Raw genomic sequence first — 54,831 nt, 5'->3', positions numbered from 1 at the left:
CATACACCTGGCCAGGCGACATCCGGAAATACCCGTTTCTGCCGCGCAGACTCCTAGGCGGGCACGCCTGCGGGCGCGTCGGGTGCGGCGGTAGCCTGCGGCTCCGCCGGTGGGGCCACCGGAAAGCGCACCGTGAAGCGGGTGCCCGGCGGCGTGCTGCGCGGATGCGCATCCTCCACCGCCACCACCGCGCCATGCTGCTGCGCGATCTCGCGCACGATGGCCAGGCCCAGCCCGGAGCCGTCCACGTTCGTGCCCAGCGCGCGGTAGAAGGCCTGGAACACCAGCTCGCGCTCCGCCTCCGGGATGCCCGGGCCGGTGTCCTCCACCTGCAGCACCACCACCTGGCCGAACGGATCGGCGACCACCCGCAGCGTCACCGCTCCGCCCGACGGCGTGTACTGCAACGCGTTGTCCACCAGGTTGCGCATCAGCTCACGCACCAGCACCGGCTGGCCCTTGATGCGCACGGTGGGGCCGGCGCTGTGGGCGTCGGGGCCTTCGTAGCCGAGGTCGATGCGCTTTTCCAGCGCGCGCGGCACGAAGTCCCGCACCGTCTCCACCGCCAGCCGCGGCAGGCTCACCTCCTGCATGCGGCGGGCCTGCTCCTTGTCCTCGGCCCGGGCCATGGCCAGCAGCTGGTTGACCATGTGCGCCGCGCGCTGGGTGGAACGGGCGATCTGCTGCAGCGAGCGCTTGACCGACTGCACGTCGCCGCCGCTCTCCAGCTCACGCTGCGCCAGCTCGGCCTGCATGCGCAGGCCGGCCAGCGGCGTCTTGAGCTGGTGCGCGGCGTCGGCCAGGAAATGCTTCTGCGCCCCAATGGACACGTCCAGCCGGCCCAGCAGGTCGTTGATCGATCGCACCAGCGGTGCCACCTCGTCGGGCGCGTCCCGCTCCTCGATGGGCGACAGGTCATGGCTCTCGCGTTCACGGATGCGCCGCTGCAGCGCATTCAGCGGTGCCAGCCCACGCGCCAGCGCGAGCCATACCAGCAGCACCGCCACCGGCAGGATGACGAACTGCGGCAGGATCACGCCGCGGAAGATCTCGGTGGCCAGCCGGGAGCGCTTGTCCAGCGTCTGCGCGACCTGCACCAGCGGCACCGAGTCCTTCGGCGCCTGCGGATCGGCCAGCCACATGTAGGCGATGCGCACCGGCTCGGTGGCCACGAAGTCATCGCGGAAGCGCAACTCGCCCGGCGCGGCCCGCTCCTCGTCGGGCACGGGCAGGTCGCGGTCGCCCGCCAGGAACTCGCCCCGCAGGCCCAGCACCTGGAAGAACACCTGGTCGGCATCGTCGCTGCGCAGGATCTGCGCTGCCGCTTCCGGGATGCGCACCTTCACCTGCGGCGCCACGAACTCGCTGGATTCGACCGACACCCGCTGTGCCACGGTGCGCGCCAGCTCGCCCAGTTCGCGGTCATACGGCCGGTTCGCGATGCCCTGCGCCACCAGCCAGGTGAGCGCCACGCTGATCGGCCACAGCAGCAGCAGCGGCGCCAGCATCCAGTCGAGGATCTCGCCGAACAGCGAACGCTGCTCGCGCTGGGCTCCGGGCATGCGGTCGCTCGCCTCCGTCCGGACGCCGCGGGCCGATCAGCCCGGGATCTTCTCGAGGCAGTAGCCCAGCCCGCGCACGGTCGCGATGCGCACGGGGCCCTGCTCGATCTTCTTGCGCAGCCGGTGGATGTACACCTCGATGGCGTTGTTGCTCACCTCTTCGCCCCACTCGCACAGGCGTTCCACCAGTTGGTCCTTGCTCACCAGCCGGCCCGCGCGCTGCAGCAGCACCTCCAGCAGCGACAACTCGCGCGCGGACAGGTCCACCATCTGGTCGTTCAGGTAGGCCACGCGGCCCGTCGCATCGAAGCTGAGCGGCCCGTGCTTGATCACGGTCGAGGCCGATCCGAGCCCACGGCGCGTAAGCGCACGCACCCGGGCCTCCAGTTCCGCCAACGAGAACGGCTTGGCCATGTAGTCGTCGGCGCCCAGGTCGAGGCCCTTCACACGCTGCTCCACGCTGTCGGCCGCGGTGAGGATCAGCACCGGCACGCTGGAGCCGCGGGCGCGCAGCCGCCGCAGCACCTCCAGGCCATGCAGCTTGGGCAGGCCCAGGTCCAGGATCAGCAGGTCGAACTCATGCGCCGCCAATGCGGCGTCGGCCTCGGTGCCGCTGCCGACCTGGTCCACTGCATAACCCGTGTTGCGCAGCGTCCGGATCAATCCATCGGCCAGCACCTGATCGTCCTCGGCTATCAAAATGCGCACGATGTCGTCTCCTGATCCACTGATTTTAGGGAGTCGGAATCCCTGTCGGCAGTGCGTTCCCGATACTGTACGGATATCCAGCTTCAGGTATCATTGCGCCCATTCTCCGGAGAACGCCATGGACGCACCCGTGAAAGCCCTGAACACTGAAAAAGCCAAAGCCCTGCAGGCTGCGCTCTCGCAAATCGAGAAGCAGTTCGGCAAGGGTTCCATCATGCGCCTGGGTGACGGCGAAGTGGTGGAAGACATCCAGGTGGTGTCCACCGGCTCCCTTGGCCTGGACATCGCGCTGGGCGTCGGCGGCCTGCCCCGTGGCCGCGTGGTCGAAATCTACGGCCCCGAATCGTCGGGCAAAACCACGCTCACGCTGCAAGTCATCGCTGAAATGCAGAAGCTTGGCGGCGTTTGCGCCTTCATCGACGCCGAACACGCCCTGGATGCCCAATACGCCCAGAAGCTTGGCGTCAATCTGCAGGACCTGCTGATTTCCCAGCCCGACACCGGCGAACAGGCGCTGGAAATCGTGGACGCGCTGGTGCGTTCCGGCTCCATCGATCTCATCGTCGTCGACTCGGTGGCCGCGCTCACGCCCAAGGCCGAGCTGGAAGGCGAAATGGGCGATTCCCTCCCCGGCCTGCAGGCCCGCCTGATGAGCCAGGCACTGCGCAAGCTCACCGGCACGATCAAGAAGACCAACACCATGGTCATCTTCATCAACCAGATCCGCATGAAGATCGGCGTGATGTTCGGCAACCCCGAAACCACCACCGGCGGCAATGCGCTGAAGTTCTACGCGTCGGTTCGCCTGGACATCCGCCGCACCGGCAGCATCAAGAAGGGCGAGGAAGTCATCGGCAGCGAGACCAAGGTCAAGGTTGTCAAGAACAAGGTGTCCCCGCCCTTCAAGACGGCCGAGTTCGACATCCTCTATGGCGAAGGCATCAGCCGCGAAGGCGAGATCATCGACATGGGTGTGGAAGCGCGCATCCTCGACAAGTCCGGCGCCTGGTATGCCTACAACGGCGAAAAGATCGGCCAAGGCAAGGACAACGCCCGCGAGTTCCTTCGCGAAAACAAGGACGTCGCCACCGAGATCGAGAACAAGGTGCGCGAAGCGCTGGGCATTCCCCTGATGCCCGGCAAGGGCGCCGCGCCTGCCGCGGCTGGCAGCCCCGCCAAGTAAGCCCGCATGGCAGCGCCCGGCCGGCTTTCACTGAAAGCGCGGGCGCTCAAGCTCCTCGCGCAACGGGAGCACAGTCGTACCGAACTGCGCCGCAAGTTGCTGCCGCATGCCGTGGCCTTTTGCGAAGCGCAGCAGACGGCTGCCAACGATGCCGCAGCCCTGACCGGCGGGGCCAGCACCGCCTCCGCGGAAACGCCCCACCAGTGCCTGGACAAGTTGCTGGACTGGCTGGAGGTTCATCGGTATCTGAGCGAGGAGCGATTCGTGGAGAGCCGCGTGCACGCTCGCGCTTCCCGTTTCGGCAACATGCGCATCAAGCTGGAGCTGGCGCAGCATGGTCTGGCGGTGAATGCGGACACCGCCGCGCAACTCAAGGCGAGCGAGCTGGAGCGCGCCCGTGCCTTGTGGCAACGGCGGTTCGGCGGCCCAGCCGAGGACGCCGCAGGGCGCGCCAAGCAGATGCGTTTCCTGGCCGGCCGAGGCTTCTCGGGCGAAACCATCCGCCGGGTGGTCAGCGGCGCCGGGGAAGACGACTGCGGGTAGCCGCAGGATTGCTGCAGCGCAAGATGCTACATTCCCGCGGTTTTTCCCAGCGGCGCACATGCGCCTGTCCGATGGCGGCCGCGGCCGCCGATCCGCCTGCAGTCGATGGCCTTGTTTCCGTTCCCCTTGCACCACCGCGCCGGCACGCCTGACGTACCTGCCGTGGCGGCTGCCATGGGTCCTGCCCCGGTCTCGGCATGCATGCGGCGTCAGCCCGCTGTCGGCAATTCGGCCGACAATTCCTCCTTTCCGCCCGTCGCGGGGCGCTGAAGGCGGCTCTGTCCGCCTCCTCGCGCGCCGCTGTCCGCCCTCCCCTCCCCAAGACAAGCCTATGAAGATCCACGAGTACCAAGGCAAAGAAGTGCTGCGCCAGTTCGGCGTTCCGGTGCCCCGCGGCTACCCCGCGTTCACCGTGCAGGAAGCCGTCGAGGCTGCGCAAAAACTGGGCGGCAGCGTCTGGGTCGTCAAGGCGCAGATCCACGCCGGTGGCCGTGGCAAGGGCGGCGGCGTCAAGCTGGGCCGCTCGATGGACGACGTGAAGAAGCTGGCCGGCGAAATCCTCGGCATGCAGCTGATCACGCACCAGACCGGCCCCGAAGGCCAGAAGGTGCGCCGTCTCTACATCGAAGAAGGCGCGGACATCAAGAAGGAGTACTACGTCTCGCTGGTCACCGACCGCGCGACGCAGAAGGTGGCCATCATCGCCTCGAGCGAAGGCGGCATGGACATCGAGGAAGTGGCGCACTCCACCCCCGACAAGATCATCACCGACTACATCGACCCGCTGACCGGCCTGTCGGACGAGCAGGCGAAGAAGGTGGCCGCTGCCATCGGCCTGCCGGAAGGCTCGCATGCGCAGGCGATCACGCTGTTCCAGAACCTGTACCGCTGCTACATGGAGACGGACGCGTCGCTGGTCGAGATCAACCCGCTGAACTGCGACAGCAAGGGCAACCTGGTCGCGCTGGACGCCAAGTTCAACTTCGACTCGAACGCGCTGTTCCGCCACCCCGAGATCGTGGCCTACCGCGACCTGGATGAAGAAGATCCGGCCGAGATCGAAGCCAGCAAGTTCGACCTGGCCTACATCAGCCTGGACGGCAACATCGGCTGCCTGGTCAACGGCGCCGGCCTGGCCATGGCCACGATGGACACCATCAAGCTTTTCGGCGGCGAACCGGCCAACTTCCTCGACGTGGGCGGCGGCGCTACCGCCGAGAAGGTGACCGAGGCCTTCAAGATCATGCTGAAGAACCCGGAGGTCAAGGGCATCCTGGTGAACATCTTCGGCGGCATCATGAAGTGCGACACCATCGCCACGGGCGTGATCACCGCCTGCAAGGCCGTGAACCTGAACGTGCCGCTCGTCGTGCGCATGAAGGGCACGAACGAGGAAATCGGCAAGAAGCTGCTTGCAGAGTCCGGCCTGCCGATCATCAGCGCCGACACCATGGCCGAAGCCGCGACGAAGATCGTCGCCGCCGTGAAGTAAGCAGGGAGCAGATTCATGTCGATCTACATCAACAAAGACACCAAGGTCATCACCCAGGGCATCACCGGCAAGACGGGCCAGTTCCACACGCTCGGCTGCCAGGCCTATGCCAACGGCAAGAACGCCTTCGTGGCGGGCGTGAACCCGAAGAAGGCTGGAGAGAAGTTCGAAGGCATCCCCATCTACGCCAGCGTGAAGGAAGCGTCGGCCGAGACCGGCGCCACCGTCAGCGTGATCTACGTGCCGCCCGCGGGCGCGGCCGCTGCCATCTGGGAAGCCGTCGAGGCCGACCTGGACCTGGTGATCGCCATCACCGAAGGCATTCCGGTGCGCGACATGCTGGAAGTGCGCAACAAGATGAAGGCCAAGGAAGCGGCCGGCGGCAAGCGCACGCTGCTGCTGGGACCCAACTGCCCGGGCCTGATCACGCCGGACGAGATCAAGATCGGCATCATGCCGGGCCACATCCACCGCAAGGGCCGCATCGGCGTGGTGTCGCGCTCGGGCACGCTGACGTATGAAGCCGTGGCGCAGCTGACCGAGATCGGCCTGGGCCAATCGAGCGCGGTCGGCATCGGCGGCGACCCGATCAACGGCTTGAAGCACATCGACGTGATGAAGGCCTTCAACGACGATCCGGACACCGACGCGGTGATCATGATCGGCGAGATCGGCGGCCCCGACGAAGCCGAAGCCGCCCGCTGGTGCAAGGACAACATGAAGAAGCCGATCGTCGGCTTCATCGCGGGCGTCACCGCGCCTCCGGGCAAGCGCATGGGCCACGCCGGCGCGCTGATCTCTGGCGGCGCCGACACGGCCGACGCCAAGCTGGCGATCATGGAAGAGTGCGGCTTCACCGTCACGCGCAATCCGTCGGAGATGGGCAAGCTGCTCAAGGGCCTGCTCTAAGCCCTCGCCCACTGCTGCCTCCGGGCCCGGCGCTTCACAGGCGCCGGGCCTTTTTCATGGCTGCTGCATGGCTAAACTTTGCGCCAGCGTAGGCGGAGCAATTGATGGCCTTTCTCTCCCCCGAGTGGTTTTCGGCGCTGCTGTCCATCGTGCTGATCGACTTGATCCTGGCCGGTGACAACGCCATCGTCATCGCATTGGCCGCGCGCGGCTTGCCCACGCACCTGCAGCGCCGCGCCATCGTCTGGGGCACGGTCGGCGCCATCATCGTCCGCTCGATGATGACGATGGTGGTGGTGTGGCTGTTGCGCATTCCAGGGCTGATGCTCGTGGGTGGCCTGGGGCTGGTGTGGATCGCCTACAAGCTGCTGGTGCCCGGCGGCGAGGACGCGCATGGCACGGTTGGCGCCACCACGTTCCTGGGCGCGATGCGCACCATCATCATTGCCGATGCGCTGATGGGCGTGGACAACGTGCTGGGCGTGGCCGGTGCCGCCCACGGTGCCTTCGACCTGGTGGTGATCGGCCTGCTGATCAGCGTGCCCATCGTGGTGTGGGGCAGCAGCCTGGTACTGAAGCTCGTGGACCGCTTTCCGCTCATCAGCTACCTGGGCGCCGGGGTGCTGGCCTTCACGGCCGCCCGGATGATCGTGCACGAACCCTTGCTCCACACGCTGTTCGACCCGCACACGGCCGCGCGCTGGGCGGTGTACGCAGTGACCATCGCCGGAGTGCTGGTGGCGGGGCGGCTTGCCGCCCGACGGCTGCAGGCCCGGACCGACGCGGGCTGAGGCCCTCCTTTTCGAACGATGGCCACCGCGGTGGCCATGCTAAGGTGCCCGCCAACCTGGATGGGCGACTTCTGGCAGGGCATGGCCGATACCGACACGCAGCAACACAGTGCGGCCGAAGGCCGTGGTCGCCTGCTGCGCCAGGACAGCGAATTCGACGGCTACCGCATCCACCGGCTGCTGGGGCGCGGCGCCATTGGCGCGGTGTACCTGGCCTCCAACCAGCGCGGCAAGCTGGTGGCGCTGAAGACCATCGACCTCGGCAGCCAGTTCGAACGCGACGAGCTGCCACTGGCGCGCGAGCGGCTGGTGGCCGAGGCCCAGGCCGCGGGCCGCCTGCGCCATCCGCATGTGGTGCGTGTATACCGCTGCGGCGAGGTACGCGGCACCGCCTACCTCGCCATGCAGCCGCTGCCCGGCTGCAACCTCGAGCGCTACACGAAGCGCACGCTGCTGCTGCCCGAGCCGCTGGCACTGCACATCGGCGCGGCGGTGGCCGAGGGACTGGCCCACGCGCATGCCCATGGCGTGATGCACCGGGACGTCAAGCCGGCCAACGTCATGGTGGACCTGCCGACACGCCGGGTGAAGATCACCGACTTCGGCCTTGCCCGCCTGACCGACGGCACCCGCACCCGCACGGGCCTGGTGCTGGGCACGCCTGCCTTCATGGCGCCCGAGCTGCTGGCCGGCGCACCACCGCACCCGGGCAGCGACCTGTATGCCCTGGGTGTGCTGCTGTTCCAGCTGCTCACCGCAGCACTGCCCTACGAGGGTGAGTCGATGGGCACGCTGCTGCGGGCCATCGCCGGCGGGCCGCCACGCTCGCTGGCCGCGCTGCGGCCCGACCTGCCCGCCGAACTGCATGAGCTGGTACGTGCGCTGCTGGACAAGGGACCACGCAGCCGGCCGGCCGACGGCATGGCCGTGGCAGCTGCGCTGCGGCGCATTGCGTCGGAGCGCAGCAACGGCGCCGCAGTGCCACCGTTGAAGTCGTCACGGGTGGCCGGTGGGTGAGCCCGCCGGGGGTGGCGCCTGCGCCACGCCCAGTGACAAAAGAGCACAATCCACCGCACCCAGCCACCGCCACAGCGCGCCGAAATGCCTCTCGAGTTCTTCAGTGCCATCGATACCGGCCGCGCGCGCAGCAACAACGAAGACGCCGTCGCCCTGGATGAACAAGCCGGGCTGGCCGTGCTGGCCGATGGCATGGGCGGCTACAACGCCGGCGAGGTGGCCAGCGGCATGCTCACCTCCTTCATCCAGACCGAGCTGGGCCGCTGGCTGCACGAAGCCAATTCGCAGGCTTCGGACGCCGACGTGCGCCGCGCGATGGACATCTGCGTGGACAACGCCAACCGCGCCATCTTCAACGCTGCCAACGCCAATCCGCAGTACGCCGGCATGGGCACGACGCTGGTGCTGGCGGTGTTCCGCGAGGCGCGCCTGCTGCTGGGCCACGTGGGCGATTCGCGCGCCTATCGCCTGCGTGGCGGGCGCCTTTCGCAGCTCACGCGCGACCACTCGCTGCTGCAGGAGCAGCTGGACGCCGGCTTGATCACGCCGGAGCAGGCTGCCTACTCCGCCAACAAGAACCTGGTGACCCGCGCGGTGGGCGTGGAGGACACGGTGCTGCTGGAATCGCATGTGCACGGCACCGAGCCCGGCGACCTCTACCTGATGTGCTCGGACGGCCTGTCGGACATGGTGCCCGACGCCCGCATCGCGCAGGTGCTGCTGGCCAACGAGTCGCTGGACGCGGCGGGCCGGGCGCTGATCGACACGGCCAATGAGGCAGGGGGAAAGGATAATATCGCCGTGATCCTGGTCCGCGTGCCGGATGGAGGCAACGGCGCCTCGCGACCCTGGTGGCGCTTCAAGCGTTAAGCCGCCCCGGGCTGCAATCACCCGATCAACACGCCGGCGGCGCGCCGCTGCGGGCAGACGTCAAACATAAGGTCAAGCATGGGCAAACTGGTCGTGTCGCTGGATGGCGTGGTCATCAAGGAAGTCCAGATCACGAAGGACAAGACCACCCTCGGCCGTCGCCCGTACAACGACATCGTCATCGACAACCTGGCGGTGAGCGGCGAGCATGCGGTGCTGCAGATGGTGGGGGCGGACGTCTTCATCGAAGACCTGAACAGCACCAACGGCACCTACATCAACGGCAAGGCAATCAAGAAGCAGCTGCTGGCGCACAACGACACCGTCGAAATCGGCAAGTACAAGATCAAGTACCTGGTCGAGGAAGGCAACGAGTACGAGAAGACGATGATCGTGCGCCAGGGCGCGGGTGGCCCGGCCGTCTCGCCTTCGTATGCGCAGACGGCGCCGGCGCCCGTGTCCAGCTTCGGCAACCTGGGGCCGGCCTCCAATGGCACGGCCTCCATCAAGGTGCTGAACGGCGCGGCCGCCGGACGCGAAGTCACGCTGACCAAGGTGGTCACCACCGTCGGCAAGCCGGGCGTGCAGGTGGCCTCCATCACCAAGCGGCCGGGCGGCTACGTGCTGGCCCATGTGGAAGGCAGTTCGCGCCCGACGGTGAATGGCGTGCCGCTGGTGGGCGATTCCGTGCCGCTGAAGAACGGCGACGTGATCGAGCTGGCCGGCACCCAGATGCAGTTCATCCAGGCGTGATGCCGCTGCGGCGCGCCTCGGCGCCGCGCCCGCTGCCATGAACCACCGCCACCGGACGAGCCTGGTGGCGCTGGTGTTCTGGGCTACCTTGCTGATGCTGGGCATCGGCCATGCACTGCGGCTGATGCCGCTGCCGCTGATCGAACGCCTGGACCAGGCGCTGGCCGATACCCGCACCCGCTGGACCGCGCCGGCCGATGTGCCGGCCCGGCTGGCGCTCATCGACATCGACGAGGCCAGCCTGGCCGAACTGGGCCGCTGGCCCTGGCCCCGCGACCGCCTGGCCCGCCTCGCCGACGAACTGTTCGACCGCCAGCAGGTGGCCGCCGCGGCCTTCGACCTGGTGCTGGCCGAGCCCGACCGCGGCGGCCTGCCGGCGCTGGAGGCCCTGGCGCGCGACAACCCCGCCCTCGCGGGCCAGCTGCCCGTGCTGCGCCGCCATCTGGACCACGACGCCGTGCTGGCGCAAGCGATGCGGGGCCGACCGGCGGTGCTGGGCCACTACTTCACCGCCGACCGCGACGGCGCGCGCAACGGCGTGTTGCCGCCGCCCCTGGCTTCGCCGTTGCCGCAGCCGCTGCCGGCCGGCCTGCCGCGCTGGACTGGCCATGCTGCCAGCGTCGAGCCGCTGTCCCGTGCGGCCACCACGGGTGGCTTCATCAATGCGTTGCCTGACGACGACGGCCTGCTGCGCTCCACGCTGCTGGTGGCGGCCTATGCGGCCGACGGCACGCCGCGGCTGTACGAATCGTTGGCGCTGGCCACCTGGCGACTGGCGGCGGGCCTGCCGCCGCCGGTGCTGCAAAGCGCGTCCCCGCCCAGCGGACCGGTGCTCACCGCGTTGCAGATCGGCAGCCTGCGGCAGCCGGTGGATGAGCGCGGCGGCGTGCTCGTGCCGTTCCGGCGCGCGGCCGGCCCGGCATCGGGCGCCTTCGAGCGGCACAGCGCCGCCCGGGTGCTGGCCGGCGCCCTGCCGCCCGGCGCGCTGGCCGGCTATCGCGTGATCGTCGGCACCAGCGTGCCGGCGCTGGGCGACCTGCGGGCCACGCCGGTGTATCCGGCCCATCCGGGCTTCGAGATCCATGCCGCGGTGATTGCCGGGCTGGACGCCGGTCGCCTGCCAGTCCGCCCCGACTGGGCACCCGGATTCGACGTGGTGCAGCTGCTGGCCCTGGCGCTGCTGCTGGGCACGGCGTTGCTGCGGCTGTCCGCCACCGGCTCGGCCCTCAGCTGCGCGGCCGCGCTCGCTGCGCTGCTCGCGGTGCACCAGTACGCCTGGCAGGTCGAGGGGCTGGCGCTCCCGCTGGCCTCGGCACTCACCATGCTGTTCCTCGGCTTTGCCGCGGTGATGGCCTGGGGCTACATCGTGGAAGGCCGCTCGCGGCGCACGCTGATGCGGCTGTTCGGCAGCTACGTGCCGCGCGAACTGGTGCGGCGCATGGCGCGCGACCCGCGCCGATACGCCGGCGCGGCACTGCTGGCCGAGAACCGCGAGCTGACGCTGCTGTTCTGCGACCTGCGCGGCTTCACCACGCTGTCGGAGCACCTGGAACCGCTGGCGCTGCGCGAGCTGCTCAACCAATTTTTCTCGCGAATGACGGCAGTGATCCATGCGCACGGCGGCACGCTGGACAAGTTCATCGGTGACGCGCTGATGGCCTTCTGGGGCGCCCCGCTGCCGGAGCCGCGGCATGCAGCGCAGGCGGTGCGCGCGGCGCTGGCCATGCAGCAGGCGCTGCAGTCGCTCAATGCGGAGCTGCAGGCGCGCGGCCAGCCCACGCTGTCGCTGGGCATCGGGCTGCACACCGGCATCGCCTGCGTGGGCGACATGGGCTCCGACCTGCGCCGCGCCTACACCGCGCTGGGCGACAGCGTGAACCTGGCCTCGCGCATCGAAGGCCTGACCCGGCGCTACGGCGTCGACCTGCTGGTCAGCGCCGCGACGCGCAGCGCAGCCAATGCCACCGATGGCGCGGCGATGGAATCGCTCCCATGGGTGGAAGTGGGGGATGTGCAGGTCAAAGGACGCTCGCAACCCGTGACACTTTTCACGCTCGATGTGCCGCCCCCGCCACCGGACGCGGCGCGGCAGGCGCAACTGCGCAATTGGCAGCTTGCGCTGGCTGCGGCGCGCTCGCAACATTGGGACGAAGCCGACGCGCGGTTGCTTGCCCTGGGTGCCTCCGTTCGCGAAGGCGACTTGCTGTGGCACCTGCAGCAGGCGCTCGCCCAAGACCTTCGCCACCGTTGACCGACCGCCCGGCTTTCCGGCGTCCTGGCCAGCCCATCCGCCCCGCCTGCTTCGCAGCCTTGCCGCTTTTTGCCTCATGAAGATCCGTGTCCTCGGCTGCTCCGGGTCGATTGCCGCCGGCAGCCGAACCACCTCCTTCCTGCTCGACGACGACGTGCTGATCGATGCTGGCACCGGCGTGGGGGACCTCACGCTGGAGGAGCTGGCCGGCATCGACCACGTGCTGGTGAGCCACAGCCACCTGGACCACGTGCTGTCCATTGCGCTGCTGGCCGACAGCGTAATGCGTCGGCGCACTGCCGGCGGGCGGGGGCCGATCCAGGTGCATGCGCTGCCCGCCACGCTGCAGGCGCTGCGCGACCATGTGTTCAACGGCGTGATCTGGCCCGATTTCACCCGGCTGCCCAGCGCCGAGCGGCCCATCCTGGCCTTCGTGCCCTTCGAGGCGGGTGAGGTGCTGGCCTTCGGCGGCCGGCGGATCGAGGTGCTGCCGGCCGAGCACACGGTGCCGGCCGTGGGCTTCGCGGTGCTCAAGGCCGCGCCGCAGCAGGGCGCCCGCTGGGTGTTCACCGGGGACACCGGCCCCAACCCGCGCCTGTGGCAGCGGCTGCGCGGCTGGACCGTGGACCACCTGGTCATCGAGACGGCATTCGGCGACGACGAACGCACGCTGGCCGACCTGAGCGCGCACCTCTGCCCAGACAGCCTGGGCCGTGAGCTGGCACAGCTGGGGGGCAGCGTGCAGGTGCACGTCACGCACATCAAGCCTGGCGAGGTGGCGTCGGTGATGGCGCAGGTGCAGGCGCTGGGCAGCGGCCACCGCATCGGCGCCCTGGCCACCGGGCAGCGGATCGAGCTGGGAACTGACTGACGTTTTGCGTCACCCCGTGCCGCTTTGCGGCGTGCACGGGTGACAAGAAGCGTCAGGCGATGTGAGGAACCGCACGCTTGGAGCCCGGCACGGGCCACAAACGGGCTGGGCACGCAGGGTGCAAACAGTCGTCCCGACAGCGAGCACTCGAGTCACCCGCCCATTTCCCCGAAGGAGCAATTTCATGAAGCGTGTTCAACAAGGTTTCACCCTCATCGAACTGATGATCGTCGTGGCGATCATCGGCATTCTGGCTGCCGTGGCGCTGCCGGCTTATCAGGATTACACCGTTCGGGCCAAGACGTCTGAACTGATCCTGGCCGGCTCGTCAGCGAAGAATGGCATCACGGAGGCATTCAATGTCAGCGGTTCGCTGCCCGGCGCCACTTCGTTCACCCCTGAAAGTCAAGCTACCAAGTACGTGGCCAGCGTCGGCTGGGACGGCTCTAAGGTGACTGTGACCGCCTCGACGGCGGAATCCAAGATCTCGGGCAAGACACTGCTGCTGACGCCGACTGTGTCGGGTAGCCAGCTCACCTGGGCTTGCACTGCCGGCACCATCGATGCCAAGTACCTCCCGGCAAGCTGCAAGTAAGCATGATTGCTGCCAAGGGGCCCCGCGGGGCCCCTTTTTCGTTCAAGCTCGGACGTGAACCGGTCGAGTGGATCGCGAGCCTCATGCTTGCTCTACCGTGGCTGTTCGCGATGCAAGGCCGGTTGTGGACAGCTGCATGGCGCGAAGCCGCAATGGCTGCCGCGCTGCTCGCGCTAGCGGCTGCAACTTGCGGCCGCTCGCGCATCGACTCGCTGCCGCGGCCTGCGCTGTTCGTCGCTTTATTGAGCTTGCTGCCGCTGCTGCAGTGGGCTGCAGGCTTGATCGTGTTCAGGGGGGACGCGTGGCTCGCGTCGGGCTATCTGGTGGCTTTTGCGCTTGCCATCGTGGTGGGCGGTCATAGACCTGGCGCTGGGACACTGGACACTGGCAAAGTCGTGCTTCGCAGCCTGCTGATAGCCGCGCTCGTTTCAGCGTTGCTCATGCTGGCACAGGCTGTCGGCCTCGACCAAGCCACCGGCTGGATCGCCTCGCCTCCCGATGTCGCACGCCCGGCAGCCCATGTAGGACAACCCAACAACGCTGCGACGCTGCTCGTGTGCGGGCTCGCCTCGTTGCTTGGCCTCGCCGTACCCGGCAACCGCGCAAACAGACTGGCTGCCATCGCAGCGGCCGCCTGCCTATTGGCCGCGCTTGCCATGACCCAGTCGCGCGCAGGGCTGGTAGGGCTGCTGGTCATCGGGGTGGTTGGCATCACGCGCTCGCAGGCCTTTCTCAGCAGCCGCGGCCGCGCTGCACTGCTGTTGACCGCTGCGTTGGCATGGTGGGCGGCGTGCTGGGTTGCATGGCTCGTGCTCATCCCCCACCTGTTCGCCACTACAGCCGATGTGGCGAGCCGCCTGACCGGCGGCGTTCGCACGGTGCATTGGCGCACGATGTGGGAAGCCATTGCGCACAAGCCATGGTGGGGATGGGGCTGGCAGCAGGTGGCCGCTGCCCAGGCTGGGCATGCGGCATCGCAACCGGCATCTGGTGAGCCCCTTCAATACGCCCACAACCTCTTTCTCGACTTGGCGGTCTGGAATGGGCTGCCGGTCGCCGTGCTCACGGCGGGACTGGCTGGCTTGTGGGTCGTACGCACTTATCGAACCGCATTATCGAACGTACCGGTGAGCCTGTTGCTGTGCGTGCTGGCCATGGCGGTGCACGCCATGTTCGAGCTGCCACACGGCTACCTGTTGTTTCTCGTTCCGCTGGGGCTGGCTGTCGGTGCACTGAGTCGGCCTTTCGTCATCGGGATGAAAGCTGGCGTTCTGGCATGGGCCTTGGCCCTGGTCTTGGGCACTGGCTTGTTCATAACCGCCAGGGACTACCTCTTGCTTGAGCAGGCATGGCAAGACCACCGCTTCCAAGTTGCGGCCATTGCCGGCTACCAAACGCTGGAGCCGGTGCCTGACGTGATCGTCCTCGACCAACTGAGAGGGCTGGTGGCGGCGGCTCGCATCCAGCCCGGCGTGGCAACGCCAGCGGAGGAGCTGCAACTGCTGCGGACCGTCGCAGAGCGCTACCCGTCCTGGGGCAATGTTCTGCGTTACGCGTTGTCGCGCATGGCGGTTGGCGACCAGCGCGGTGCCGAGCAAGCGCTGCTGTGGATGCGACAGACGCAGCCGGTGGAGGTCTGCGAAAGCGCGATGAAGATTTGGCGCCGCAAGACAGATGAACTAGCGCTCGGATCCGCTTACGCATTTCCTGTCTGTGAGCGTGACCGCCTGCGGTGACTGACAGAATGCAGTGTCCGATCACTGCCCGACAGTGACCTTGCCGCTCGCACGACCGACGCTCACATCAAGCCGCAGAATTGCCGATGACCTTAGCTCTGCGCGGCGCGGTGGTTGCCGCCATGGCCGCCACCGTGCCCTCCCTGCTGGCTTTCAACCAGCCCCCTTCTTCGACCTTCTTCAACCAGGCATTGGCGGTTGTCGCATGGGGCTTGTTCGTCTGCATTGCCCCCTCATTCCCTACGGTTCGCCCGGCCCGGCGCTCGGGTCGCAGCGCAGCAGCGCTTGTCGCTGCGTTGCTGGTGCTCCTGTTCGCAGCCTTTGGATCGGGACTTTGGGGCACCCTGCCGCCTTCGCTTGCGGTGGCAGGCGGACTTGGTTTGCTGGGTGCCGGATTCATGGTGGTCGGCGGCTTTGGCTCCCTGGCAGCGCTGCCCGCCTTCTTCCCCGCCTGGCTCCTCGCCGGCACCCTCAGCGCCGCCATCGCCATCGTCCAGGTCTTCTTCCCCCAACTGGCCGATGGCGACTTCATCGCGCGCAGCGGGCTGCTGGGCCGGGCGGTGGGCAATCTTAGGCAGCCGAATCACCTCAGCAGCCTGCTGCTGTGGTCGGCCATCGCGGTGGTGCCTTTGCTCGATGCGCGGCGACTGCCGCGGGTGGCCGCGGTGGTGTTGATGGCCTTGATGGTCTTCGGCATCACCCTGTCGGGATCGCGCACGGGGCTGGTGGGCATGGCGGTGCTCACGCTGTGGGGACTGCTGGACCGGCGGCTGCAGCGGCCGGCGCGCGGGCTGCTGCTGTCGGTGCCGCTGCTCTTCGCCGCCAGCTGGGCGCTGATGACCTTCTGGGCCGGGCAGACGGCCGGCACCTTTGGCGCCGCGCTGCACATGGCCGCTGGCGGCGACATCTCCAGCAGCCGCTTCGGCATCTGGCGCGACACGCTCTCGCTCATCCGCATGCACCCGTGGACGGGCGTGGGTTGGGGCGAGTTCAACTTCGCCTGGACGTTGACGCCCTTCCCGCAGCGCCCCGTGGCCTTCTTCGACCACACGCACAACCTGCCGCTGCAGCTGGCGGTTGAACTGGGCCTGCCCCTGGCGGCGGTGGTGCTGGCGCTGCTCGCCTGGGCCCTGTACCTGGCCTGGCAGCGCAGCCGCCAGGTGCCCGGCACCGAAGGCACCGCCGTGCGCGCCGCCTTCATGATGGTGTTGATGATGGCGCTGCACAGCCAGTTGGAGTACCCGCTGTGGTACCTCTACTTCCTGCTGCCCACCGCCTGGGCCTGGGGTGTGTGCCTGGGCGCCGGGCCTGCTGCCGCCCTGCGCGACCGAAGCGACGACCGCGGCACCGGGCCCGCGCCGGCCACGCTGCTGCTGCGCGCCGCCGGCCTGCTGATGGTGGTGGTCGGCCTGGCCGCGATCGCCGATTACCGCCGCGTGGTGGTGATCTACGCACCGCCGGCCAACGCCACGCCGCTGTCGCAGCGCATCGCGGAAGGTCAGGGCGCCTGGCTCTTCGGCCACCAGGCCGACTATGCCGCGGCCACCACCACCGACCGCCCCGGCACGGCGATGCCCGCGCTCAAGCGCGCCGCGCACAACCTGCTGGACACCCGGCTGATGATCGCGTGGGCCCGTGCTTATGCCGAGCAGGGCGACCTGGAGCGCGCCCGCCACCTGGCAGACCGGCTGCGGGAGTTCCGCAATCCGAATGCCGCGGAATTCTTCGCCGAGTGCGACGACGCCTCGCGCAGCCCGCGGCCGTTCCAGTGCACACCGGCCTCGCAGCCGATGGACTGGCGCGACTTCAGGTAGCGCTCTCGGGCGCCACCCAATCGCCGGACTGGCCGCCGTGCTTCTCCAGCACGCGCACGCCGTCGATCACCATGCCGCGGTCCGCGGCCTTGAGCATGTCGTACACGGTGAGCAGGCCCACCTGCACCGCCGTCAGCGCTTCCATCTCCACGCCGGTGCGGCCATGCGTTTCCACCTGCGCGGTGCAGCGCACGCTGCTGCTGGCGGCGTCGGCCTCGAACTCCACCGCGACGCGGGTGATGGGCAGCGGATGGCACAAGGGCACCAGGTCGGCGGTGCGCTTGGCGCCCTGGATGGCGGCGATGCGCGCGACGCCGATGACATCGCCCTTCTTGGCGGTGCCGCCGGACAGCAGCGCGAAGGTGGCCGGCTGCATGCGGATGAGGCCGGTGGCGCGCGCGATGCGATGCGTGGGCTGCTTGCCGCCGACGTCCACCATGTGGGCCTGGCCCTGGGCATCGAAGTGGGTCAGCGCGGGGGAATCAGCGGGTGAGGGCATTGCGAAACGTCGCAGCAAAGGGTCGGTGTCATCATAGCGACGTGAAGCTGTCCGCCCTGTCCCTCGCGCTGGCCGCAGCGCTCAGTTGCCTGCCCCCGGCCTGGTCGCCCGCCCAGGCGCAGGTAAGGCTGCCCTCGCTGGGCGATTCGGTGTCGGAAGACGTGGGTGTCGGCGCCGAGAAGAAGCTGGGCGACGAGATCATGCGGCAGGTGCGCCGCGACCCCGACTACATCGACGACCCGCTGCTGCTGGACTACGTGCAGACGGCCTGGACGCGCCTGGTGAACACCGCCCGCGCCCGCGGCGACATCGGCGCCGACACCGACGGCGTGTTCGCCTGGGAAGCCTTCCTGGTGCGCGACCGCAGCTTCAACGCCTTTGCCTTTCCCGGCGGCTACGTGGGCGTGCACCTGGGCCTGATCGCCGCCGCCGGCACGCAGGACGAACTGGCCTCGGTGCTGGGCCATGAGCTGTCCCACGTCACCCAGCGGCACATCGCGCGCAGCATCGCCAGCTCCTCGCGCCAATCACTGGTGGGCATGGCCGCGATGATCCTCGGCGTGATGGCCGCCAGCCGCGCCAACAGCGGCGACGGCATCAATGCCGCCATCGTCGGCAGCCAGGCCGCGATGATGCAGGGCCAGCTGAACTTCTCGCGCGACATGGAACGCGAGGCCGACCGCGTCGGCTTCAACGTGATGACCGAGGCCGGCTTTTCGCCGCAGGGCATGGGTGCGATGTTCGAGAAGCTGGAAAACGCCTCCCGCCTGAACGACAGCGGCAACTATCCCTACCTGCGCAGCCACCCGCTGACCAGCGAGCGCATCGGCGAGGCACGCACCCGCGCGCAGGCCTCCGCCACCGCCGCGCCGGCCGTGCCCACGCCCGAGCACCTGGTGATGCAGGCCCGCGCGCGGGTGCTGGGCGACACCACCGTGGGTGCGCTGCGGCGTGTGCAGGCGCAGTCCGGGGAGAGCGACCGCAGCCTGCCGACGGCCGAGCGCATGGCCATGCTGTACGGCGCCGCGCTGGCATCGGTCCAGCTGCGGGAGCCACAGCGGGCCCAAGCCACGCTGGACGCCGCCCGCGCACTGGCCGGCAACGAGGCGCCGGTGCGCCGCGCCATGGCCATGCTGCAGGCGCAGATCTGGCTGGACAGCGGCGCCGCCGACCGGGCGCTGGCGGCGGTGGAAGCCATCGACGACGGCTCCCGCCCGCTGATGCTGCTGCGTGCGCAGGCGGCACTGGGCGCGGCCCGCGGCGCCGGCCTGGCCCGCACCGACGCCCTGCGGCGCAGCACCGACGTGCTGCAGACCTGGGTGGCCGACCATCCGCAGGACGCGACCGCCTGGAGCCTGCTGGCGCAGGCCAACACGCAGCAGGGCCTGCGGCTGCGCGCCGTGCGCGCGGAAGCCGAGGAACGCGCCGCGCTGGGCGACCTGAGCGGCGCCATCGACCGGCTGCGTGCCGGCCAGCGCATGGCGCGCAGCGGCCTGCCCGGCAGCACCGACTTCATTGACGCCTCGGTGATCGATGCCCGCCTGCGGCAGATCGACGCGCTGCGCCGGCAGCTCTACGCCGACGCCAACCGCCCGCCGCCGCGCGACTGAGTAGCGCGCCGCGCGACGAAGGCGCGGCTAGAAGATCCGTTCCATCGCCACGTCGATCACCATGCCGGCCAGGCTGTAAATCAGCGAGCCCACCAGCGCCGCCACGAAGCCGGTGACATAGAAGCCGTCCAGCACGCCGGCGGCCATCCAGAACACCACGGCGTTGATGACGAACAGGAACAGCCCCAGCGTGAGCAGCGTGACGGGCAGCGTCAGCAGCACCAGCACGGGTCGCACGATGGTGTTGAGCAGGCCCAGCACCAGCGCTGCGATCATGGCCGAGCCGAAGCTCTTGACCACCACGCCTGGGTAGAGGTACGCCACCAGCAACAGGGCGGCGGCTAGCAGCAACCAGCGAACGATCAGTTTCATGCGGCGCAGCATACCTGCCGCAGGCCGGCTGTCGTGTCCATCAGACAGACCCGGGCCGACATGTCGGACTCAATAAGAACCGTTCTCATTCGTGTTACGATAAATTTACTTTGAGCAGCAGTCGTTCCCACCCAGCCTCATGAACTCCGCCCGATTGACCGCTCCCGCCGCGCCCGCGGCTGCGGAAGCGCCGCCATCGGTGCCCACCCGCTCGGTGCGCCCGCCCTCCAGCCGGGACGAATTGCCCGCCGCCGCGCGCACCGCCCTCACCGCCGGCATCGTCGCCGCTCATGTGGCCGCGCTGTGGGCCCTGCTGCAGGTGGATGCGGTGCGCCAGGCCGTGGCCGAGGTGGCGCCCATCGTGGTGGACATCGTGGCCCCGCCGGCCCCGGTGCCCACCCCGCCACCACCGCCTCCTCCGCCCCGGCCCCGCACGCCCACGCCGCCCAAGCCGGCACCGGTGATCGCCGCCGCACCGTCGCCAGCGCCCGCGCCGGCCTACACCGTGCCGCCTCCCCCACCCGAACCGCCGGTGCAGCAGGAAGTGTTCACGCCACCCGCACCGCCGGCGCCGCCCGCGCCCGCACCGGCCCCGGTGGGGCCCAAGGTGGTGCCGGCCAGCGCGCTGAAGTACCGCGTGGCGCCCAGGACCGAAGTGCCGTTGGCCTCGCGGCGCATGGGCGAGTCCGGCACCGTGGTGCTGCGCGTCGTGGTGGACACCCGCGGCATGCCCACGCAGTGGGCGGTGATCCGCTCGTCGGGCCACCCGCGGCTGGACGCCAACGCCACCTCGGCCATGGGCCAGGCGCGCTTCGAGCCCTGCACTGAAAACGGCGTGGCCGTGGTGTGCGAAAGCACGGCCTCGTTTATCTACGAACTGGAGTGATGACTTCGATGGAACCCACCAACACCCTCGGCTTCGGCCACTTCATCGCGCAGAGCGACGTGGTCGGCAAGACGCTGCTCGGCATCCTGATCGTGATGTCGGTCGTCTCGTGGGCGCTGATCGCGCTCAAGGGTTTCACCGCCCTCGTGCGCAACCGCCGCAGCACGGCCTTCCTCGACTTCTTCTGGAACGCCCGTTCGCTGGATGCGGTGCAGCACGAGATCGCCACCCACGGCGCGCGTGATCCGTTCTCGCACCTCACCGCGCATTCGATGCATGCGCAGGCCCACCATGCCAAGCACGGCGCCGCGCGACTGGCCGAAGCCGGCAGCGCCAACGACTTCATCACCCGCACCATCAAGAAAGTGCTGGACGAGGAAACCACCCGGCTGGAAAGCGGCCTGACCACGCTGGCCACGGTGGGCGCCACCGCGCCGTTCGTCGGCCTGTTCGGCACCGTGTGGGGCGTGTATCACGCGCTGGTGGCCATCGGCATGAGCGGCTCCGGCACGCTGGACAAGGTGGCCGGCCCGGTGGGCGAGGCGTTGATCATGACCGGCATCGGCCTGGCCGTGGCCATCCCGGCAGTGATGGCCTACAACGCCTTCACCCGCAGCAACCGCGTGCTCACCGCGCGGCTGGACGCCTTCGCCTACGAGTTGCACAGCTTCCTCACGCTGGGCGAAGCCCCGGGCGCCGGTGCGCAGCAGGCCAGCAGCGCCAGCGTGCGCCCGCTGAAGCCGGCGGCCTCGGCTGCCTGACCGGCCACCGCAGGAGTAACCGACCATGGCCTTCGCTTCCTTCGACGCCAAGCGCAGCAACGCGCCGGTGGCCGAGATCAACATGGTGCCGCTGATCGACGTGATGCTGGTGCTGCTGGTGATCTTCATCGTCACCGCGCCGCTGCTCACCCAGGCCGTCAAGCTCGACCTGCCCAAGGTCGATGCGCAGGACAACCAGCCCAAGCCCGAGCGCATCGAGTTCGCCATCGACGCGGCCGGCACCCGCTACTGGAACGGCGAGCCGGTCACGCGCGAAGCGGCGGCCCAGCGCTTCGTGGCCGAAGGCCAGAAGCAGCCGCAGCCCGAGATCCAGCTGCGCGCCGACCAGAACGTGGCCTACCGCAACGTGGCCGAGACGCTGGCCGATGCCTCGCGCGCCGGCCTCGGAAAGATCGGCTTCGTGAGCGAACCCGAAGCCCGCTGACGCCGCCGGCGACCTGATCCCCGGCCAGCCACCGCCCGCCGGAAGCCTTGCCGCTTGCCTTGCCGCATGCTTGGCGGCAAGCGACACACCACGACCATCAAGATCGTCTGAGAGGGACACCCATGTCTAAACGCACCTCCCGCCCGGCCATGCTGCCGCTGGGCGCCCTAGCCGCCGGCTTCGGCTTCGCCAGCCTGGCCATTGCCCAGACCGAACCGCCCAAGCAGGACGCCGAGGCCCTGCCGGCCATCCGCGCCAAGGCCGCGGCCGAGACCGCGCCCACCAGCAAGCAGAACGTGCAGGCCACGGACACCCGCATTGGCAAGGGCAAGCAGGAGCTGCGCGACGTGCCGCAGTCGATCACCGTGCTGACCGAGCGCCTGATCGACGACCGAAACCTCGACACGCTGAAGGACGCGTTGAAGAGCACCGCCGGCATCAGCTTCCAGGCGGCCGAGGGCGGCGAGGAAGACATCCGCCTGCGCGGCTTCTCGCTGCAGTCCACCGGCGACATCTTCATCGACGGCATCCGCGACCCGGCGTTCTACGAGCGCGATTCCTTCAACTGGGACCGCCTGGAGCTGCTGCGCGGCTCGGCCTCGATGCTGTTCGGCCGCGGCTCCACCGGCGGCGCGGTGAACCAGGTGAGCAAGCAGCCCTTCAGCTACGACCAGAAGGAAGTCTCGGTCACGGTGGGCTCGGGCAACTACGTGCGCGCCACCACCGACCTCAACATCAAGACCGGCGACAACGCCGCCCTGCGCATCAACGCCATGGCCAACATGGCGGACAACTGGGGCAACAAGATCGACAAGCGCGGCATCGCGCCCACCTTCCGCTGGGGCATCGGCCTGGCGGACGAGTTCAGCGTCGGCCTGTACCTGCTGGACAACGACAACGGCGTGACCTACGGCCTGCCCTGGCTGAACGGCGCCGGCAAGGACGGCGGCCCCGGCCTGGTGCCGGTGAGCCCGCGCAGCTACTACGGCATGTCCAGCGACTACGCCAAGGCGAACGTCACCATCGGCACCGCGCAGCATGTGCACCGCTTCGACAACGGCGGCGAGCTGCGCAGTGCGCTGCGCATCTCGAAGTACCAGCGCGACCAGCGCGCCAGCGCCGTGCGCTTCGCCGGCGCCAATGCGCAGCCCGGCCGCGTGGCCGTCGACCGCGACAACATCAGCGACGCCACCGTGCTGACCCGCGGCACGCAGAACAAGGCGATGGACCTGGACACCGTGGCGCTGCAGAGCGACTACACCGGCAAGTTCAAGGGCTTCGGCGGCACGCACGACATCGCCGCCGGCGTGGACTTCACCGACGACAAGTTCATCGGCTACGCCTTCAGCCTGCCCCCGGGCGTGACGGTCACCAAGCCCACCACCACCATCGGCACGCCCGACAACGGCGTGGGCGTGGACGAGTCGCTGCGCATCGTGAGCCAGAACCGCCGCTTCGATTCCAAGGGCATCGGCGCCTATGTGCGCGACCAGCTGCAGATCGCGCCGAACTGGAAGGTGCTGGCCGGCCTGCGCTTCGACAAGTTCGAGGGCAAGTACAACACCCTCAGCACCACCGACGCGGCGGATGGCGACCGCAGCGATTCGCTGTGGAGCCGCCGCTTCGCGGTGCTGTACCAGCCCACGCCGTTCGCCTCGTTCCACCTGCAGTACGGCACCTCGTTCAACACCTCGGGCGACACCTACCAGTACGACAACCTCTCGCGCAACACCGCGCCGGAGAAGAGCCGCAACATCGAGCTGGGAGGCAAGCTGGACTGGGCCGAAGGCAAGTACACCACCAGCTTCGCGATCTTCCACGCCACCAAGTACAACGAACGCAACCGCGACAGCGACACCGCCAACCCGACCAACTACCTGCTGTCGGGCGAGCGCCATGCCGCCGGCCTGGACATCGACATCGCCGGCCGCATCACGCCGCAGTGGGAGGTGTTCGCGTCGTACGCCTGGATCCCCAGCGCCAAGATCGACAAGGGCGCCCCGGACGGCACCACGCTGGCCGCCGGCGAGCAGGTGGGCTCGCGCCCGGGCCTGACGCCCAAGCACAGCGGCACCGTGTGGACGACCTACCAGCTCACCCCCAACTGGCGCGTGGGCGCCGGCATCAACGCGCGCAGCGGCATGAAGCCGCTGCAGAGCACCATCGTCGCGCCGCGCTGGGTGACGGGTGACCTGATGGCCGAGTACACGATGGACAAGCTGGCGTTCAAGCTCAACGTCAGCAACTTCACCGACAAGCACTATGCCGACATGCTCTACCGCGGGCACTACATTGCCGGCAAGCCGCGCACCGTGATGCTCACCGGCACGTACACCTTCTAAGGGCACCTGCCATGCTGTTGACCGTCCCCGACGTGCTCGATGCCGCCGAACTGCAGCACGCCCGCGCGCTGCTGGCCGGCGCACCGTGGACCGACGGGCGGTCCACCGCCGGCCCGCAGGCCGCCGCGGTGAAGAACAACGAACAGCTGCCCCACCGCTGCGAGGCGGCGACGCAGCTGCGCACGCTGGTGCTGAAGGCGCTCGACCGGCACCCCATCGTGTTCTCCGCGGCGCTGCCGCGGCGCGTGCTGCCGCCGATGTTCAACCGCTACGGCGGCGCCACCAACACCTACGGCGCGCATGTGGACCAGGCCATCCGCTTCTCGCCCGACAACGGCGAGCGGGTGCGCACCGATCTCTCCTGCACGCTGTTCCTGAGCGAGCCCGACAGCTATGACGGCGGCGAGCTGGTGGTTCACACCGCCTTCGGCGAGCAGCGCGTGAAGCTGCCGGCCGGCCACCTGGTGCTGTACCCCGGCACCAGCGTTCACCACGTGGCGCCGGTCACGCGTGGCCAGCGGCTGGCCAGCTTCTTCTGGATCGAGAGCATGGTGCGCAGCGACGAGCAGCGCCAGCTGCTGTTCGACCTCGACATGAACCTGATGCGCCTGCGCGAGCAGCACGGCGAGACCGATGCCGCCGTGGCCCTCACCGGCACGTACCACAACCTGCTGCGCATGTGGGCCGCCACATGAGCGGTACCGGCAGGCCGCGCGTGCCCGCGCTGGAGCAGGTGCCGGCCGATGTGGTGAGCCTGCCCGACTACGCGGCCCATGCCCGCGCCCGGCTCGACGACAACGCCTGGGCCTACCTGGCCGGCGGTGCGGCCGACGAGATCACCCTGCGCGCCAACCGCGCCGCCTGGGACCACCTGGCACTGGTGCCGCGCGTGCTGCGGCGCCTGGCCGGCGGCCACACCCGCGTGCAGCTGCTGGGCCGCACGCTGGCGCATCCGCTGCTGCTGGCGCCGGTGGCCTACCAGCGGCTGGCCCATCCCGACGGGGAGCTGGCCAGCGCGCATGCGGCGGCCGCACAGGGCGCCGGCTTCATCCTCAGCGCGCAGGCCAGCGTGCTGATGGAGGACGTGGCCCGGGCCGTGCTGTCCGATGCCGACCGTGGCCCGCTGTGGTTCCAGCTGTACATGCAGCATGACCGCGGCTTCACCCGCGAACTGGTGCAGCGTGCCGAAGCCTCGGGTTACGAGGCCATCGTGCTCACCGTCGATGCGCCCAGCCATGGCGTGCGCGACCGCGAGCGCCGCGCGGGGCTCAAGCTGCCGGCCGATGTGTCCGCGGTCAACCTGGCCGCGCTGCCCAAGGCACCGCGCACGCAGCTCACGCCTTCGCAGAGCTGGGTGTTCGATGCACTGATGCCCGATGCGCCCACCTGGGACGAGATCGACACCCTGCGCAGCCACACCAGGCTGCCGCTGCTGCTCAAGGGCGTGATGCACCCCGAGGACGCGCGCGAAGCCGTGCGCCAGCGGGTCGATGGCCTCATCGTCTCCAACCACGGCGGCCGCACCCTGGACACCGCCGCGCCCACGGCCTGGGTGCTGCCCCGCATCGCCGATGCGGTGGGCGATGCCCTGCCGCTGCTGGTGGACGGTGGCATCCAGCGTGGCACCGACGTGCTCAAGGCCCTGGCCCTGGGTGCACGCGCGGTGCTCATCGGCCGGCCCTACATGCATGCGCTGGCCACCTGCGGCGCCATCGGCGTGGCCCATGTGCTGCGCGTGCTGCGCGACGAACTGGAGGTGGCGATGGCGCTGTGCGGATGTGCCAATCCGGCCGAGGCCACGCGCGAACTCTTCTTCGATGTGCCGTGAGGCTTGAAATAGGCTTTGTCCTAGCGCTTCTACGCGTGTTCTCCGAGGGAAAACGGCTTCTCAGCCCCTGACGCAAGCAGTACCATTCGCGCCGCAGGGTGCCCAGAGAGAAACGATGGCTCATGCGGCCCTCACCTCCACCCGGCACATCAACCAACTCTTGATGGAGCGAATTCAAAATGGCAACTGCGAAGAAGGCGCCGGCCAAGAAGGCCCCGGCGAAGAAGGCTCCGGCGAAGAAGGCTCCGGCCAAGAAGGTCGGTGGCGCCAAGCCACCGATCAAGGCCACGGCCAAGGCCCCCGCGAAGAAGGCCGCACCGGCCGCCAAGAAGCGCACCCCGAGCGCAGCCTTCATGAAGGCGATGACCCCGAGTGAAGCACTGGCCGCCGTCATTGGCGCCACGCCGGCACCGCGCACCGAGGTCACCAAGAAGGTCTGGGACTACATCAAGAAGAACAAGCTCCAGGACGCCGAGAACAAGCGCATGATCAATGCGGACGCGAAGCTGAAGGCGATCTTCAAGAAGGATCAGGTCTCGATGTTCGAGATGACCAAGCTGATCAACGATCACCTGAAGTAAGCCGTTCGAGCAGGCGCCGCAAGGCGCCATCGAACAAGAGCCGGTGCTGATGAACTCAGCACCGGCTTTTTCTTTGGGCCTTCAGGGCCGTGCGCGGATGGCCTGCTCCACCGTCTGGAGCATGCGGGCCACGTCGATGGGCTTGGTCCAGTAGTCGTCGAAGCCGGCCTGGCGTGCGGCGGCGATCTGCTCCGACATCGCATCGGCCGACAGCGCCACGCAGCGCAGGCCGGCGGTGCGCGCATCGCCGCGCAGCGCCGCGATGATCTGCAGCCCGTTCATGTCGGGCAGGTTCATGTCCACCAGCACCATGTCCGGCAGCAGCGTGCGCACGCGCTCCAGGCCCTCGGCGCCATTGCGCGCCACCACCAGGTGCCAGCCGCGCTGGGCGCGGAACACCTCCTGCATCAGCAGCGCGTTCAGCGGCTCGTCCTCGATGTAGACGACGCGCCAGGGCGGCTTCTCCTCCACCGGCGCGGGCAGGCCATTGCTGTCCGCGCGGGCCAGCGCCACGCTGAAGCGGCTGCCCACGCCGGCACGGCTGGTGACTGACAGCGCACCGTTCATCGACTGCACCAGCTCGCTGGCGATCACCAGGCCCAGGCCGCTGCCTTCGATGCGCTGTCGCTCCGCGCCCAGCCGGTTGAAGGGCTGGAACAGCTGGCGCTGCTCCTCCTCGGTCAGGCCGGCGCCTTCGTCCTCGATGGTGAGCACCACCTGCAGCGGCAGCGCCCGCAGCTCGAAGCGCACCTGACCGCCCGGCCGGTTGTACTTGATGGCGTTGGACAGCAGGTTCACCAGCACCTGCTGCAGCCCGCGCGGATCGGCCTGCACCCACACCGGGCCCGCCGGCAGGTCGGCCGGCAGCTGCGCCGAATGCACCGACAGCAGCGGCCGCACCATGCCCACCGCCGCTTCCAGCGAACGCACCAGGTCGATGGCCTGCACCTGCAGGCCGAACTCGCCGCGCTCCAGCCGCGTGAGGTCGAGCACGTCGTTCACCAGCGCCAGCAGGTGGCGGCCGGCCTGCTCCACGCCTTCCAGCCGGCGGCGCTGGGCCGCGCCCAGGGGCTGCTCGCGGTCCAGCCCCATGAGCTGCGCGAAGCCGAGGATGCCGTTGAGCGGCGTGCGCAGCTCATGGCTCACGCGGGACAGCAGCTCGCTCTTGGCACGGTTGGCGCGCTCGGCCTCTTCCTTGGCGCGCTGCAGCTGCACCGCCTCCTGCTGCGCCGTCACGTCACGGCAGGTGCCCACGATGGTCAGCGGCCGGCCATCGGCATCCATCTGCGCGCGGGCGAACACCTCCAGCCAGCGCAGGCCGCCATCCGGCAGCCGGAAGCGGTAGCGCGCCTCCATGCGCTCGCCGTCATGCTGCGCACGCTGCAGCGCGGCACGCGCCAGCTCGCGGTCGTCCTCATGGATGCGCGCCAGCCACTCGTCCACCCGCATCGGCGGATGCGGCCAGGCCAGGCCGTGGTTGATGCACGCCATGCGGTCCAGCAGCAGCGACTGGTCGCGGCAGTCGATCTGCGCCAGGCCGGTGGCGGTGGCCTCGGCGGCCAGCAGCCACCGCTCCTCCGACGCGCGCAGCGCCAGCTCCACTCGACGGCGTTCGCTGATGTCGGAGACGAAGCCATGCCACAGCCAGCCGCCTTCGGGCGGCTGCTCGGGCATCGCGCGGCTTTCCAGCCAGCGTTCCTCGCCATCGGCCTGCAGCACCCGGAACTGCACATGCCACGGCGCCTGGGCCTGGCGGGCACGCAGGTAAGCCTCGTGCAGCGCCGGCAGCTCGGCCGGATGCAGCCGCAGCGGACCATGCAGCAGCTGCGTGTGCAGGCCGAACAGGCGGCCTGCATCCAGCAGGTCGTCAGGGAAGTGGCCGGCATCCGCCTGCAGCTCGCGGTACTGGTACAGCGCGCCGGGCAGCAGCGCGGTCATCTTGCGCAGCTGCTCGTCGCGCTCGCGCTCGCTGCGCGCCAGGGCCACGCGCACGCTGACGTCGCGGGCGGTGCCGCGCCAGCCCGCATGCAGGCCCAGCGCATTGAACAGCGGCACCGCCGAGCGCGACACCATCACGCGGCCGCGGCTGGTGCGCACCTCGGTCAACGCGCCGCTGAAGGCCACCGGCCGTGCCAGCCAGTGGTACAGCCGCTCGTCGCCCAGGGGCTCGCCATGGCTGTCCAGCAGCGGTCCGTCAGCCAGCGCCTGGCCGATCAGGCTGCCGCCATCGACGCCACCCAGCGCATCGGTGGAGCCCGCCATCCAGGTGTAGCGCCAGGCGGTGTCGCACTCCCAGAGCACGTCGCCCGAAGCGCGGGCGAAGTCGGCCAGGCGCTCGGCGTCCAGCATGGCCGGCGCTGCGGCAGCGGGGGGCAGGCTGGCGCTCACCGCGGCTCCGCAAGGCCGAACCAGCCGGCGGCATTGGCCCAGCCGATGCGGCGGGCCACATCGGGCGGCAGGTCGCCCAGCCATTCGCGGGCATCGCGCATCAGCGTCTCGTAGGCGCTCCAGCGGGGCGTCACCCAGGTGTCGGAGCCGATGGCGAAGCGGCCGGGATACTCCATGAGCAGCGCCTTCCACTCGGCGCTGAGGCGTCCGCCTTCGGTCAGGCCAGGCCGGTAGGACAGCTCGCCCATCAGCTGCGGATAACGGTCGAGCAAGGCCTTGACACGTGGCACCGGCGCGCCGCCGATGCCCGTATGGGCCCACACCAGCCGGGCGCCGGGGGCATGGGCCATCAGCCGGTCCACCGCGTCGTCGTCCACATGGGCCAGCACCAGCAGCCCGCGCTGCTCGGCCAGCTGCATCAGGCGCCGGGCCACGGGGCCGTCCGCGTTGGTGCTGTCGTACAGGTGGAATTCGCCGATGCCGCGGTACGGGCCGGCCGGGGTGCCGCGCGCCAGTTCGTCGAGCACCATGCGGTAGATGCTGTCGTCGGCGAACCAGCCGGTGTAATCGGCGCGGTTGCGGTACAGCCGCACGAAGGGCACCACGGTGACGCCGGCTGCGCCCGCCTCATCGCGTGCGGCGGCCAGCGAGCGGGTTCCTTCATTCGGGCGGCTGTTGGCCACCGCCGCCCGCACGCCACTGCGTTGCAGGCGGGCGAACACATCGGCGGTCGGGTGAGCGTCGAAGGCCTCCACGTTGTAGTGAAGGTGCATGTCGAACAGCGGGCCGTCATACGGTGCGGCCCAGGCGGCGCTGGCGACAAGGCTGGTGAGCAAGGCCCCCAGGTAATTCATCGGGGATCTCGGGGTACTGCGGTGGTGTTCAGAGGCGGTTTGACGCCACCCCAAAGGGGGAAGTGTCGAGTGCGCATTAGATGACTTTTTGCACGACCGTCACACCGGCGTGAAAAAGTGCACAGGTGGACAGACCAGGTCTGGCACGAGCCGTGCCAACAAAAAGACTGTTCGCGCTTGACGTCTGCATTTCGCGACATAAGCACGCTGTAGTTTTCCAACGGCCGCTGACAATGTGCGTCGGTCGTAAAGTTAGCAGTCACTAGGCGTCCGCTGGCCCCTTTCCCCACCGTCCAATGAAACAACCGTTGATCGTCTGGTCCCTCTGCCTGTCCCTGGTGACAGGTTGGATGCCAGCCCACGCCGCACCCGCCAAGAGCAGCGTCAAGACAGCCACCGGCAACAAGACGGTGAACAACTGCTCCTGGGACAGCCCCGGTCACAACCCGTACATGGGCGACATCCCTGCCGCGGTAGACCGCTACACCGACATTCCGCCCGACGTACGCGCCCGCCTCAAGCAGCGCATGACGGAGCGCAAGTACGACGAGATGGTCACCATCCGCCGGGACAGCATCGTCGGCAAGGACCTGTACAGGGCCGAGATCAGCGACATGCACTTCGGCAGTGGCAGCGTGTGCAACACCGTCACCCGCAACAAATGGGCGGCGGACGCGCAGGAGCGCGGCCTGGTGTACTGCGAGAGCGGCCATTGCATCCTGGTGCCCACGGTGTGCCGCAACGTCAGCCGCATCACCCGTGCGGGCGGCGCCACCGCAGCCGGCCCGGGTGAGCTGGACTTCGAGCCGCCGGGCGCAGGCCAGACCGCGCTGGCGCCCGCGCCGGAAAGCTTCGAGAACCTGCCGCCCACCGGCGCCGGCACCGGCGACACGCCGGCCATCGGCCTGGCGGCACTGCCCAGCGCCCCCAGCACGATCTCCGGCCCGATCATCGGCCCGTCGTTCGGTGCGCCGCCGCTGGGCGGCCCCATCTCGATTCCCACCGCGCCGCTGCTGCCCTCGGGCAGCCTGCCGTCCATCCCTGCCGTGCCGCCGCCGGTGCCCGAGCCCGGCACCTGGGCGCTGATGGCGGGCGGCATCGCGCTGCTGGCGCTGCTGCGCAAGCGCCGCCTCGCCGCGCTGCCTATTCGCTGAGCAAGGGCGCGAGGAAGCGCCCGGTGTGGCTGCCCGCATGGGCGGCCACTGTCTCCGGCGTGCCGGCCACCACCAGCGTGCCGCCGCCGGCCCCGCCTTCGGGGCCCATGTCGATCACCCAGTCCGCCGTCTTGATGACGTCGAGGTTGTGCTCGATCACCACGATGGTGTTGCCCGCATCCCTGAGTTGGTGCAGCACCTGCAGCAGCAGCCGGATGTCGTGGAAGTGCAGCCCGGTGGTGGGCTCGTCCAGGATGTAGAGCGTGCGGCCGGTGTCGCGCTTGCTCAGTTCCAGCGCCAGCTTCACCCGCTGCGCCTCGCCGCCCGACAGCGTGGTGGCGCTCTGCCCCAGCTTGATGTAACCCAGGCCCACGTCGAGCAGCGTCTGCAGCTTGCGCGCGATGTTGGGCACGGCGCTGAAGAACGGCGTGGCGTCCTCCACCGTCATGTCCAGCACCTGGGTGATGTTCTTGCCCTTGTAGAGCACCTCCAGCGTCTCGCGGTTGTAGCGCGCGCCGTGGCACACGTCGCAGGGCACGTAGACGTCGGGCAGGAAGTGCATCTCCACCTTCAGCACGCCGTCGCCCTGGCAGGCCTCGCAGCGGCCGCCGGCCACGTTGAAGCTGAAGCGGCCCGGTCCGTAGCCGCGCTCGCGCGCCGCCGGCACCTCCGCAAACATCTCGCGGATCGGCGTGAACAGGCCGGTGTAGGTGGCGGGGTTGCTGCGCGGCGTCCGGCCGATCGGGCTCTGGTCGACGTTGATCACCTTGTCGAAGGCGTCCAGCCCTTCGATCTCGCCGTGTGGCGCCGGCTCGGCATGGCTGCCGTACAGCTTGCGCGCCACCGCCAGGTACAGCGTGTCGTTGACCAGCGTGCTCTTGCCGGAGCCCGACACGCCGGTCACGCAGGTGAGCAGGCCCACCGGGATCTCGACCGTCACGCCCTTCAGGTTGTTGCCGCGCGCATCGACGATGCGCATCTGCGGCCGGCCGACGGGGCTGAGGGGCGGCGCCGGCCGCTCGATGCGCAGCACCCGGCCCAGGTACTGGCCGGTGAGCGAATCGGGATTCGCCGCCACCTCGGCCGGCGTGCCCTGCGCGATGATGCGGCCGCCGTGCACGCCGGCGCCGGGGCCCATGTCCACCACGTAGTCGGCGGCGCGGATCATGTCCTCGTCATGCTCTACCACCAGCACGCTGTTGCCCAAGTCGCGCAGGTGCTGCAGCGTGCCGATGAGGCGCTCGTTGTCGCGCTGGTGCAGGCCGATGCTGGGCTCGTCCAGAACGTACATCACGCCGGACAGGCCGCTGCCGATCTGGCTGGCCAGGCGGATGCGCTGCGCCTCGCCGCCCGACAGCGTGTCGGCGCTGCGGTCCAGGCTGAGGTAGTTCAGGCCCACGTCGTTGAGGAAGCGCAGCCGCGCGCGAATCTCGCGCACCACCTTGTCGGCGATGTCGGCCTTGGCGCCGATCAGGTGCAGGCCGTCGAAATAGGCCTGGCAATCGGCCAGCGTGGCGTGCTCCACCTCGAAGATGGCGCGGCCCTTTTCGCCGTCGGCGCCTTGCAGCAGCACGTGGCGCGCCTCGCGCCGCAGCCGTGCGCCGCCGCACTCGGGGCAGGCGCGGGCGTGCTGGTAGCGGGCCAGGTCTTCGCGCACCGCGACCGAGTCGGTCTCGCGCATGCGGCGCTCCAGGTTGGGCAGGATGCCTTCGAAGGGGTGCGAGCGCTTGACGGTGCGTGAGCGGCCGCCGGGCCTGGTCGCCTCGGCGGTGTAGCTGAAGCTGATCTCGTCGCCGCCCGAGCCGTAGAGCAGCACGCGCTGGTGCTCGGGGCTCAGCGATTCGAACGGCTCGTCGATGTCGAAGCCGTAGTGCTTGGCCACGCTCTCCAGCAGGGAGAAGGTGTAGGCATTGCGACGGTCCCAGCCCTTGATCGCGCCGCTGGCCAGGCTGAGCGAGGGGAAGGCGACGACACGTTCGGGGTCGAACACCGTCACCTGCCCCAGGCCGTCGCAGCCCGGGCAGGCGCCCACCGGCGAATTGAACGAGAACAGGCGCGGCTCCAGCTCCGGCAGCGAGTAGCTGCACACCGGGCAGGCGAACTTGCTGCTGAACAGGTGCTGGCGGTCGCTGTCCATCTCCAGCGCCAGCGCGCGGCCATCGGCAATGCGCAGCGAAGCTTCGAAGCTCTCCGCCAGCCGCTGGCGCAGGCCGCTGGCCACTGCATCGGCGCGGATCTTCACGCGGTCGATCACCACGTCGATGTCGTGCTTCTCGGCCTTCTTCAGCTTGGGCAGCTCGGCGGCTTCCACCACCTGGCCATCGACGCGGAAGCGCACGTAACCCTGCGCCTGCATGTCGGCGAACAGCTCGACGAACTCGCCCTTGCGGTCGCGTGCCACCGGCGCCAGCACCATCAGCCTGGTGTCCTCGGGCAATGCCAGCACCGCGTCCACCATCTGGCTGACCGGCGTGGCCACCAGCGGTAGGTGGTGCTCGGGGCAGAACGGCGTGCCGGCGCGGGCATATAGCAGGCGCAGGTAGTCGTGGATCTCGGTCACCGTGCCGACGGTGGAGCGCGGGTTGTGCGAGGTGGCCTTCTGCTCGATGCTGATCGCGGGCGACAGGCCCTCGATCACGTCCACGTCGGGCTTGTCCATGAGCTGCAGGAACTGCCGCGCGTAGGCCGACAGGCTTTCCACGTAGCGGCGCTGGCCCTCGGCGTACAGCGTGTCGAACGCCAGGCTGGACTTGCCCGAGCCCGACAACCCGGTGATGACGACCAGCGCATGCTTGGGCAGGTCGAGATCGATGTTCTTGAGGTTGTGCGTGCGGGCCCCGCGAACACGGATGGCGGGGGTTTCGGCAGCTTTAGGAGGGGGCAAGGCAGCAGTCATCGAGAGCGCGAGGCAACCGGGCATGATAGTTCGCGGGACGTTTGCGCGCAGGGCAACCCCCATGCACCACGCTTGCGTGGCCGGCGCACGCCGGCCTAGAGTCGGGCGCAGTCGAGCAAACCGTGGACCCGAAAGCCCCCACTTCCCCATGCCCGCAGGGCCGCGCTCCCGCGGACTCCTGGCAACGTGCGGAACGGGCCGCAGTGCTGCGGCGCCGCCGGCGGGCCGGGCTCAAGGAGGAGGTGGCCGCCAGCGGCGCCCCGCGGCCCAACGCCCGCCTGCGCGAGCTGCCCACCGTCGGCCTCGCGCTGTCGGGCGGCGGCGTGCGCAGCGCCACCTACGGGCTGGGGCTGATCCGCGGGCTGGCGCAGCGTGAACTGCTGCCGCGCTTCGATTACCTCTCCACCGTCTCCGGCGGCGGCTACGTGGGCGCCATGCTGGGCCGGCTGGTGCTGGCGTTGGGCGTGCGGCAGGCCCAGGCGATGCTGGCCGCGCGCCGCTCACCGCTGCTGGACTGGATGCGCCGCAATGGCCGCTACCTCACGCCCGCGGGCACGCACGACGTGGGCGTGGCCGCCGTGACCTACCTGCGCGCCTTCGTGGCCATCCACGGCGAGTTGATGATGGCCGCGCTGCTGTTCGGCCTGCTGGTGGTGGCACCGCACCTGTGGCAGATGAGCACCGACACGCTGGACCCCAACGCCTGGCAGGCCTGGGGCAGCCTGTGGCTGCCGCTGGCCACGGCCTGGATGTGCGCCACCCTGCCCGGCCTGGCCTGTGGCTACTGGGTGGCGCGCGAGGGCCCCGATCCCACGCGCCGCCACACCACCCATGCGCTGCATGAGCAGCTGATGGCCGCGGCGCTGGTGGCCTGCGCGCTGCTGCTGCCGTGGCTGGCCTGGCGGCTGCGGCTGCTGAGCCCGCTGGCCGAAGGCCGCATCGGGCTGCCGCTGGTGCTGCTGTCGGTCGCCTCGGTGGCAGCCGGCGTGGCCACCACGCTGGTGGTGCTGGCCCGCAGCCCGGTCAGCCGCGGACTGGCCAGTGCGCGCCTGCGCCGCCGCACCACGGAGGTGACGCGCCAGGCCCTGCTGATCGCGGCACTGGCCGTGTTCATGGGCCTGCTGGACCTGGTGAGCTGGCGGCTGCTCAAGCTGGCCCTGTCGGACCGCGACTGGCTGTGGGGCGGCGTCGGCCTGGGCGGCTTCGCGGCCCTGGTGCTGCGGGCGCTGGCGCAGCCGCTGCAGCAGATGGTGCAGCAGGCGAGCGCCTCGCTGGGCACCTGGACCCCGCGGCTGCTGAATGCCGCCGGCGTGGCGGTGCTGGCGATCGTGCTGTGCTTCTGGCTCAGCACGGTGCAGTGGCTGGTGTTCACGCCGGCGCCGCTGGGCTGGCTGGATGCGGTGCCGCCGGTGTGGCGTGCCGGTGGCATCGCCGCCTGGTGCGGCCTGTGGTGGCTGACCACTGCGCACAACGGCGGCATGGCCAACGCCTCGTCGCTGCACGGCTTCTATCGGGCACGGCTCACGCGGGCCTACCTGTCGGTGGGCAACCCCAACCGGCCGGTGCTGCAGCCGCAGCTGGACGGGGCGCATGCGGACGTGACGCAGGTGGTCTCACGCGACGACGCCGACCTGCGCGACTACCACCCCGAGCGCGCCGGAGGCCCGGTCCACCTGATCAACACCTGCCTGAACCAGACGCGCGACGACCTGAGCGGCCTGTTCAACGCCGACCGCAAGGGCACGGTGCTGACGGTGCGGCCGGACGGCGTGGAGATCGGCCCGCGCGAGCGGGTGTGCTTCACCCGCGCCAGCGAGGTGGGCACGCTGGGCAAGTGGATCGCCATCTCCGGCGCGGCCGCGGCGCCCGGCGCGGGGGCCTACACCTCGCGCGGCTGGGCGCTGCTGCTGTTCCTGGTGGGCGTGCGGCTGGGCCACTGGGTGCGCGAGCCGGCGCCGCCGCAGGCGCCGCGGCCTGCCTGGTGCGACGCCCTGTGGCGGCTGGCCGCCAAGCCGCTGATGCTCTGGTCGGAGGCCACGGCCACCTACCGCGGCCGGTCACGGCCGTGGTGGTACCTCTCGGATGGCGGGCACTTCGACAACACCGGCGTGTATGCGCTGCTGCGCCGGGAGGTGGACTTCATCGTGCTGGTGGACGCCAGCTGCGACGCCCGCTACGAATTCCTGGACCTGGAGAACCTGGTGCGCAAGGCCCGCATCGACTTCGGCGCCGAGATCGAGTTCTATCCGCATGAGGAAGCCACCCGCCGCTTCGGCGTGGGCGACGGCGGCCTGACGGTGCTGTCGCCCCAGGACATGGCCGACAGCCAGAGCGCGCGCGGCGTGCTGCTCGGCCGCATCCGCTACCTGCGGCCGGCGGGCTGCGCGGCCGGCACGCCCGAGCACCACGGCACGCTGCTGGTGATCAAGCCCAACCTGCATGCCGCGCTGGACGTGGACGTGCTGGCCTATGCCCAGCGGCACGGGCGCTTTCCGCATGAATCCACCGGCGACCAGTCCTTCGACGAGGCGCAATGGGAGAGCTACCACCGCCTGGGCGAGGACGCCGGCGCCGCGCTGCAGCCCGCCTGGCTGGAACGGCTGCCCGGCTGGCTGGAGCGGTCCAGCGATGCGGTGGAGCATCCCGCGCGGCTGCGCCAGCCTGGCCGCGCCAGCCCCGACAGCACGCCGCAGCCCGAGCCGGCCTGGCGACGCGCCGCCAAGAACAGCGCCATCGGCACCACGCTGGGCCTGGGGGCGTCGGGCACGCTGCTGCTGTCGCTGTGGCAGGTGAGCGACCAGCTGCGCCAGAACGAGAACGCGCAGCGCGCCGAGGTGCGCACGCTGTTCACCGAGGTGTCGCGTGCACTGTCCGCGGTGGACATGAGCTGCCCCAAGGTGCCCGCGCATGTCACGCAGCAGGTGACGATGCTGCAGGACCTGGTGCAGAACCCTGCGGTGCGCGAGGCCGACCGCGTGGGCGTGCAGCGGCTGCTGGAAGTGACGCATGAGCAATGCCGCACCGCGGAGATCACGCCGTCGGAGCCGTGCATGGCCGCCATGCGCAACACGCAGGACACGCTGTGCGCCGCGCTCGGCACGCTGCCCAACCGCGACGCGCTGAGCTACTGGCATCCCTTCGAGGTGCCGCCGGCCCGCCTGCTCAACTGGCCGCGGCTGGTAGCCCTGGTGCAGGACCGCTGGCGGGCCGGCGGCGCGCCGCCTGCGCCGGTGGGCACACCTGCGCCGGCGCCGGTGCCGTACCCACCCGCCACCGGCGTGCCGCCGCCCACCGCACCGGTGCCCACGCCCGAGGAGACGGCTGCCGCGGCGCTGCAGGCGGCCTGCCGCGCCAACGGCGTGCAGCCGCTGCGCGTCTACACCCAGGTGTACGACGAGGCCTCGCGCAGCGAAGCCACCGGCCTGCGGTGGGCGCTGCAGCAGGCCGGCGGCGAGGTGCTTCAACTCGCGCCGATCGAGAACGTGACCCGCAGCGCCTCCCTGCGCCAGCAGCGCCGGCCGGTGCCATGGCCGCAGCCCACGCTGGTGGTGCACCAGCGCAGCGACCTCGATTGCGCCCGCCTGCTGGCCGAGCATGTGCTCCAGCACTGGGGTCCCGGCAACGGCGGTGAGGTGTGGGTGCGCGAGCTGCCTTCCAGCCTGCGCACCAGCAGCGGCAGCCAGCGGGTGATCGAGCTGTGGCTGCCGCCCAGCAGCGCCAGCGACCGCGGCGCCACCGTGCGCTGAGCCGCACCGACCGCGCTCAGCGGCCCAGCACGCCCAGGATCTCGGTCCCGTAGGCCTCCAGCTTGCGCGCGCCCACGCCGCTGATCTCGCCCAGCTCCGCCAGGTCGGCCGGCATGCGCCGCGCCATCTCGGCCAGCGTGGCGTCGTGGAACACGACGTAGGCCGGCAGGTTGTGCTCGCGGGCCACCTCGCCGCGCCAGGCTTTCAGCGCGGCGAAGCGCTGCTGGGCTTCGGCGTCCAGGTCGGCCGCCGCGGCCGGCACCTTGCCGTCACCGCCGCGTACCGCCCGCTTGCGCACGCCGCGGGTGGCTTCGCGCGGCATGCGCAGCACGATGGGGACCTCGCCCTTGAGCACCGCGCGGCTGCTGGGCATCAGGCCCAGCGTGTTGTATTCGCCCTCAGTGGCCACATGGCCCAGTGCCACCAGCTGGCGCAGCACGCCGCGCCACTGCGCGTCGCTCAGGTCGGCGCCGATGCCGAAGGTGCTGAGCTTGTCGTGCCCGTACTGGGCCACCTTGTCGGTGCGCTTGCCGCGCAGCACGTCGATCAGCTGGCCGGCGCCGAAGCGCGTGGGCCCGAAGCCGCCGCCGTGCTGCGAGAAGCGGTAGATGCAGCTCAGCGCCTTGCGGGCCGCTTCAGTCGCGTCCCAGGTGTCGGGCGGGTTGAGGCAGTTGTCGCAATTCCCGCACCGGACCCCCACGCTCCCTTCGGTCGCTGCCGCCCAGGGGGGCTCACCGCGGACCGAGCGACCCGGATCCGCGGTGGCCGCGTAGGTTTCGCCGAAGTACGACAGCAGCCGCACGCGCCGGCAGTCGTGCGATTCGGCCAGCGCCAGCAGCGCCTCCAGCTTGCCGCGCTGCACCTGCTTGAACTCTTCGCCGGCCGGGCTCTCGTCGATCATGCGGCGCTGGTTCACCACGTCGGCCAGGCCGTAGGTCATCCAGGCTTCGGCCGGCTCGCCGTCGCGGCCGGCGCGGCCGGTCTCCTGGTAATAGCTCTCGATGTTCTTGGGCAGGTCGAGGTGGGCCACGAAGCGCACGTCGGGCTTGTCGATGCCCATGCCGAAGGCGATCGTGGCCACCATCACGATGGCGTCCTCGCGCAGGAAGCGGTCCTGGTGCTTCTGCCGCACCGAGGCGTCCAGCCCTGCGTGGTACGGCAGCGCGGTGATGCCCTCGTCGGCCAGCCACACCGCAGTTTCCTCCACCTTCTTGCGGGTGCCGCAGTAGACGATGCCGGCCTCGCCCTCATGCTCGTCGCGCACCAGGCGCAGCAGCTGCGCGCGCGGGTTGTCCTTCTCGACGATGGTGTAGCGGATGTTCGGCCGGTCGAAGCTGGCCACGAAGATGCGCGCGTCGTCCAGCGCGAGCCGCTGCACGATGTCGGCGCGGGTGATGTCGTCGGCGGTGGCGGTGAGGGCCACCCGCGGCACGGCCGGAAAGCGCTCGTGCAGCTGCGACAGGCCGAGGTACTCGGCGCGGAAGTCGTGGCCCCACTGGCTGACGCAATGCGCTTCGTCGATGGCGAAGAGGCTCAACAGCCCGCGCTCGTTCAATGAATCGAGCATCGCCAGGAAACGCGGCGTCAGCAGCCGCTCGGGCGCCGCGTACAGCATCACCAGTCGGCCGCTGCGCAGCTCGCGCTCGACGTTCTGCGTCTCGTCGCTGGTCAGCGTGCTGTTGAGGAAGGCGGCATGCACGCCGGCCTCTTCCAGCGCGCCCACCTGGTCGTGCATCAGCGCGATCAGCGGGCTGACGACCACCGCCACGCCACGGCCGGTGCGGTGCCGCACGATGGCCGGCACCTGGTAGCACAGGCTCTTGCCGCCGCCGGTGGGCATCAGCACCAGGGCGTCGCCGCCGGCGGTCACATGCTCGACGATGTCGCCCTGCATGCCGCGGAATGCGGTGTAGCCGAACACCTCGTTGAGGACGTGGAGCGGTGACGCGGCGGAATCAGCTGGGTTCATGGGAAGCCGGCATGTTAACGAGGGCGGCCACGGGCCTTCAGGCGACACGGCTGCCCGGCTCGCCGGCACGCGGCCGCATCAGCTCGGCGAGTTCCATGTACATCGGCTTGCAGATCAGCCGCGAAAGCCCGCTGGACACGAAGGCCGTCAGCATCAGGCTGAGCACCATCGCGTGGCCGGACACCATCTCCATCACCAGGATGAAGGCCGTGAGCGGACCTTGCGTGGCCGCCGCCAGGAAGCCGACCATGCCCAGCGCGATCAGCGGTATGGCGTGTTCCGGAGCCAGCCCGAACAGCTGCGCCACGTCGCGGCCGATGCCCGCCCCCACCGACAGCGAAGGCGCGAACACGCCGGCGGGCACGCCCGTCCATGACGACAGCCAGGTGGCGATGAACTTCAGCAGCGTGTAGAGCGCGGGCGTGTCGGCCTGGCCCTCGAGCATCGCGCGGGTGGGCGCATAACCGGCGCCGGCCGTCGCGCCGTCGCATACCAGGCCGATCACGGCCACGCCCAATGCACAAGCCGCCCCGAAGCGCACGGGGTACTGCGCGCGCCAGCGCCAGTACCAGCGATCGCCCGGTGCCAGCGAATTGACCAGCAGCAGCGAGAACACGCCGCCCGCCAGCCCCGCCACCACCGCCACCACCAGCCCGGGACCGATCAGCTCCAGCGGCACGCTCTGCACCCGCAGTTCACCGAAGTACGTGAGGTTGCCGAACACCGACACCGCCACCAGGCCGGACAGCACGATGCACACGATCACCAGCGCGCTCTGCGCCGCATGGTGCCGGCGCGAGAGCTTCTCCAGCGCGAACATCACCCCGCCCAGCGGCGTGTTGAAGGCCGCCGCGATGCCGGCCGCCGCACCCGCCACCATCAGGTCGTGGCCATCGATGCGGGCCGCCGGCGACAACCAGCGCCGCACCGACAGCATCACGCCGGCACCGATCTGCACCGTGGGCCCTTCGCGGCCGGCCGAGAGCCCGGCCAGCATCGCGCCGCCCAGCAACGCCGCCTTCTTGATGGCCAGCGGCAGCGACACCAGCGCACGCCGGCGCTCCGGCGCCAGGCTGTCGTCCAGCGCCACCATCACCTGCGGGATGCCCGAGCCGGCAGCCCCCGGCGCATGGCGCCGCGTGAGCCACACCAGCAGGGCGGTGAGCACCGGCGTCCACAGCAGCATCAGCCACGGACCCAGCGGGCCGGAGCCGCGCATCTGCTCGTGCAGATGGCTGGCGGCCTCGCACAGCAGCGTGACGCCCACCACCGCCGCACCGGTGGTGACGGCGGCCGCCAGCACGATGGCACGGTCCAGCCACGCCCGGCCGGCCTTCATCTCGCGGCGCAGGTTGCGCCAGAAATCGGGGGTGTCGTCGCTGTGCATGGCGGGGACCTTAGCAGCCGCCGCGCCCGACCCATGCGGCACAATCGATCGCTCCCGGCCAGCCACCGCGCCGCGGCCGAACCCCCTTTTCCGTACCCACCCGACGCACAGGAGCGACCATGGCCTCCGTCAACAAAGTCATCATCATCGGCAACCTCGGGCGCGATCCCGAGATGCGTTCGTTCCCCGACGGCGGCTCGATCTGCAACATCACCGTGGCCACCACGCGCCGCTGGAAGGCACGCGACTCCAATGAGTTCCAGGAGGAAACCGAGTGGCACCGCGTGGTGTTCCGCGACCGCCTGGCCGAGATCGCCGGCGAGTACCTGCGCAAGGGCCGCCCCGTGTACGTGGAAGGCCGCCTGAAGACCCGCAAGTGGCAGGACAAGGAAGGCCGCGACAACTACACCACCGAGATCGTGGCCGAGCAGATGCAGCTGCTGGGTGGCCGCGAAGGTGCCGGCGGCGGCGATGAGGACGCAGGCGGCGGCGGTGGTGGCTACCGCAGCCGCGGTGCGGCCGGCGGTGGTGGGGGTGCCGGCGGCGGCTACGGCGAAGAGCCGCGCGAGCGCCCCGCGCGCTCGGCCGCGCCCGCGCCGCGCCCGGCTCCGGCGCCGAAGTCGAACACCGGCTTCGACGACATGGACGACGACATTCCGTTCTAGAGCACACCTGCGAGCCCGGCCTGCGCCGGCCCCGCAGCCTCAGCCCGCGTGCCCACCGGCCGCGGGCTTTTTCATGCGCGGCTGGTGCGGCGCCGCGCAGCCTTGAGCGGAGGGTCCGCCGGTGCATCGGCGGCCACGCGGGCGCGCAGCCGCCGTTGCCAGTCGGCCAGCGGACCGGTGGACGCGCTGGCGGTGGTGGCGATCAGGCGGTCCAGCAGGATCTGCTGGTCGGTGGACAGCGGTTGCGGAAAGATCGGCATCACCGTGACCACCAGGTCGGCCCGCGCGCCACGCCGGCTGGCCGGAAAGCCCTGGCCACGCAGGCGGTACACACATTCGCCATGGCGTAGCGCCAACGGCTGCGTGCCTTCCAGCGTGGGCACTTCCACGCTGCGGCCGCCCAGCCAGCTGAAGCCGTCCACCGGCATCTCGCAGCGCACGGTGCCGTCGTCGTCCAGCGTGAAGAATGCATGCGGCTGCAGCTCGATGTGCAGATCCACGCCGCCCTCAGGTGAAGCCTCGGCGCGCCCGGCCGGCACGCCCAGCAGGTCGCCGTCCCGCACGCCGGGCGGGATGCGCACCTTCAGTTCATACCTGCGGGGCGGCAGCTTGCCGCTGCCCTCGCAGGGCGCGCAGCGTTCGCGCGCACGGCCATCGCCGCCGCAGTCCTCGCAAGTCGCGGTGGTGGCCAGCCAGCCGTACCAGGCGCGCTGGCGCACTTCCCCGCGGCCCTCGCAGCTGGCGCAGGCACCGCCGGGCCAGCGCAGGCCCTGGCCGGCGCAGGCCGTGCAGCCCTGCGCCACCTGGCCGCGCAACACGCGCAGGCAGCCCAGCGCGGCTTCTTCCAGCGTGAGCTTGATGCGCCGGCTGAGCGGACGCGCAGCCTCGCCAGCGGGTGCCTTGCGGGCAGGCGGTGGGCTCGGCGCGGCCGCGGGCGCGGCTGGCTCGGCAGGCCGCACCGGGGCGGCGGCGGCGCCGGCCCCGCGCAGCAGCTCGAAGGCCTGGTTGATGCGCTGCATCTTCTCCACGGCGGCACGGCTGGCATTGCGGTCCGGGTGCCAGCGCGAGACGAGCTTGCGCCATGCGGCCTTGATCTCCGCCTCGCTCGCGCCGGGCCGCAGGCCCAGCTCCTCCAATGCTGCTGTCTCGGTGCTCATCCCGGCCCCCTGGAGCCGGGATGCTAAGCGAGCGCCGTGCCGGCGCCCGGCATGGCGCTCAGTCCATGCGTACGCTGCCGTGCTCGCCCATGCCGGTGGGCGGGTGGCCGGTGACGGCGGCCTTGGCCATCTTGAACAGCTGCGTGAGCTTGTTCTCCTTCACGTCCCAGTAGTCGGCATGGACGATGTCCACGCGCACCAGGGCCAGATCGGGGTCGTTCGGGCCGCCGGGGAACCAGGCTTCGGCCATCTTGTTCCACAGCTGCTCCACACGGGCGCGGTCGTCCACCACGCGAGCCTTGCCGGAGACGGAGACGTACGAATCCTTGTCCGTGTCCGCATAGGCCACGTTCACGTTCATGTCGCTGGTCATCTCGCTGACCGGATCGCTCTTGCGCGACATGAAGAACCACAGCGTGTGGTCCTCGTTGATCGACTTGTTCTGCGTCGTCATCGGACGCGAATGCAGGTGACCGTTGGTGTCGTGCGTGGTGAACATCGCGAAGCGGATGTCCTTGATCAGCGACCACAGGTGATCGCGTTCCTCGGCCGGGGTTTCGTGGGACGTGGACATGTGCACTCCTTGTTGAGCAAAGTCAGTGCAGCCCGTTCGGCAAACCCCGTTCCTGCAGCGGTCGCCCAGCAAAAAGGCCAGTCGCGTGGACTGGCCTTTTCAGCGGGGGCGCTTGGCGCGCTTCAGTTGGAAGCGGCGGAGGCCGGCGCGTCCGCGGCGGCAGCCATCACCGGCTCCTTGAGGTTGCCGCCGGATTTGTTGGTCATGTAGACCACGGCGCGGCCAATCTCGAAGTCGGTGAAGTCGCCGCCGCCCTGCGGGCCCATGTTGCCCTTGCCCTTGAGGGCAGAGGTCAGCAGGGCTTCGTAGCCGGTCTGGATGCGGGCAGCCCAGGCGCCGTTGTCGCCCAGCTTGGGCGCGCCGGCGGCGCCGCTCGAGTGGCAGGCCGCGCACTGCGCGTTGAACACCTGCTCGCCGGTCTTCATCGCGCCGGGGTCGGTGAGGTCCTTGATCTCGACGGTGCCCACCGGCTGGATGCGGCGGGCCACCGCTTCCTCGGCCAGGATGTCGGTGCCCGCACCGGGCTTGTTGAAGCCCGTCACGTAGGTCACCAGCAGCACGATGGCCACGATGGGAATCACGAACGAGAAGAACACCGCAACGACCAGTTGCTTGGGCGTCTTGATGGGCCCTTCGTGGGGCATGTCGTGCGGGTCGTTGATGACGGGCTTGTGTGCGTCGCTCATTCAGTCCTCGGTAGCGGCAGCGGGTCGAGTGCGTGCCGGGCACGCAAAACCTGAAGATTATAGAGGGGTGCCGCGCACAGCCTCTTTGCATGGCTTGGCCGCACGGCGCGGGGGTGTGCTGCAAAGTCGTGGCTACAATCCCCCCTCTTTGCGCCCGTAGCTCAGTGGATAGAGTATTGGCCTCCGAAGCCAAGGGTCGCTGGTTCGATCCCAGCCGGGCGCGCCACCTGCACCGTTTGCAGGCGGCCCCCACCGCGCAAATGTCAGACTGCTGACGCGCCCTCCCGCTTGATGCCGCATGCCCCGCCCAACCGGCTGAGGCCTGCATGGCTTTTCGCGACAATGTTCCAGATGCAGCGTGAACGCCCTCACAGCCACCCGCTTGCGCTGGCCCTCGCCGCTTCGCTGATCGTCGCCGGCTGCGCCAGCGGCCCACGCGCACCGGCCGAAGACACCGAGCGCGACGGCCCCGGCGACCTGCCGCCCGCGCAGCTGATGGACGTGCCCGACGCCGAACCGCGGGTCGAGATGATCCGCACCGGCGGGCCCAACAAGCCCTATGCGGTGTTCGGCCGCGCGTACGTGCCGGTGACCACCGACCAGCCCTTCGTGCAGCGTGGCCTGGCCTCCTGGTACGGCCGCAAGTTCCACGGTCGGCCCACGGCCAGCGGCGAGCTCTACAACATGTACTCGATGACGGCCGCGCACCCCACGCTGCCCATCCCAAGCTTTGCGCGGGTGCGCAACCCGGCCAACGGCCGCGAAGTCATCGTGCGGGTGAACGACCGCGGCCCGTTCCACGGCGCCCGCGCCATCGACCTGAGCTACACCGCCGCGCTGAAGCTGGGCCTGCTGCGCGGCGTGGCGCCGGTGCACATCGAGCGGCTGACGCACGACGAGATCCGCGATGGCAGCTGGCGCGCCACGCCGACACCGGGCGCCGATACCTCGGTGGCGAGCGTCGCACCGCCAGTTGCCCCGCCGCCCGCTGCAGAAGCAACGCCTGCGGCAGCCGAACCAGCCGCCGCGCAGGCCCTGCCCATCACCCAGGAAACCGCGCGTGCGCGCGTGCCCGGCGCGGTGGGCTTCTGGGTGCAGCTGGGCGCCTTCAAGGCACATGACGGCGCCGTGGCCCTGCAGCAGCAGGTGATGCGGCAGCTGGAGGCGCTCACGCCGCTGCTGGCCATCTTCAACGAGGACGCGGTGCACCGGCTGCAGGCCGGCCCCTATGCCACGCGGGAAGACGCCGCCCAGGCCGCGCAGCGCCTGCGCAGCCTGTTCCAGCTGGCACCCATCATCGTGCAGCGCCGCTGAACACGCCGCCCGGCGGCTTTTTGCTAGCGGCCGCCGGCCACGTCCAGCGTGGCGCCGGTGGTGTAGCTGGCGTCGTCGGACAGCAGCCAGGCGATCGCCGCGGCGACTTCATCGGGCCGACCGGGGCGCTGCATCGGGATCAGCGCCGACGAGGTGTGGGCACGGTCGGGCCAGCCGCCGGAGGCATGGATGTCGGTGTCGACGATGCCTGGCCGCACGCCATTGACGCGGATGCCTTCCAGCGCCAGCTCGCGCGCCAGGCCCACGGTGAAGGTGTCGATGGCGCCCTTGCTGGCCGCGTAGTCCACGTACCAGCCGGGCGCGCCCAGGACCGCGGCCTTGCTGGAGAGGTTGACGATGGCCCCGCCGCGGCCGCCGCCAGCCGCGCGCGCCTGCGGGCTGGCGTGTAGCGTGCTCATGCGCCGCACCGCCTCGCGTGCGCAGACGAAGCTGCCCACCACGTTGGTGTTGAAGATGCGCTGCAGGCGCTGCACCGTCATGTCGGCCACGCGCTGGTTCTCGGCCACCACGCCGGCGTTGTTCACCAGCGCGCCGATGGGGCCCAGCGTGCGGTCGATGGTGTCGAACATGGCCAGCACCTGGGCCTCGTCGGCCACGTCGGCCTGCACCGCCAGCGCCTGGCGGCCCAGCGCCCGCACCTGCGCGCACACCGCCTCGGCGGCCTGCGCATCGCGTGCGTAGTTCACCGCCACGTCCCAGCCTTGCTGGGCACAGCGCAGCGCGGTGGCCGCGCCGATGCCCCGGCTGCCGCCGGTGACCAGCACCCGCCGGGGTGCGCCCGTTGATTCGATCGGCGTGTTCATGCCGGGATGATGTCATGTGGCAGCAGCCGGATACTCCGGCGACAACCCACCCGTGCCCTGAGGAGGAGACACATGCCCAAGGACTTCACCGAGATGGAGAACAGCAACCGTTCGGCCAACCCCAGCATCCACGAGGTCTCGGATCCCGCGCGGCGCCTCTGGCTGCGCGGCACCGCCGGCGCGGCGGTGGCCGCGGTGTTCGGCCCCTCGCTCGCCGGCCTGGCCGGCTGCGCCGCCACCGGCCCGTCCGGCTTGGCCACCAGCGGGCCGCGCCTGGGCTTCCAGTCGGTGCCGCCCTCGCGGGCCGACGCCATCGTGGTGCCGCCCGGCTACGTGGCCGCGGTGCTGGCGCCGTGGGGCGAGCCCATCGGCGTGCCGGGCCGCATGCCGCCGTGGCGCAGCGACGCCAGCCACAGTGCCGACGACCAGGCGGTGCAGATGGGCATGCACCACGACGGCCTGCACTTCTTTCCCATCGAAGGCTCGTCCACCCGCGGCCTGCTGGTGATGAACCACGAGTACACCGACGAGGGCCTGCTGCACGGCCCCGGCAAGGCGGACAGCCCGGAAGGCGTGCGCAAGTCGCAGGCGGCGCACGGCGTGTCGGTGATCGAGGTGGCGCTGCGCAACGGCCAGTGGGACATGGTGCGCCCCAGCCCGCTGGCCCGGCGCTTCACCGCCTACAGCCCGTTCCGCGTGGCAGGGCCGGCTGCCGGCCATGCGCTGATGCGCACCGCGTTCGATCCGGAGGGCCGCACCGTGCTGGGCACGCTGAACAACTGCGCCAGCGGCCGCACGCCCTGGGGCACCTACCTGTCGGGCGAGGAGAACTTCGCCTTCTATTTCAGTGGCGGCGACAACACCACCAAGGACCAGGCCCGCTGGGGCCTGCCCAAGAAGGCCTTCTACGCCTGGCCCAACCACGACGCCCGCTTCGACGCCACGCGCCATCCCAACGAGTTCCACCGCTTCGGCTGGGTGGTGGAGATCGACCCGATGGACCCCACCAGCACACCGGTCAAGCGCACCGCGCTGGGCCGCGCGGCGCATGAAGGCGCCTGGGTGGCCGTCACGAAGGACGGCCGCGCCGTGGTGTATTCCGGCGAGGACGCCCGCTTCGAATACATCTACAAGTTCGTCAGCCGTGACCGCATCGCCCCGGCCGGCAACGGCCTCACCGCGGCCCAGGCCAACCGCGAGCTGCTGGACCACGGCACGCTGTACGTGGCCCGCTTCAATGCCGACGGCACCGGCCGCTGGCTGCCGCTGGTGCACGGCCAGGGACCGCTGACCGCGGCCAACGGCTTCGCCGACCAGGGCGAGGTGGTGATCCGAACGCGGCAGGCCAGCGACCTGCTGGGTGCCACCAAGATGGACCGGCCGGAGTGGATCGCCATCGACCACCAGTCGCGCTGGGTGTACTGCACGCTGACCAACAACACCCAGCGCGGCCAGCCCGACAAGCCGGGCCCCGACGCCGCCAACCCGCGCGCCAACAACGCGATGGGCCAGATCATCCGCTGGCAGGAGGACGGCGACTTCGACGGCCCCACCATGCGCTGGAGCCACCTGCTGCTGGCCGGCGACCCCGGCAACACCCGGCCCGATGCCCGCGGCAACGTGCAGGGCGACTTCTTCGGCTGCCCCGACGGCCTGGCCTTCGACAGCCGCGGCGTGCTGTGGATCCAGACCGACGCCCATGCCACGCAGATGAACAAGGGCGAGTTCGAGCGCATTGGCAACAACCAGATGCTGGGCTGCGACGTGGCCACCGGCGAGGTGCGGCGCTTCCTCACCGGGCCGGTGAATTGCGAGATCACCGGCGTGGCGCTGACGCCCGACCAGTCCACGATGTTCATCAACGTGCAGCATCCGGGCGAGACCCCGTCGGACATCAGCCGTGCCGATGCGCCGCAGCTGTATTCCAGCTGGCCGGACAAGGCGCACGGCCGGCCACGCTCGGCCACCGTGGTGATCCGACGCCAGGACGGCGGCGCCATCGGCACCTGAGCCGGGCCGGCCCCCCGCGCCGGCACGCGACAATCGGCCATGACGTCCGCCCCCCTCACCGACGCTGAATTCGCCGAACTCGACGGCCTGCTGGCCACGCTGCCCGAGCCGCTGGAGCCGATGGAGGCCAGTTCGCTCGACGGCTACCTGGTCGGCGTGCTGCTGCAGCCACGGCCGGTGCCGCCCGCGCGCTGGCTGCCCTTCGTGCACGATGTGGACGGCCGCCCCGCGCCGCCCGGCGTGCCGATGGAGCGGCTGCATGCGCTGGTGCTGCGCCGCCATGCGGAGCTGAACGGCCTCATCGACCAGCGCCAGTGGTTCGACCCCTGGATCTTCGAGCTGGACGAGGACGCCTCGCCCTCGGAAGCCGTCATGCCCTGGGTAGCGGGCTTCGCCACCGCGATGGCGCTGTTCCCGGCGCTGATGGACCTGCCCGATCCCGCCACGCTGGAGCCGCTGGCCACGCTGTTTGCGCACCTGGACCCCGACGACCTGGAAGACGCCGACGAGCTGCTGGCCGAGATCGAGACGCTGGAGCCGCCGGCGGACATGACGGAAGCGGTGGACGGCCTGGTGCGCAGCTCGCTGCAGCTGGCCGACGTCTCGCGGCCGAAGGCGCCGGCCCGCGCCGCCAAGCGCCCCGGCGCGCGGCCCCGGCCCGGCGGCGGCCGGCCCGGCCCGCTGCGCGGCAGCGGCAAGCCCCGGAGTTGAGGTCGCGGGCGGCTCAGCCGCCCCAGAGCCGCCGGGCGTGCTCGCCCAGGCCTTGCGCCACGCTGGCGAAGCGGTCGCCCTTGACCCGCTGGGCCTTCGGAAACTCCGCGGCGATGCGGTCGGCCAGCGGCGTCAGCCCGGTGGAGCCGCCGGTGAAATACAGCACGTCCACCTGCCCCGGCGACACGCCGGCCAGCGCAGCAGTGTGCACGCCGGCATCGACGATGCGCTGCAGGTCGGCGTCCAGCGCACGCATGGCGGTGGCCTCGTCCAGCAGCGCATGCAGGCCGGGCTCGATGTCGTCCAGCGCCACCGGTGCCGCGCCACCATCGGCCACCGCGATCTTGGCCTGCTCGGCCTGCGCGGCCAGCGCATGGCCCAGGCGCAGCGTCACGGCGCGCATCAGGCGCTCGTGCTGGCGGCCATCGGCATAGAAGTCGCGCATGCGGCGCAACTCGGCCACCCGGCCGGGCGCGTACACGGTGTTGATCAGGTGCCAGGTGGCCAGGTCGAAGTACACCTTGTTGGGCACCTCGCGCCCGCCCGGGCCCAGGCCACGGTAGCCCAGCAGCGGCAGGATGGCGGCCAGCTCGATGTGGCGGTCGAAGTCGGTGCCCGCGATGTGCACGCCGTGGTTGGCCAGCACATCGTCATGGCGCTGCAGGCGCTCGCGACGGCCGGGGCCCACCCGCACCAGCGAGAAGTCCGAGGTGCCGCCGCCGATGTCGGCCACCAGCACCAGGTGCTCCCGCTCGGCGGTGCGCTCGAAGTCGAAGGCGGCGGCGATCGGCTCCAGCTGGAAGCTCACGTCCGCGAAGCCCACGCTGCGCGCGGCGCGCTCCAGCGAGTCCTGCGCCTGCGCGTCGCGCTCGGCATCGCCATCGACGAAGGCCACCGGCCGGCCCAGCACCACCCGGTCCAGCGGTACGTCGGCGCTGCGCTCGGCCAGCGTCTTCAGGTGCCGCAGGTAGTGCCCGATCACGTCCAGGTACCGCACCGCCTTGCCGCCGCCCACGTCGGTGTGCTGGTCCACCAGCGTGGAGCCCAGGATGCTCTTCATCGAGCGCATCAGCCGGCCGTCCAGCCCGTCGATGTAGGAAGCCAGCGCCAGGCGGCCATAGCTGCGCTCGGGCTCTGCGGCATGGGCCTCGTCCACCGCGTAGAACACCGCCGTGGGCATCGTGCGATGGCCGGGCTCCACCTCCACCAGGCCGGCGCCGGGCAGCGCGATGGCGGAATTGGACGTGCCGAAGTCGATGGCGCAGCCGGCTGGCTTCATGGCGGGGAACCCTTCGGAAAAAGGGGCGGGATTCTAGTGCCCCCGTGTCAAAGCCCCCCGGTGGCCAGGGCCGCCGCCATGCCGAACATCACCAGCGCCACCAGCCCGTCCACCACCCGCCAGGTGGCCGGGCGCGCCAGCCAGGGTGCCAGCGCCGCGGCGCCGTAGCCCAATGAAACGAACCACAGGACGGAAGCCAGCCCGGCACCGGCCGCGAACGGCCAGCGTGCCTCGGCCGGCTGCTGCGCGGCCACCGCGCCCAGCAGCACCAGCGTGTCCAGGTACACATGCGGATTGAGCCAGGTGAGCGCCGCCGCGGTGCCCAGAGTGGCGGCCAGCCCGCCCAGCTCGGCACCCGCCTGCAGGGCCTGGTGGCCCGGGCGCAGCGCACGCTGCATGGCCCGCAGGCCGCACCAGGCCAGGAAGGCGGCGCCGGCCCAGCGCAGCAGCTCCATGAGCAACGGTGAGCGCGCGAGCGCAGCTCCCACGCCGAACACGCCGGCACTGGTCAAGGCCAGGTCGGACAGGGCGCAGAACAGCACCACCGGACCCACGTGCCGCCGCAGCAGGCCCTGGCGCAGCACCAGTGCGTTCTGCGCGCCAATGGCGACGATGAGGCTGCCCATGAGAGCAAAGCCGTTCGTGAACACGGGTAAGGCATCGGACATGCCGCGATGGTCGCCCACGCTGGCCGCAAATGAATGTGAGCTGAAAATCGATCATGCAGATTCAGCGGAGCTTCATGTGGACACCTCCTTCGATCCCACCGGGCTGGCGTGCCTGGTCGCGCTGTCCGACACCGGCAGCTTTGCCGCCGCGGCGCAGCGGCTGGCGCTGACGCCGTCGGCTGTGTCCCAGCGCATGCGCGCGCTGGAGGCGCAATGGGGCCAGCCGCTGGTGGTGCGCACGCGGCCGCTGGACTTCACGCCTTCGGGCAGCGTGCTGCTGCGGCTGGCCCGACAGTGGCAGAGCCTGGCGGCGGAGGCGACGCGGCAGCTGGGAGCGGCCTCGGCGCATGGCGAGCGGGTGCCCATCGGCGTGAACGCCGACAGCCTGGCCACCTGGGTGCTGCCGGCGCTGGATGCCCTGATGCGCGAAGGCGTGCAGGTCGGCTTCGGCATCGACCTGCGCGTCGACGACCAGGACTTCACCCACGAAGCACTGCGCGCCGGCACGGTGCTGGGCTGCGTGAGCAGCCTGGCCGAACCGCTGCATGGCTGCGGCATGCAGCGGCTGGGCGTGATGCCTTACCTGGCCGTGGCCAGCCCGGCGTTGCTGCGGGAGCTGCCGGCCGCAGGCCTGCGGGCCACCGACCTGGCGCGCCTGCCCGTGCTGGTGTTCGACCGCAAGGACGGCATGGCCCGCGCCTGGGCGCAGCAGGCCTTCGGCCTGCCCGACCTGCGGCTGCGCGAGCGGCATGTGCCCTCGTCCGAGGCCTACGTGGAGGCGGCCTGCCGCGGCTGGGGCATCGGCGTGGCGCCGCAGCTGCAGGTGGCGGCCGCGCTGGCCGATGGACGCCTGCAGCCGGTCCTGCCTTCGGTGACGGTGCCGGTGACGCTCTACTGGCACCAGTGGCTGCTGGACGGCGCGGCCGACCGGGGCCTGCTCGGCCGCATCGGTGCAGCGCTGCAGCAACATGCAGCACAGGTGCTGGAGGCCTGAGCGACGCGGGTCGCACGCCTGACACATGCGGCTGAAAGCATGGCGGCACGTGATCTCCAGCGGCGATGTGGATTTGGCACCACAGCCCACCACCACGCTTGCGGGGGATGTGACGTGTGCCGCGACAGGTTCGGGATGCCCGGCTGGCCGGCAATCGGTTCACATCGACACTGGATTGACACCACACCCGAGGCCGCCGCCATGAATGCCCCGACCGCCCGCTCGCTTCTGTTCCGCCGTTCGAAGAGCGCACCGGCGCCGCGGCCGCTGGACCCGGCCGACATGGGGGCCGAGTACGGCCTCAACCTGCGCATGGAACGCCAGGCCGAGGAGGCGCTGCAGGCGCCGCCGATCCAGGCCCGCTCGGGCAGCGGCATCGGCTGGATGGCCATGCTGCGTCGCCGCGCCTGAGCGCGCGGCGCGCTGGTTCAGCCGAAGACCTCGATCAGCTTCAGCGGGTCGAAGCCTTCCGGCTCGTTCTTCGCGGCCAGGCCCCGCGCCTGGCACACCACCCGGGACAGGCCACCGCCGGGGCGAGGCACGGTGTAGTCGTGGCGGCAATGCAGGTGGCCATGCAGCCACAGCTCGGCCTGGGTGATCAGGTCGTCGTCCGCATTGCAGAAGCTGGCGGTGCCGTTCTGGCTGCCATAGCGCGGATCGGCGCTGCTCAGGCTGGGCGCGAAATGCGTCACCACCACGGTGGCCTCCCAGCGGCCGTCGGCCGGCTCGGCCAGCGCGTCGGCCAGCCAGGCGCGACAGGCCAACGCCTCCTCCCGCACTGCGGCGGCATCGAAGGGTTGGCCGCCTTTCGTGGCCTGCATGACCCGCTGGAAGTAGTTGCCGGCGCGTTGCGCTGCGGCGCGGCGTGAAGGACCGAACAGGTCGAAATCGCACCAGCGCACCGTGCCCAGGAAGCGCACGCGCCGGCCCTGCGCGTCGGTGCGCACGGTGGCATCGCGCTCCAGCAGGGTGATGCCCAAGCCCGCGCAACGCTCGCGCAGCGCGGGCAACGCCTCGGTCAGCTCCCGCCGATCGAACTCATGGTTGCCGGCCACGCACAGCACCGGCACCGGCCAGTGCGCAAAGCGTTCCAGCGCCTGCCAGCGGCTGTCCAGGTCGCCGGCCAGCACCAGCAGGTCCGCGCCCGGCGCGGGCTGGGGGTCGAACTCCTCGGATTCCAGGTGCAGGTCGGACAGCAGCTGCAGTCGCATCGAGGCGGCGCTCCGTCAGCCGCGCCCGTGGCACTGCTTGAACTTCTTGCCGCTGCCGCAGGGGCACGGGTCGTTGCGGCCCACCTTGGGTTCGTCGCGACGGATGGTGTCCACCTTGAAACGTGATTCGCTGGTCTGGTCCCACAGGTCATACACCGCATGCACCAGGTCTTCGATGCCGTCGTCCAGCGTGGCCAGCGGATGCTCGCGGTCCAGCGTGGCGACGATCTCGCGGTCCTCGTCCGTTTCGGCCGGCAGGTGGCGGTACAGGCGCGCCAGCGCCAGTTGCACGCCGTCGTCTTCCAGCTCCAGCAGCCCGGGAAACGATTCCTGCGCCCAGTGGAAGCCGGCCACCCAGGGCATCAGCGCACGCGAGGCCTCGGACTGCACCGGGTCGTATTCGCTGACCGGGGCCGAACGCTCCAGGTCCACCACCAGCGGGTCGAACCAGCCGTCTTCCACCAGCGCGGCGGTGAGCGCGGCATGGCGGCGCTCGATCAGCGTGCGGCAGCGGGCTAGCCAGGCCGGGTCGGTGCCTTCGGGCAGCTGGCCGGTCTCCAGGTCGAAGATGGGTGGCAGCCACTCCTCGATGGCGACGAGCCTCGGCTGCACCAGGATGCCGCAGAGGTAGCCGTCGAGCATGATCGCGTCGAGCGGCTGGGCCGGCTCGGGCGTCTGGGTGAGCAAGGTGTCCAGCTCGTCGAGCTCGGCGTCGGTCAGGTCGAGTTTCATGCGCGGATTGTCGCCGCAGGCCCCAATGCAAAAAGGGCGGTGCAAGCACCGCCCTTTTCAGGCTGAGGCCGAGAAGGCCGAGCTTCAGGCCGACTTGCGACGGCGTGCGATGAAGGCCACGGCGCCCAGGCCGGCCAGCATCAGCGCGTAGGTCTCGGGTTCCGGCACGGGGGTGACGGCGGCGTTCAGCAGGTAGCTGCCACCCGACTTGCCGCTGACGGTGCCCGACACGACGAAGGAGTAGTCACCTGCGCCCAGCGACGGGGCGGCGATGAAGTCGGTGGCGCCGGTCAGCGCGAAGCTGTCCAGCACGGTGTTGCCCTTGTAGAAGGTCAGCGAGCCGCCACTGATGCCGAAGCTGCCGAAGATGTTGGCCACGGCGCCCACTTCCACGTCGCTCACGCCGGTCAGCGAGAACGAGATGGTGTCGGTGAAGGTCATGCCCTGCAGCGCGTAGTACTGCGGCAGGTTGAGCGGCGTGCTGGTGTTCCAGGTGTAGTCGACGGCGTGAGCCGAGGCACCCGCCAGCGCAAGGACGGAGGCGATGACGATCGCGGAACGCTTCATGAATACTCCCTTGAGGAATTGGTCTTGCGTGCAGATAGCACACCTGGGGCGAGTGTCACCAAAGCGCCCCGAAGATCAGATCCCCCGTTCGAGGGAGCACGCTCACCCATCTTAGATGGGCCCTGCGTGAATTGCACCGCAGGCCGTCGGGCAGGCACCCTAAAGCCGGCGCGCCTGTTGCATTGCAGCATCAGCGAGCAGAAGTTAACGCCGGCGGCCGATCACGGCAGGCCTTGTGGCCCGGCTGGGACGGCAAAGCAACGCTGGCCTGCGGCACGCCCTCGGATAATGCGGCTCCCTTGGCTCGGCTCCGGTAGTTAACAGATGGCGCACGCTCTTCCCTCCACCATCGCCGTGATCGGCCTTGGCTACGTCGGCCTGCCCCTGGCGGTGAAGTTCGGCGAGCGGCAACGCACGATCGGGCTGGACCTGTCGCAGGAGAAGGTGGCGGCCTACCGCCAGCACGTGGACCCCACCGGCGAGGTGTCGGGCGACGACCTGCGCGCCGCGGTGCACCTGCACTGCACCACCGATCCCGCCGCCATCGCCGAGGCCGACGTCATCATCGTGGCCGTGCCCACGCCGGTGGACGAGGCCCGCCGGCCCGACTTCACGCCGCTGATCAA

Annotated in this window: 49 protein-coding genes and 1 tRNA gene (1 of these 50 running past the window's edge); 31 read left to right on the top strand and 19 right to left on the bottom strand. The window is 70.2% G+C overall.

What is annotated here, in order from left to right:
• Positions 1-53 precede the first annotated feature (53 nt).
• Together VO99_RS12380 and VO99_RS12375 are read right to left on the bottom strand one after the other, a co-directional pair.
• On the bottom strand, positions 54-1,562 hold the full coding sequence (locus VO99_RS12380) for a sensor histidine kinase (RefSeq protein ID WP_046113145.1): 1,509 nt from the start codon (positions 1,560-1,562) through the stop codon (positions 54-56).
• Positions 1,563-1,598: 36 nt separating this feature from the next.
• The gene (locus tag VO99_RS12375; protein ID WP_046113144.1) at positions 1,599-2,270 is read right to left on the bottom strand and encodes a response regulator; all 672 of its coding nucleotides are present in this window, start codon (positions 2,268-2,270) and stop codon (positions 1,599-1,601) included.
• Between the two features lie 118 nt (positions 2,271-2,388).
• Between VO99_RS12375 and recA the strand changes: the two genes are divergently transcribed.
• The 12 genes from recA to VO99_RS12315 all read left to right on the top strand — a co-directional run bounded on the left by recA (position 2,389) and on the right by VO99_RS12315 (position 15,281).
• On the top strand, positions 2,389-3,453 hold the full coding sequence (recA, locus tag VO99_RS12370; protein WP_046113143.1) for a recombinase RecA: 1,065 nt from the start codon (positions 2,389-2,391) through the stop codon (positions 3,451-3,453).
• Positions 3,454-3,459: 6 nt separating this feature from the next.
• Entirely contained in the window at positions 3,460-3,996 is a 537-nt protein-coding gene (locus VO99_RS12365) for a regulatory protein RecX (RefSeq protein WP_046113142.1), read from the top strand.
• 331 nt (positions 3,997-4,327) lie between these two features.
• Positions 4,328-5,488 (top strand): ADP-forming succinate--CoA ligase subunit beta, encoded by a 1,161-nt coding sequence (sucC, locus tag VO99_RS12360; RefSeq protein ID WP_046113141.1) that lies wholly within the window; start codon positions 4,328-4,330, stop codon positions 5,486-5,488.
• A 15-nt stretch (positions 5,489-5,503) separates the two neighbouring features.
• Complete coding sequence (sucD, locus tag VO99_RS12355; RefSeq protein WP_046113140.1) at positions 5,504-6,397, top strand: succinate--CoA ligase subunit alpha; 894 nt, start codon at positions 5,504-5,506, stop codon at positions 6,395-6,397.
• Positions 6,398-6,501: 104 nt separating this feature from the next.
• The gene (locus tag VO99_RS12350) at positions 6,502-7,188 is read left to right on the top strand and encodes a TerC family protein (RefSeq protein ID WP_046113139.1); all 687 of its coding nucleotides are present in this window, start codon (positions 6,502-6,504) and stop codon (positions 7,186-7,188) included.
• Between the two features lie 60 nt (positions 7,189-7,248).
• Complete coding sequence (locus tag VO99_RS12345) at positions 7,249-8,205, top strand: serine/threonine-protein kinase (RefSeq protein WP_232315343.1); 957 nt, start codon at positions 7,249-7,251, stop codon at positions 8,203-8,205.
• Between the two features lie 84 nt (positions 8,206-8,289).
• On the top strand, positions 8,290-9,075 hold the full coding sequence (locus VO99_RS12340) for a Stp1/IreP family PP2C-type Ser/Thr phosphatase (protein WP_046113138.1): 786 nt from the start codon (positions 8,290-8,292) through the stop codon (positions 9,073-9,075).
• Positions 9,076-9,153: 78 nt separating this feature from the next.
• Positions 9,154-9,828, top strand: a complete 675-nt coding sequence (locus VO99_RS12335; protein ID WP_046113137.1) for an FHA domain-containing protein — start codon at positions 9,154-9,156, stop codon at positions 9,826-9,828.
• A gap of 37 nt (positions 9,829-9,865) precedes the next feature.
• Complete coding sequence (locus tag VO99_RS12330) at positions 9,866-12,079, top strand: CHASE2 domain-containing protein (RefSeq protein WP_046113136.1); 2,214 nt, start codon at positions 9,866-9,868, stop codon at positions 12,077-12,079.
• Positions 12,080-12,155: 76 nt separating this feature from the next.
• Positions 12,156-12,950, top strand: a complete 795-nt coding sequence (locus tag VO99_RS12325) for an MBL fold metallo-hydrolase (RefSeq protein ID WP_046113135.1) — start codon at positions 12,156-12,158, stop codon at positions 12,948-12,950.
• Between the two features lie 184 nt (positions 12,951-13,134).
• Entirely contained in the window at positions 13,135-13,545 is a 411-nt protein-coding gene (locus VO99_RS12320) for a pilin (RefSeq protein ID WP_046113134.1), read from the top strand.
• 2 nt (positions 13,546-13,547) lie between these two features.
• Positions 13,548-15,281 carry a PglL family O-oligosaccharyltransferase gene (locus VO99_RS12315; RefSeq protein ID WP_046113133.1) on the top strand — a complete coding sequence of 578 codons (1,734 nt, stop codon included), beginning with the start codon at positions 13,548-13,550 and terminating at the stop codon, positions 15,279-15,281.
• Positions 15,282-15,348: 67 nt separating this feature from the next.
• On the opposite strand, the gene VO99_RS30235 is transcribed toward VO99_RS12315, so the two are convergent.
• Positions 15,349-15,507, bottom strand: coding sequence for a hypothetical protein (locus VO99_RS30235; RefSeq protein WP_157039545.1), 159 nt, complete (start codon positions 15,505-15,507; stop codon positions 15,349-15,351).
• A 154-nt stretch (positions 15,508-15,661) separates the two neighbouring features.
• Here VO99_RS30235 and VO99_RS12310 point away from each other — a divergent pair, with 154 nt between their 5' ends.
• Positions 15,662-17,095 (top strand): PglL family O-oligosaccharyltransferase, encoded by a 1,434-nt coding sequence (locus tag VO99_RS12310; protein ID WP_157039544.1) that lies wholly within the window; start codon positions 15,662-15,664, stop codon positions 17,093-17,095.
• Here VO99_RS12310 and moaC read toward each other — a convergent pair.
• Positions 17,088-17,594: a cyclic pyranopterin monophosphate synthase MoaC gene (moaC, locus tag VO99_RS12305; RefSeq protein ID WP_046113131.1), complete on the bottom strand. Its 507-nt coding sequence runs from the start codon at positions 17,592-17,594 to the stop codon at positions 17,088-17,090. The genes VO99_RS12310 and moaC overlap by 8 nt on opposite strands.
• A 41-nt stretch (positions 17,595-17,635) precedes the next feature.
• Between moaC and VO99_RS12300 the strand changes: the two genes are divergently transcribed.
• Positions 17,636-19,204, top strand: coding sequence for a M48 family metalloprotease (locus VO99_RS12300; RefSeq protein ID WP_083440544.1), 1,569 nt, complete (start codon positions 17,636-17,638; stop codon positions 19,202-19,204).
• A gap of 27 nt (positions 19,205-19,231) precedes the next feature.
• Here the strand turns inward: VO99_RS12300 and VO99_RS12295 are convergent, their stop codons facing one another.
• Positions 19,232-19,576 carry a phage holin family protein gene (locus VO99_RS12295; RefSeq protein ID WP_046113193.1) on the bottom strand — a complete coding sequence of 115 codons (345 nt, stop codon included), beginning with the start codon at positions 19,574-19,576 and terminating at the stop codon, positions 19,232-19,234.
• Positions 19,577-19,730: 154 nt separating this feature from the next.
• Here VO99_RS12295 and VO99_RS12290 point away from each other — a divergent pair, with 154 nt between their 5' ends.
• The 7 genes from VO99_RS12290 (at position 19,731) to VO99_RS12260 (ending at position 26,419) form a co-directional block, all read left to right on the top strand.
• Positions 19,731-20,462 carry an energy transducer TonB gene (locus VO99_RS12290; protein WP_052736294.1) on the top strand — a complete coding sequence of 244 codons (732 nt, stop codon included), beginning with the start codon at positions 19,731-19,733 and terminating at the stop codon, positions 20,460-20,462.
• Entirely contained in the window at positions 20,462-21,223 is a 762-nt protein-coding gene (locus VO99_RS12285; RefSeq protein ID WP_375136389.1) for a MotA/TolQ/ExbB proton channel family protein, read from the top strand. Before VO99_RS12290 ends, VO99_RS12285 begins: the two co-directional genes overlap by 1 nt.
• Before the next feature lie 25 nt (positions 21,224-21,248).
• Positions 21,249-21,668, top strand: coding sequence for an ExbD/TolR family protein (locus VO99_RS12280; RefSeq protein WP_046113130.1), 420 nt, complete (start codon positions 21,249-21,251; stop codon positions 21,666-21,668).
• A gap of 122 nt (positions 21,669-21,790) precedes the next feature.
• Entirely contained in the window at positions 21,791-24,010 is a 2,220-nt protein-coding gene (locus VO99_RS12275) for a TonB-dependent receptor (protein ID WP_046113129.1), read from the top strand.
• A gap of 11 nt (positions 24,011-24,021) precedes the next feature.
• The gene (locus tag VO99_RS12270; RefSeq protein WP_046113128.1) at positions 24,022-24,705 is read left to right on the top strand and encodes a Fe2+-dependent dioxygenase; all 684 of its coding nucleotides are present in this window, start codon (positions 24,022-24,024) and stop codon (positions 24,703-24,705) included.
• Positions 24,702-25,838 (top strand): alpha-hydroxy acid oxidase, encoded by a 1,137-nt coding sequence (locus VO99_RS12265; protein ID WP_052736298.1) that lies wholly within the window; start codon positions 24,702-24,704, stop codon positions 25,836-25,838. Before VO99_RS12270 ends, VO99_RS12265 begins: the two co-directional genes overlap by 4 nt.
• A gap of 179 nt (positions 25,839-26,017) precedes the next feature.
• Positions 26,018-26,419, top strand: a complete 402-nt coding sequence (locus VO99_RS12260; protein WP_046113126.1) for an SWIB/MDM2 domain-containing protein — start codon at positions 26,018-26,020, stop codon at positions 26,417-26,419.
• Between the two features lie 81 nt (positions 26,420-26,500).
• Here the strand turns inward: VO99_RS12260 and VO99_RS28810 are convergent, their stop codons facing one another.
• Both VO99_RS28810 and VO99_RS12250 read right to left on the bottom strand, forming a co-directional pair.
• The gene (locus VO99_RS28810; protein ID WP_052736293.1) at positions 26,501-28,807 is read right to left on the bottom strand and encodes a hybrid sensor histidine kinase/response regulator; all 2,307 of its coding nucleotides are present in this window, start codon (positions 28,805-28,807) and stop codon (positions 26,501-26,503) included.
• Positions 28,804-29,661 (bottom strand): amidohydrolase family protein, encoded by an 858-nt coding sequence (locus VO99_RS12250; RefSeq protein ID WP_046113125.1) that lies wholly within the window; start codon positions 29,659-29,661, stop codon positions 28,804-28,806. Before VO99_RS12250 ends, VO99_RS28810 begins: the two co-directional genes overlap by 4 nt.
• A 350-nt stretch (positions 29,662-30,011) precedes the next feature.
• On the opposite strand from VO99_RS12250, the gene VO99_RS12245 reads away from it, so the two are divergent.
• Positions 30,012-30,815, top strand: a complete 804-nt coding sequence (locus VO99_RS12245; RefSeq protein ID WP_052736292.1) for an MHFG family PEP-CTERM protein — start codon at positions 30,012-30,014, stop codon at positions 30,813-30,815.
• On the opposite strand, the gene uvrA is transcribed toward VO99_RS12245, so the two are convergent.
• Complete coding sequence (gene uvrA, locus VO99_RS12240) at positions 30,805-33,699, bottom strand: excinuclease ABC subunit UvrA (protein ID WP_232315342.1); 2,895 nt, start codon at positions 33,697-33,699, stop codon at positions 30,805-30,807. The two genes, VO99_RS12245 and uvrA, sit on opposite strands and share 11 nt — an antisense overlap.
• A gap of 215 nt (positions 33,700-33,914) precedes the next feature.
• On the opposite strand from uvrA, the gene VO99_RS30815 reads away from it, so the two are divergent.
• Positions 33,915-37,457: a patatin-like phospholipase family protein gene (locus VO99_RS30815; protein WP_046113123.1), complete on the top strand. Its 3,543-nt coding sequence runs from the start codon at positions 33,915-33,917 to the stop codon at positions 37,455-37,457.
• 16 nt (positions 37,458-37,473) lie between these two features.
• Here VO99_RS30815 and VO99_RS12230 read toward each other — a convergent pair whose 3' ends face one another.
• On the bottom strand, positions 37,474-39,426 hold the full coding sequence (locus tag VO99_RS12230) for a RecQ family ATP-dependent DNA helicase (RefSeq protein WP_046113122.1): 1,953 nt from the start codon (positions 39,424-39,426) through the stop codon (positions 37,474-37,476).
• A 37-nt stretch (positions 39,427-39,463) separates the two neighbouring features.
• Positions 39,464-40,813 carry a chloride channel protein gene (locus tag VO99_RS12225; RefSeq protein ID WP_046113121.1) on the bottom strand — a complete coding sequence of 450 codons (1,350 nt, stop codon included), beginning with the start codon at positions 40,811-40,813 and terminating at the stop codon, positions 39,464-39,466.
• A 119-nt stretch (positions 40,814-40,932) separates the two neighbouring features.
• Between VO99_RS12225 and ssb the strand changes: the two genes are divergently transcribed.
• Entirely contained in the window at positions 40,933-41,478 is a 546-nt protein-coding gene (gene ssb, locus VO99_RS12220; RefSeq protein WP_046113120.1) for a single-stranded DNA-binding protein, read from the top strand.
• A 71-nt stretch (positions 41,479-41,549) separates the two neighbouring features.
• Here ssb and VO99_RS12215 read toward each other — a convergent pair whose 3' ends face one another.
• From VO99_RS12215 to VO99_RS12205, 3 genes are all read right to left on the bottom strand, one after another.
• Positions 41,550-42,635 (bottom strand): DnaJ C-terminal domain-containing protein, encoded by a 1,086-nt coding sequence (locus VO99_RS12215; RefSeq protein ID WP_046113119.1) that lies wholly within the window; start codon positions 42,633-42,635, stop codon positions 41,550-41,552.
• 58 nt (positions 42,636-42,693) lie between these two features.
• Entirely contained in the window at positions 42,694-43,209 is a 516-nt protein-coding gene (locus VO99_RS12210; protein WP_046113118.1) for a pyridoxamine 5'-phosphate oxidase family protein, read from the bottom strand.
• A 122-nt stretch (positions 43,210-43,331) separates the two neighbouring features.
• Positions 43,332-43,895 carry a c-type cytochrome gene (locus VO99_RS12205; protein ID WP_046113117.1) on the bottom strand — a complete coding sequence of 188 codons (564 nt, stop codon included), beginning with the start codon at positions 43,893-43,895 and terminating at the stop codon, positions 43,332-43,334.
• A gap of 150 nt (positions 43,896-44,045) precedes the next feature.
• On the opposite strand from VO99_RS12205, the gene VO99_RS12200 reads away from it, so the two are divergent.
• Positions 44,046-44,121 (top strand) — tRNA-Arg (locus tag VO99_RS12200).
• A gap of 125 nt (positions 44,122-44,246) precedes the next feature.
• Positions 44,247-45,209, top strand: coding sequence for a septal ring lytic transglycosylase RlpA family protein (locus VO99_RS12195; RefSeq protein ID WP_052736297.1), 963 nt, complete (start codon positions 44,247-44,249; stop codon positions 45,207-45,209).
• 23 nt (positions 45,210-45,232) lie between these two features.
• Here VO99_RS12195 and VO99_RS12190 read toward each other — a convergent pair whose 3' ends face one another.
• Positions 45,233-46,033: an SDR family oxidoreductase gene (locus VO99_RS12190; protein ID WP_046113115.1), complete on the bottom strand. Its 801-nt coding sequence runs from the start codon at positions 46,031-46,033 to the stop codon at positions 45,233-45,235.
• Between the two features lie 72 nt (positions 46,034-46,105).
• Here VO99_RS12190 and VO99_RS12185 point away from each other — a divergent pair, with 72 nt between their 5' ends.
• A complete protein-coding gene (locus VO99_RS12185) occupies positions 46,106-48,043 on the top strand; it encodes a PhoX family protein (RefSeq protein WP_046113114.1) in 1,938 nt (645 codons plus the stop codon).
• Positions 48,044-48,082: 39 nt separating this feature from the next.
• Positions 48,083-48,754 (top strand): YecA/YgfB family protein, encoded by a 672-nt coding sequence (locus tag VO99_RS12180; protein WP_046113113.1) that lies wholly within the window; start codon positions 48,083-48,085, stop codon positions 48,752-48,754.
• Positions 48,755-48,767: 13 nt separating this feature from the next.
• Here VO99_RS12180 and VO99_RS12175 read toward each other — a convergent pair whose 3' ends face one another.
• Together VO99_RS12175 and VO99_RS12170 are read right to left on the bottom strand one after the other, a co-directional pair.
• Complete coding sequence (locus VO99_RS12175) at positions 48,768-50,033, bottom strand: Hsp70 family protein (RefSeq protein ID WP_046113112.1); 1,266 nt, start codon at positions 50,031-50,033, stop codon at positions 48,768-48,770.
• Positions 50,034-50,080: 47 nt separating this feature from the next.
• Positions 50,081-50,659 carry a LysE/ArgO family amino acid transporter gene (locus VO99_RS12170; RefSeq protein WP_232315341.1) on the bottom strand — a complete coding sequence of 193 codons (579 nt, stop codon included), beginning with the start codon at positions 50,657-50,659 and terminating at the stop codon, positions 50,081-50,083.
• Between the two features lie 118 nt (positions 50,660-50,777).
• Between VO99_RS12170 and VO99_RS12165 the strand changes: the two genes are divergently transcribed.
• The gene (locus VO99_RS12165) at positions 50,778-51,695 is read left to right on the top strand and encodes an ArgP/LysG family DNA-binding transcriptional regulator (RefSeq protein ID WP_046113111.1); all 918 of its coding nucleotides are present in this window, start codon (positions 50,778-50,780) and stop codon (positions 51,693-51,695) included.
• A 201-nt stretch (positions 51,696-51,896) separates the two neighbouring features.
• The gene (locus VO99_RS12160; protein ID WP_046113110.1) at positions 51,897-52,106 is read left to right on the top strand and encodes a hypothetical protein; all 210 of its coding nucleotides are present in this window, start codon (positions 51,897-51,899) and stop codon (positions 52,104-52,106) included.
• A 17-nt stretch (positions 52,107-52,123) separates the two neighbouring features.
• Here VO99_RS12160 and VO99_RS12155 read toward each other — a convergent pair whose 3' ends face one another.
• From VO99_RS12155 to VO99_RS28805, 3 genes are all read right to left on the bottom strand, one after another.
• Positions 52,124-52,906, bottom strand: a complete 783-nt coding sequence (locus VO99_RS12155) for a metallophosphoesterase (RefSeq protein WP_046113109.1) — start codon at positions 52,904-52,906, stop codon at positions 52,124-52,126.
• A gap of 15 nt (positions 52,907-52,921) precedes the next feature.
• On the bottom strand, positions 52,922-53,638 hold the full coding sequence (locus VO99_RS12150; protein WP_046113108.1) for a YecA/YgfB family protein: 717 nt from the start codon (positions 53,636-53,638) through the stop codon (positions 52,922-52,924).
• Positions 53,639-53,722: 84 nt separating this feature from the next.
• Positions 53,723-54,205, bottom strand: coding sequence for an FxDxF family PEP-CTERM protein (locus VO99_RS28805; RefSeq protein ID WP_052736291.1), 483 nt, complete (start codon positions 54,203-54,205; stop codon positions 53,723-53,725).
• 324 nt (positions 54,206-54,529) lie between these two features.
• Between VO99_RS28805 and VO99_RS12140 the strand changes: the two genes are divergently transcribed.
• Positions 54,530-54,831 carry the beginning of a nucleotide sugar dehydrogenase gene (locus VO99_RS12140; RefSeq protein ID WP_046113107.1) on the top strand. Its footprint extends 994 nt past the window's final position, so 302 of the gene's 1,296 nt are visible here — the first part of the coding sequence; its start codon is at positions 54,530-54,532; its stop codon lies off the right edge, out of view.

The sequence above is a fragment of the Aquincola tertiaricarbonis genome, assembly GCF_000969605.1.
GTDB lineage: Bacteria > Pseudomonadota > Gammaproteobacteria > Burkholderiales > Burkholderiaceae_C > Aquincola > Aquincola tertiaricarbonis.
The sequence above is the reverse complement of the archived record's forward strand: the minus strand, read 5'-3'. Positions and strand labels throughout refer to the sequence as shown.

Bases quoted from the DNA above. Each gene is read 5' to 3' on its own strand.
- VO99_RS12315 (WP_046113133.1), top strand. From the start codon at position 13,548: ATGATTGCTGCCAAGGGGCCCCGCGGGGCCCCTTTTTCGTTCAAGCTC.
- VO99_RS12180 (WP_046113113.1), top strand. From the start codon at position 48,083: ATGACGTCCGCCCCCCTCACCGACGCTGAATTCGCCGAACTCGACGGC.
- VO99_RS12260 (WP_046113126.1), top strand. From the start codon at position 26,018: ATGGCAACTGCGAAGAAGGCGCCGGCCAAGAAGGCCCCGGCGAAGAAG.
- VO99_RS12325 (WP_046113135.1), top strand. From the start codon at position 12,156: ATGAAGATCCGTGTCCTCGGCTGCTCCGGGTCGATTGCCGCCGGCAGC.
- VO99_RS12245 (WP_052736292.1), top strand. From the start codon at position 30,012: ATGCCAGCCCACGCCGCACCCGCCAAGAGCAGCGTCAAGACAGCCACC.
- VO99_RS12210 (WP_046113118.1), bottom strand. From the start codon at position 43,209: ATGTCCACGTCCCACGAAACCCCGGCCGAGGAACGCGATCACCTGTGG.
- VO99_RS12285 (WP_375136389.1), top strand. From the start codon at position 20,462: ATGACTTCGATGGAACCCACCAACACCCTCGGCTTCGGCCACTTCATC.
- VO99_RS12320 (WP_046113134.1), top strand. From the start codon at position 13,135: ATGAAGCGTGTTCAACAAGGTTTCACCCTCATCGAACTGATGATCGTC.
- VO99_RS12345 (WP_232315343.1), top strand. From the start codon at position 7,249: ATGGGCGACTTCTGGCAGGGCATGGCCGATACCGACACGCAGCAACAC.
- VO99_RS12275 (WP_046113129.1), top strand. From the start codon at position 21,791: ATGTCTAAACGCACCTCCCGCCCGGCCATGCTGCCGCTGGGCGCCCTA.
- VO99_RS12265 (WP_052736298.1), top strand. From the start codon at position 24,702: ATGAGCGGTACCGGCAGGCCGCGCGTGCCCGCGCTGGAGCAGGTGCCG.
- VO99_RS12380 (WP_046113145.1), bottom strand. From the start codon at position 1,562: ATGCCCGGAGCCCAGCGCGAGCAGCGTTCGCTGTTCGGCGAGATCCTC.
- recA (WP_046113143.1), top strand. From the start codon at position 2,389: ATGGACGCACCCGTGAAAGCCCTGAACACTGAAAAAGCCAAAGCCCTG.
- VO99_RS12195 (WP_052736297.1), top strand. From the start codon at position 44,247: ATGCAGCGTGAACGCCCTCACAGCCACCCGCTTGCGCTGGCCCTCGCC.
- VO99_RS12250 (WP_046113125.1), bottom strand. From the start codon at position 29,661: ATGAATTACCTGGGGGCCTTGCTCACCAGCCTTGTCGCCAGCGCCGCC.
- moaC (WP_046113131.1), bottom strand. From the start codon at position 17,594: ATGCCCTCACCCGCTGATTCCCCCGCGCTGACCCACTTCGATGCCCAG.
- VO99_RS12365 (WP_046113142.1), top strand. From the start codon at position 3,460: ATGGCAGCGCCCGGCCGGCTTTCACTGAAAGCGCGGGCGCTCAAGCTC.
- VO99_RS12150 (WP_046113108.1), bottom strand. From the start codon at position 53,638: ATGAAACTCGACCTGACCGACGCCGAGCTCGACGAGCTGGACACCTTG.
- VO99_RS12155 (WP_046113109.1), bottom strand. From the start codon at position 52,906: ATGCGACTGCAGCTGCTGTCCGACCTGCACCTGGAATCCGAGGAGTTC.
- VO99_RS12280 (WP_046113130.1), top strand. From the start codon at position 21,249: ATGGCCTTCGCTTCCTTCGACGCCAAGCGCAGCAACGCGCCGGTGGCC.
- VO99_RS12330 (WP_046113136.1), top strand. From the start codon at position 9,866: ATGAACCACCGCCACCGGACGAGCCTGGTGGCGCTGGTGTTCTGGGCT.
- VO99_RS12340 (WP_046113138.1), top strand. From the start codon at position 8,290: ATGCCTCTCGAGTTCTTCAGTGCCATCGATACCGGCCGCGCGCGCAGC.
- VO99_RS12230 (WP_046113122.1), bottom strand. From the start codon at position 39,426: ATGAACCCAGCTGATTCCGCCGCGTCACCGCTCCACGTCCTCAACGAG.
- VO99_RS12335 (WP_046113137.1), top strand. From the start codon at position 9,154: ATGGGCAAACTGGTCGTGTCGCTGGATGGCGTGGTCATCAAGGAAGTC.
- VO99_RS28805 (WP_052736291.1), bottom strand. From the start codon at position 54,205: ATGAAGCGTTCCGCGATCGTCATCGCCTCCGTCCTTGCGCTGGCGGGT.
- VO99_RS30235 (WP_157039545.1), bottom strand. From the start codon at position 15,507: ATGCAGACGAACAAGCCCCATGCGACAACCGCCAATGCCTGGTTGAAG.
- VO99_RS12190 (WP_046113115.1), bottom strand. From the start codon at position 46,033: ATGAACACGCCGATCGAATCAACGGGCGCACCCCGGCGGGTGCTGGTC.
- VO99_RS12175 (WP_046113112.1), bottom strand. From the start codon at position 50,033: ATGAAGCCAGCCGGCTGCGCCATCGACTTCGGCACGTCCAATTCCGCC.
- ssb (WP_046113120.1), top strand. From the start codon at position 40,933: ATGGCCTCCGTCAACAAAGTCATCATCATCGGCAACCTCGGGCGCGAT.
- VO99_RS12225 (WP_046113121.1), bottom strand. From the start codon at position 40,813: ATGCACAGCGACGACACCCCCGATTTCTGGCGCAACCTGCGCCGCGAG.
- VO99_RS12170 (WP_232315341.1), bottom strand. From the start codon at position 50,659: ATGGGCAGCCTCATCGTCGCCATTGGCGCGCAGAACGCACTGGTGCTG.
- VO99_RS12185 (WP_046113114.1), top strand. From the start codon at position 46,106: ATGCCCAAGGACTTCACCGAGATGGAGAACAGCAACCGTTCGGCCAAC.
- VO99_RS12160 (WP_046113110.1), top strand. From the start codon at position 51,897: ATGAATGCCCCGACCGCCCGCTCGCTTCTGTTCCGCCGTTCGAAGAGC.
- VO99_RS12205 (WP_046113117.1), bottom strand. From the start codon at position 43,895: ATGAGCGACGCACACAAGCCCGTCATCAACGACCCGCACGACATGCCC.
- VO99_RS12350 (WP_046113139.1), top strand. From the start codon at position 6,502: ATGGCCTTTCTCTCCCCCGAGTGGTTTTCGGCGCTGCTGTCCATCGTG.
- VO99_RS12295 (WP_046113193.1), bottom strand. From the start codon at position 19,576: ATGAAACTGATCGTTCGCTGGTTGCTGCTAGCCGCCGCCCTGTTGCTG.
- VO99_RS12215 (WP_046113119.1), bottom strand. From the start codon at position 42,635: ATGAGCACCGAGACAGCAGCATTGGAGGAGCTGGGCCTGCGGCCCGGC.
- sucC (WP_046113141.1), top strand. From the start codon at position 4,328: ATGAAGATCCACGAGTACCAAGGCAAAGAAGTGCTGCGCCAGTTCGGC.
- VO99_RS12270 (WP_046113128.1), top strand. From the start codon at position 24,022: ATGCTGTTGACCGTCCCCGACGTGCTCGATGCCGCCGAACTGCAGCAC.
- sucD (WP_046113140.1), top strand. From the start codon at position 5,504: ATGTCGATCTACATCAACAAAGACACCAAGGTCATCACCCAGGGCATC.